Source organism: Anabaena sp. EIM26 (genome assembly GCF_057568715.1).
In genome coordinates this window covers 2,162,501-2,220,171 of the sequence record NZ_CM172472.1, presented here as the reverse complement: position 1 = coordinate 2,220,171, position 57,671 = coordinate 2,162,501, and the positions used below count along the sequence as shown (strand labels likewise).

The 57,671-nt window shown below is 39.3% G+C and carries 46 protein-coding genes (2 of these 46 running past the window's edge); 33 read left to right on the top strand and 13 right to left on the bottom strand.

Annotated features, from left to right (window positions below; translation table 11 throughout):
- A protein-coding gene (alr, locus tag AC012T_RS09585; protein ID WP_487065175.1) for an alanine racemase crosses the window boundary here: on the bottom strand, positions 1-387 show its 5' end (the start). Its footprint begins 801 nt before the window's first position; 387 of the gene's 1,188 nt are visible here — the first part of the coding sequence; it begins with the start codon at positions 385-387; the stop codon falls past the left edge of the window.
- Positions 388-738: 351 nt separating this feature from the next.
- Between alr and AC012T_RS09580 the strand changes: the two genes are divergently transcribed.
- From AC012T_RS09580 to AC012T_RS09570, 3 genes are all read left to right on the top strand, one after another.
- Positions 739-939 carry a type II toxin-antitoxin system VapB family antitoxin gene (locus AC012T_RS09580; protein ID WP_487065173.1) on the top strand — a complete coding sequence of 67 codons (201 nt, stop codon included), beginning with the start codon at positions 739-741 and terminating at the stop codon, positions 937-939.
- Positions 940-1,288: 349 nt separating this feature from the next.
- Positions 1,289-1,786, top strand: a complete 498-nt coding sequence (locus tag AC012T_RS09575; protein ID WP_438891045.1) for an HNH endonuclease — start codon at positions 1,289-1,291, stop codon at positions 1,784-1,786.
- Positions 1,787-2,342: 556 nt separating this feature from the next.
- Positions 2,343-3,626, top strand: a complete 1,284-nt coding sequence (locus AC012T_RS09570) for a DHH family phosphoesterase (RefSeq protein ID WP_487065171.1) — start codon at positions 2,343-2,345, stop codon at positions 3,624-3,626.
- Between the two features lie 156 nt (positions 3,627-3,782).
- On the opposite strand, the gene AC012T_RS09565 is transcribed toward AC012T_RS09570, so the two are convergent.
- From AC012T_RS09565 to AC012T_RS09545, 5 genes are all read right to left on the bottom strand, one after another.
- The gene (locus AC012T_RS09565; RefSeq protein WP_487065169.1) at positions 3,783-4,301 is read right to left on the bottom strand and encodes a DUF29 family protein; all 519 of its coding nucleotides are present in this window, start codon (positions 4,299-4,301) and stop codon (positions 3,783-3,785) included.
- Positions 4,302-4,318: 17 nt separating this feature from the next.
- Positions 4,319-4,828: a DUF29 family protein gene (locus AC012T_RS09560; RefSeq protein ID WP_487065167.1), complete on the bottom strand. Its 510-nt coding sequence runs from the start codon at positions 4,826-4,828 to the stop codon at positions 4,319-4,321.
- 144 nt (positions 4,829-4,972) lie between these two features.
- A complete protein-coding gene (locus tag AC012T_RS09555) occupies positions 4,973-7,354 on the bottom strand; it encodes a phosphoketolase family protein (protein WP_487065165.1) in 2,382 nt (793 codons plus the stop codon).
- A 201-nt stretch (positions 7,355-7,555) separates the two neighbouring features.
- Positions 7,556-8,653: a heat-inducible transcriptional repressor HrcA gene (gene hrcA, locus AC012T_RS09550; protein WP_487065163.1), complete on the bottom strand. Its 1,098-nt coding sequence runs from the start codon at positions 8,651-8,653 to the stop codon at positions 7,556-7,558.
- Between the two features lie 379 nt (positions 8,654-9,032).
- The gene (locus AC012T_RS09545) at positions 9,033-9,392 is read right to left on the bottom strand and encodes a rhodanese-like domain-containing protein (RefSeq protein ID WP_487065161.1); all 360 of its coding nucleotides are present in this window, start codon (positions 9,390-9,392) and stop codon (positions 9,033-9,035) included.
- Positions 9,393-9,453: 61 nt separating this feature from the next.
- On the opposite strand from AC012T_RS09545, the gene AC012T_RS09540 reads away from it, so the two are divergent.
- The 4 genes from AC012T_RS09540 (at position 9,454) to AC012T_RS09525 (ending at position 13,379) form a co-directional block, all read left to right on the top strand.
- Positions 9,454-11,127 carry a DUF3352 domain-containing protein gene (locus AC012T_RS09540; protein WP_487065159.1) on the top strand — a complete coding sequence of 558 codons (1,674 nt, stop codon included), beginning with the start codon at positions 9,454-9,456 and terminating at the stop codon, positions 11,125-11,127.
- A 122-nt stretch (positions 11,128-11,249) separates the two neighbouring features.
- Positions 11,250-11,735 (top strand): hypothetical protein, encoded by a 486-nt coding sequence (locus tag AC012T_RS09535; RefSeq protein WP_487065157.1) that lies wholly within the window; start codon positions 11,250-11,252, stop codon positions 11,733-11,735.
- A gap of 114 nt (positions 11,736-11,849) precedes the next feature.
- Positions 11,850-12,602: a serine O-acetyltransferase gene (gene cysE, locus AC012T_RS09530; RefSeq protein WP_487065155.1), complete on the top strand. Its 753-nt coding sequence runs from the start codon at positions 11,850-11,852 to the stop codon at positions 12,600-12,602.
- Between the two features lie 69 nt (positions 12,603-12,671).
- Positions 12,672-13,379 (top strand): L,D-transpeptidase family protein, encoded by a 708-nt coding sequence (locus AC012T_RS09525; protein WP_487065153.1) that lies wholly within the window; start codon positions 12,672-12,674, stop codon positions 13,377-13,379.
- Between the two features lie 3 nt (positions 13,380-13,382).
- On the opposite strand, the gene AC012T_RS09520 is transcribed toward AC012T_RS09525, so the two are convergent.
- Positions 13,383-13,964 carry an Npun_F5749 family FMN-dependent PPOX-type flavoprotein gene (locus tag AC012T_RS09520; RefSeq protein ID WP_487065151.1) on the bottom strand — a complete coding sequence of 194 codons (582 nt, stop codon included), beginning with the start codon at positions 13,962-13,964 and terminating at the stop codon, positions 13,383-13,385.
- Between the two features lie 307 nt (positions 13,965-14,271).
- On the opposite strand from AC012T_RS09520, the gene AC012T_RS09515 reads away from it, so the two are divergent.
- The 11 genes from AC012T_RS09515 (at position 14,272) to AC012T_RS09465 (ending at position 29,130) form a co-directional block, all read left to right on the top strand.
- Positions 14,272-14,658: a hypothetical protein gene (locus AC012T_RS09515; protein WP_487065149.1), complete on the top strand. Its 387-nt coding sequence runs from the start codon at positions 14,272-14,274 to the stop codon at positions 14,656-14,658.
- Between the two features lie 16 nt (positions 14,659-14,674).
- Positions 14,675-15,034, top strand: a complete 360-nt coding sequence (locus AC012T_RS09510) for a hypothetical protein (protein WP_487065147.1) — start codon at positions 14,675-14,677, stop codon at positions 15,032-15,034.
- Positions 15,035-15,250: 216 nt separating this feature from the next.
- Positions 15,251-19,699 (top strand): ribonucleoside-triphosphate reductase, adenosylcobalamin-dependent, encoded by a 4,449-nt coding sequence (gene nrdJ / locus AC012T_RS09505; protein ID WP_487065145.1) that lies wholly within the window; start codon positions 15,251-15,253, stop codon positions 19,697-19,699.
- Positions 19,700-19,825: 126 nt separating this feature from the next.
- On the top strand, positions 19,826-20,038 hold the full coding sequence (locus tag AC012T_RS09500) for a ssl0294 family protein (RefSeq protein ID WP_487065143.1): 213 nt from the start codon (positions 19,826-19,828) through the stop codon (positions 20,036-20,038).
- 398 nt (positions 20,039-20,436) lie between these two features.
- A complete protein-coding gene (locus AC012T_RS09495) occupies positions 20,437-20,721 on the top strand; it encodes an RNA-binding regulator (protein ID WP_438889281.1) in 285 nt (94 codons plus the stop codon).
- Between the two features lie 402 nt (positions 20,722-21,123).
- Positions 21,124-22,173, top strand: coding sequence for a class 1 fructose-bisphosphatase (gene fbp / locus AC012T_RS09490; RefSeq protein WP_487065141.1), 1,050 nt, complete (start codon positions 21,124-21,126; stop codon positions 22,171-22,173).
- Between the two features lie 207 nt (positions 22,174-22,380).
- Positions 22,381-23,529, top strand: a complete 1,149-nt coding sequence (gene tal, locus AC012T_RS09485; RefSeq protein WP_487065139.1) for a transaldolase — start codon at positions 22,381-22,383, stop codon at positions 23,527-23,529.
- Positions 23,530-23,636: 107 nt separating this feature from the next.
- Positions 23,637-25,166, top strand: coding sequence for a glucose-6-phosphate dehydrogenase (gene zwf / locus AC012T_RS09480; protein WP_487065137.1), 1,530 nt, complete (start codon positions 23,637-23,639; stop codon positions 25,164-25,166).
- A gap of 180 nt (positions 25,167-25,346) precedes the next feature.
- Entirely contained in the window at positions 25,347-26,723 is a 1,377-nt protein-coding gene (gene opcA / locus AC012T_RS09475; RefSeq protein ID WP_487065135.1) for a glucose-6-phosphate dehydrogenase assembly protein OpcA, read from the top strand.
- A 380-nt stretch (positions 26,724-27,103) separates the two neighbouring features.
- Positions 27,104-27,577 carry a DUF4231 domain-containing protein gene (locus AC012T_RS09470; protein ID WP_487065133.1) on the top strand — a complete coding sequence of 158 codons (474 nt, stop codon included), beginning with the start codon at positions 27,104-27,106 and terminating at the stop codon, positions 27,575-27,577.
- Positions 27,578-27,738: 161 nt separating this feature from the next.
- Positions 27,739-29,130 (top strand): cobyrinic acid a,c-diamide synthase CobB, encoded by a 1,392-nt coding sequence (locus tag AC012T_RS09465; protein WP_487065131.1) that lies wholly within the window; start codon positions 27,739-27,741, stop codon positions 29,128-29,130.
- Positions 29,131-29,153: 23 nt separating this feature from the next.
- Here AC012T_RS09465 and AC012T_RS09460 read toward each other — a convergent pair whose 3' ends face one another.
- Positions 29,154-30,170, bottom strand: a complete 1,017-nt coding sequence (locus tag AC012T_RS09460; protein ID WP_487065129.1) for a hypothetical protein — start codon at positions 30,168-30,170, stop codon at positions 29,154-29,156.
- Positions 30,171-30,185: 15 nt separating this feature from the next.
- Positions 30,186-30,611 carry a cyclic nucleotide-binding domain-containing protein gene (locus tag AC012T_RS09455; protein WP_015213252.1) on the bottom strand — a complete coding sequence of 142 codons (426 nt, stop codon included), beginning with the start codon at positions 30,609-30,611 and terminating at the stop codon, positions 30,186-30,188.
- A gap of 452 nt (positions 30,612-31,063) precedes the next feature.
- On the opposite strand from AC012T_RS09455, the gene AC012T_RS09450 reads away from it, so the two are divergent.
- The 14 genes from AC012T_RS09450 (at position 31,064) to AC012T_RS09385 (ending at position 51,074) form a co-directional block, all read left to right on the top strand.
- Positions 31,064-32,053 carry a hypothetical protein gene (locus tag AC012T_RS09450; protein ID WP_487065127.1) on the top strand — a complete coding sequence of 330 codons (990 nt, stop codon included), beginning with the start codon at positions 31,064-31,066 and terminating at the stop codon, positions 32,051-32,053.
- A 30-nt stretch (positions 32,054-32,083) separates the two neighbouring features.
- Complete coding sequence (locus AC012T_RS09445; RefSeq protein WP_487065125.1) at positions 32,084-33,661, top strand: CHAT domain-containing protein; 1,578 nt, start codon at positions 32,084-32,086, stop codon at positions 33,659-33,661.
- 182 nt (positions 33,662-33,843) lie between these two features.
- Positions 33,844-36,846, top strand: coding sequence for a UPF0182 family protein (locus AC012T_RS09440; protein ID WP_487065123.1), 3,003 nt, complete (start codon positions 33,844-33,846; stop codon positions 36,844-36,846).
- A gap of 20 nt (positions 36,847-36,866) precedes the next feature.
- Positions 36,867-37,028 (top strand): hypothetical protein, encoded by a 162-nt coding sequence (locus AC012T_RS09435; protein ID WP_487065121.1) that lies wholly within the window; start codon positions 36,867-36,869, stop codon positions 37,026-37,028.
- A gap of 469 nt (positions 37,029-37,497) precedes the next feature.
- Positions 37,498-39,048, top strand: a complete 1,551-nt coding sequence (locus AC012T_RS09430) for a ferredoxin--nitrite reductase (RefSeq protein WP_487065119.1) — start codon at positions 37,498-37,500, stop codon at positions 39,046-39,048.
- Positions 39,049-39,089: 41 nt separating this feature from the next.
- The gene (locus AC012T_RS09425) at positions 39,090-40,415 is read left to right on the top strand and encodes a CmpA/NrtA family ABC transporter substrate-binding protein (protein ID WP_487065117.1); all 1,326 of its coding nucleotides are present in this window, start codon (positions 39,090-39,092) and stop codon (positions 40,413-40,415) included.
- Between the two features lie 136 nt (positions 40,416-40,551).
- Complete coding sequence (ntrB, locus tag AC012T_RS09420; protein ID WP_487065115.1) at positions 40,552-41,394, top strand: nitrate ABC transporter permease; 843 nt, start codon at positions 40,552-40,554, stop codon at positions 41,392-41,394.
- A gap of 150 nt (positions 41,395-41,544) precedes the next feature.
- Entirely contained in the window at positions 41,545-43,518 is a 1,974-nt protein-coding gene (locus tag AC012T_RS09415) for an ABC transporter ATP-binding/substrate-binding protein (protein WP_487065113.1), read from the top strand.
- 53 nt (positions 43,519-43,571) lie between these two features.
- On the top strand, positions 43,572-44,417 hold the full coding sequence (locus AC012T_RS09410) for a nitrate ABC transporter ATP-binding protein (protein WP_487065111.1): 846 nt from the start codon (positions 43,572-43,574) through the stop codon (positions 44,415-44,417).
- Between the two features lie 81 nt (positions 44,418-44,498).
- Positions 44,499-45,998 carry a NarK family nitrate/nitrite MFS transporter gene (locus AC012T_RS09405; RefSeq protein ID WP_487065109.1) on the top strand — a complete coding sequence of 500 codons (1,500 nt, stop codon included), beginning with the start codon at positions 44,499-44,501 and terminating at the stop codon, positions 45,996-45,998.
- 113 nt (positions 45,999-46,111) lie between these two features.
- Positions 46,112-48,298, top strand: coding sequence for a molybdopterin oxidoreductase family protein (locus AC012T_RS09400; protein ID WP_487065107.1), 2,187 nt, complete (start codon positions 46,112-46,114; stop codon positions 48,296-48,298).
- Between the two features lie 216 nt (positions 48,299-48,514).
- Entirely contained in the window at positions 48,515-48,973 is a 459-nt protein-coding gene (locus AC012T_RS09395; protein WP_487065105.1) for a phosphate-starvation-inducible PsiE family protein, read from the top strand.
- 41 nt (positions 48,974-49,014) lie between these two features.
- A complete protein-coding gene (locus AC012T_RS09390) occupies positions 49,015-49,467 on the top strand; it encodes a nitrate reductase associated protein (protein ID WP_487066529.1) in 453 nt (150 codons plus the stop codon).
- A 236-nt stretch (positions 49,468-49,703) separates the two neighbouring features.
- Positions 49,704-51,074 (top strand): PrsW family glutamic-type intramembrane protease, encoded by a 1,371-nt coding sequence (locus AC012T_RS09385; RefSeq protein ID WP_487065103.1) that lies wholly within the window; start codon positions 49,704-49,706, stop codon positions 51,072-51,074.
- A 280-nt stretch (positions 51,075-51,354) separates the two neighbouring features.
- On the opposite strand, the gene AC012T_RS09380 is transcribed toward AC012T_RS09385, so the two are convergent.
- From AC012T_RS09380 to ndhM, 4 genes are all read right to left on the bottom strand, one after another.
- On the bottom strand, positions 51,355-51,978 hold the full coding sequence (locus AC012T_RS09380) for a hypothetical protein (RefSeq protein ID WP_487065101.1): 624 nt from the start codon (positions 51,976-51,978) through the stop codon (positions 51,355-51,357).
- 136 nt (positions 51,979-52,114) lie between these two features.
- Positions 52,115-53,692: a CHAT domain-containing protein gene (locus AC012T_RS09375; protein WP_487065099.1), complete on the bottom strand. Its 1,578-nt coding sequence runs from the start codon at positions 53,690-53,692 to the stop codon at positions 52,115-52,117.
- A gap of 225 nt (positions 53,693-53,917) precedes the next feature.
- Positions 53,918-55,885 carry a protein phosphatase 2C domain-containing protein gene (locus AC012T_RS09370; RefSeq protein WP_487065097.1) on the bottom strand — a complete coding sequence of 656 codons (1,968 nt, stop codon included), beginning with the start codon at positions 55,883-55,885 and terminating at the stop codon, positions 53,918-53,920.
- Between the two features lie 89 nt (positions 55,886-55,974).
- Positions 55,975-56,331 (bottom strand): NAD(P)H-quinone oxidoreductase subunit M, encoded by a 357-nt coding sequence (ndhM, locus tag AC012T_RS09365; RefSeq protein ID WP_438889550.1) that lies wholly within the window; start codon positions 56,329-56,331, stop codon positions 55,975-55,977.
- Positions 56,332-57,585: 1,254 nt separating this feature from the next.
- On the opposite strand from ndhM, the gene AC012T_RS09360 reads away from it, so the two are divergent.
- Positions 57,586-57,671 carry the beginning of an Npun_R1517 family heterocyst differentiation transcriptional regulator gene (locus tag AC012T_RS09360; RefSeq protein WP_323311182.1) on the top strand. 193 nt of this gene lie beyond the right edge of the window, so only the first 86 of its 279 coding nucleotides appear in the window; its start codon is at positions 57,586-57,588; its stop codon lies beyond the right edge, outside the window.

Genomic DNA, 57,671 nt, shown 5'->3' with positions numbered 1-57,671 from the left:
TTGTTTGGGGTTGCATAGTGTTGGTTGAAGTTTCCAATGAGCGATCGCATGAATTTGTTCTGGTGTATGCGTTGCCCCTAAAATTAAAATCGGAGCTTTTATCCCACCTTCCCTTAATTGAATCCCTTCAGGAACCGTAGCCACTCCCAACCAACTCGCACCGGCTTCTAGGACTGTTTTCGCAACTGTCACCGCACCATGTCCATAGGCATCAGCTTTTACAACCGCCATTAACTGTGTACTTGGTGATAAAAACCTCACCAACTGCTTAACATTATTGGACAACGCCCCTAAATCAATTTCTACCCAGGCACGTTGAGAAAACCAAGCGTAGGTATCACGCTCCTGATTATCAGCAAAACTAGGGGTTTGCTTGCGACTTAACATTGTACTTCACTCCTCTCACACCACTGCAAAGCTCCCAGACTATCTGATGATGCTGGTTTGCTACCCTCAAAGCCATATCAATATTAATCAGGAAAGTTTACCTTTTATCCGGGAGTTTATACAAGATGTTGGCGAGTGTTGAGTTTTCTTAACTACTAAGGGTTGAGCAATGCTCAACCCTTATCCCATGACTATAAAATTTCTCACACAAATATTTTAAATAGTTCTTCCTTATCAAATTTATGATAACAAATTTAGAGTCAAACGTCAATCCCTAAATGCTCCTTTATTGCGCTGTTGTCTAAAATGTATAATAGTTGTATCACCGAGAATGCCAAAATAAATATCTACATGGAGACTGATCTAGATATTGACGAAAATCTGATTCAAGAAGCCTTTGAAATTGGCGGTCTTGGCACTAAGCGTGCGGTTGTTGAAGATGCATTAAGAGAGTACATACAACGCCGCAAGCAACGTAAAATTATTGATTTATTTGGCACAATTGAATACAACGATGATTATAATTATAAGCAACAGCGTCAGAAAGAATGAAAGTCATCGTTGATACGTCTGTTTGGTCTTTGGCATTAAGACGAAATCCCCAGAGTGAAAATCTTCCTCATATTGTATTATTTCAGGATTTGATTATGGAGGAATGATTTTGAGAATTTTAGCGCGTATATTCCAATAATATTGCTTGTTGCTAAAACTGTATTTTATTAACGTATAAAAAGTTAATAATATCTTAGCCAAGTACGGAAAAATATTTATTTTGCTTCTGAAATTATGACTCCTGCAACCAAATTATTTAGATTATTTAGGAAGTATAAATTATTCTCATCTCCCCAGGATGGTATATTCGTGTTAAAATATCTAAAACTAATACCTTGAGCTAACATCAATGGGGAAGGTTTTAGTCCTAAACGCCTCCTACGAACCGCTCAACATCACGAGTTGGCGACGTGCCATAGTTTTGTTGATTAAAGGCAAAGCAGAACACGTAGAACATAACGGTAAATTCATTTACACGGATTTTCCATTGCCAACCGTAATTCGGTTGCGTCATTACGTTCGTGTACCCTATAAGGAAATTCCTCTTACTCGCCGAAATATATTGCATCGTGACAGTCATACTTGTCAATACTGTGGCTACACAGGAGACGAGTTGACCTTAGATCATGTCATGCCGCGATCGCGTGGAGGGGGGGATACCTGGGAAAACATAGTTACGGCTTGTGTACGTTGCAACGTCAAAAAAGGTTGTCGTACACCTCATGAAGCCCGTATGCCTTTGCGCCATCCTCCGCGTCAACCTTATAGTAGCCTCTACTTTGAGGTGACAAAACATCTGAAGAGTGGACTTCATCAAGAGTGGCAAAAATATGTAATAGGACTTTGACGTTACAAAAAATCAGCCAGACATCAAGGTATAAGTCTTCACTTGTGAGTATTACTGTTTGACTTTAGCCAGTTAAGCATACCACAAGTAGAGGGTTTAATTTGGTGTTGGTTGGTGTTCATCCGCAGTTTTTCAGGAACGTTCCCAAAAGCTGGAATAGGGTGCTGCCAAAATTTAGCTAACCTAAAATATAGGCAGACTTATAATCATACATCATTCTGTGAAGTATGGTCTATTGCTGCTGAAAATTATTAAAATTTACAAATCACAAATTCAAGACTGAAAATACGAAGACAGGATTATAGCCAAACTTAGATCAATATTCAAGTCAGAATCAGCGTCTGAGCAAAATTGCCTAATTTTCAAAATACTTTCAACACTCTAGCCTGATGTGATCAATTATTGAATAATGCTGTCGAAAAAAATAGACCCACCTCAGCAGTGCAAAGACTGTAAATTTCTGCCAAGATCATAATGTGTGGCTAAACCAGTGATGCGCTGATCGGAGTATCTCGGAAGGCATACACAAGCCACCACGCTGACTACTAAATGCCCTATGTACTTGAATTCTTCAGTTACTCAATTTGATAATTTATCGTTAGAACTAAAACCGGAGGAAGTTGAGATAGATAAAGAATCTTATGAACTTCCACCACTTGCCAGACCTTCTTTGCCAGGATCAAATGGTGATGGAGGAGGTATATATTTAGCTCAACGTGGCAATAATTCCCTGGCTGGACAAAAGTCAGAAGAGTTACAAAAAACCCTGCTCTGTCATAGACATGAGCGTCATTTGGTAATTCTACAAGATTTTCCTGACCCTGATGCGCTTTCATGCGCTTGGGCTTACCAATTAATTACTCAACAATACGATATCAAATGTGAAATTGTTTATGCTGGAACCTTAAGCCACCAAGAGAATATTGCCTTAGTTAAGTTAACTAACTTACCCGCTCAACGCTGGACAATGCAATCCCTGAAAAGTAAAGATTTGTCATCGTATCAAGGGTTTGTATTAATTGATAACCAGGGAACCACATCACAGCTTTTATCAGCAGTACAACAGGCAGGAATTCCCTTAGTAGTGCTAGTTGACCATCACAGCTTGCAGGGGGAACTGAAAGCCGAATTTGTTGATGTGCGTCCTTACGTGCGAGCAACGGCAACAATTTTTACTCAATATTTACAAGCGGGGTTACTGTCCTTAGATAGCAGCATTAGCCAACACGTTAAATGCGCTACTGCCTTAATGCACGGTTTGCGCTCAGATACCAATCGGTTAATGCAAGCGCAGGAAGAAGATTTTATGGCTGCTGCATATCTGAGCCGATTTTATGATGCTCAGTTGCTGAATGCCATTTTACAGGCAAATCGTTCTAAGCGGGTAATGGATGTGATCGAGCGATCGCTCAAAAATCGCATTGTCCAAAATAACTTTTCCATAGCTGGGGTTGGTTACTTACGCTACGACGACAGAGATGCTATTCCCCAAGCGGCTGATTTTCTTGTCACAGAAGAAAATGTTCACACCGCAGTAGTTTATGGCATCGTTCACGATGAAGACGACGAACTAGAAGTAGTCATAGGTTCCCTCAGAACCACAAAACTTACCCTAGACCCGGACGAATTTATTAAAGAAGCCTTTGGACAAGATAGCACCGGACGGTTTTTTGGTGGTGGACGTACTGGTGCAGGAGGGTTTGAAATTCCGATGGGTTTTCTATCTGGTAGCAATGAAAATTCTGCTTATGCAAAAATGAAATGGGAAGTTTATGATGCTCAAATCAAGCAGAAATTGTTGAAGTTAGTAAATCCTAGAGATAACCCAATTCAGTCGTAGTAGGAGATTGGGAAGTGGGGAGAATTGCTAACTCCTCACTATTCAAATCAGGAATATCAAGAAACTGGTTGATCAGACGTTAATTTTCCTTTTGTCTGTCCTGTTGCTATTGATAAAATTTTAGATGAGGTCTGTTAATTCCTGTGTCATCTTCGATCACCTTTTTCCTGATTTCCAATCTTCACCACCTGGTAATTGAATTAAAATTTCTACAATAGCTTTAGATAACTCTTTCGCCGAATGTGAATATGTCAATTCCAGAAATCTCAAGCCAGTAGAAATTATCTGATTTTGCTCTACCATTTCTGATAGTTGAAATTCATTATAGATGCCATTCATAACTTCAAGACTTGCATCAGCTATTGCTAGATCAATTCCTTCTTCTATCCAATTATTCCATTCATCTTGATTAATATAATAGGATTTTTTATTTTCTTTGAGATTAATATCTTGAATTTCTATTAATGCATTCCGAATAGAAGCAGCCCAAGAATTTGTCAAACGTTGTTCTAAGTGATTTTTAATCAAATGTATTAATAATACCTTCAAAAAAGATTTAATTTGCCGTAAAATAGCTTTTTTGCTCATCCCCTCCAACTCATCTACAATTACCAAAGCATCAGCATAACGCCCTGATAAAATACTATTTCTGAGGTCTATTAACTCCTGCGTCATCTTTTCTCACCTTTTTCTTAATACTTCCAATCTTTACCACCAGGTAAATTACTTAAATAATCATCAATAATATCTGGTAATTCCCTAACTGTATAATTATATGTCAATGCAATTAACTCAGTGGTATTTAAAATTAACCGTGATTTATCTAACATTTGAGAAAGTTGCTGTCGGTTAAACTTGCCATTCATTATTTCTAAACTTGCTGGACGAATTGCCGACTCTATTGCATCTTCTAATATTTCTAACCATTCATCCATATTAAGATAGTAAGATTTTTTATTGTCTTTTAAATTCAATTTCTTAATTTCTAGCACTGAACTTTCAATTGATGCAGCCCAAGAATTAGTTAATCGCTGTTCTACTTGATTTTTAATCAAATGAATGATCAATCTCACTAAAAATGATTCAATATTCCGTAAAATAGCTTGTTTACTCATCCCCTCCAACTCATCCACAATCACCAAAGCATCTGCATAACGCCCTGATAAAATACTATTTCTCAAATCTATTAACTCCTGCGTCATCTCCATTCACCTCCGAACCAACTAACCTCAATATAACAAAAACCTCCGCGAACCTCTGCGTTTACCTCCGCGTCCCTCTGCGTTTAAATACTGCCCTTCAAAAAAAGTAGAGACGTTTAAATAAAACGTCCCTACATTCTCATCCTAATAAAGCCACTTCCAATTGCGGATTTCTGGCATATCTTCACCGTGAGTCTCGATGTAGTGTTTGTGTTCAATCAACTTATCTTGGAGTTTTTGCTTCACATAAGCTGCTTTTGAACCTAATTTAGGTACACGGTCAATGACATCCATAACTAAATGGAATCTATCTAAATCATTCATCACCACCATATCAAAAGGTGTCGTTGTTGTTCCTTCTTCCTTATAACCACGGACGTGAAGATTTTTGTGGTTAGTATGACGATAGGTGAGACGATGAATTAACCAAGGATAACCATGAAAAGCAAAGATAATTGGTTTATCGGTTGTGAAAATAATATCAAAATCTTTGCTGCTTAACCCGTGGGGATGTTCACTTTGTGGCTGTAGTTTCATCAAATTAACTACATTTACAACCCGTACCTTTAGATCTGGGAAGTTTTGGCGCAGAATGTCTACTGCTGCGAGGGTTTCCAAAGTAGGAATATCTCCAGCACAGGCCATGACTACATCTGTTTCTCCATCTAAATCACTGCTGGCCCATTCCCAAATACCTAAGCCTTTGGTGCAATGTTTAATTGCTGAATCCATGTCTAAATATTGTAATGCTGGCTGCTTGCCTGCAACGATGACATTGACATAATGACGACTTCTTAAACAATGGTCAGTAACAGATAGCAAAGTATTCGCATCAGGTGGTAGATAGACGCGCACAATTTCGGCTTTTTTGTTCATTACATGATCAATAAAACCGGGGTCTTGATGTGAGAAACCGTTGTGGTCTTGTCGCCAAACGTGGGAGGTTAGCAGATAATTTAAAGAAGCAATTGGTCTTCTCCAGGGAATTTCATTAGTTGTTTTCAACCATTTGGCGTGTTGGTTGAACATGGAATCAATGATGTGAATAAATGCTTCATAGCAAGAGAAGAAACCATGACGACCTGTGAGAAGATAACCTTCTAACCAGCCTTGACAGTTGGTTTCACTGAGGACTTCCATGACTCGACCGTTGGGTGATAGGTGGTCATCTTCTGGGAGAATTTCGGCAACCCAAGTGCGGTCTGTGACTTCTAATACGGGGTCGATGCGATTTGATGCGGTTTCGTCAGGGCCAAAGACGCGGAAATTGCGGCTTTCCTGGTTGAGTTTCATGATATCCCGCAGGAATTTACCACTAACTTTAGTAGCTTCTGCGATCGCTTTACCAGGAGAAGGAACAGCTACAGCATAATCTTCAAATTCGGGCATAATCAAGTCACGCAGCAACATACCGCCGTTAGCGTGGGGGTTATCTCCCATGCGACGTTGACCTTGGGGCGCTAGTTCTGCGAGTTCAGGAATTAGTGTACCGTTAACATCAAAGAGTTCTTCTGGTTTGTAACTCTTCATCCAATCTTCTAGAAGTTGCAGATGTTCTGGTTTACCAGCTATATCACCAAAAGGCACTTGGTGCGATCGCCAATAATCTTCTGTTTTCTTCCCGTCAACTTCCTTCGGACCAGTCCAACCTTTAGGAGTTCGCAAAATAATCATTGGCCATTGCGGTCGTTCCTTGAATCCATGTACCCGCGCTTCTCTTTGGATACCTTGAATTTCGGGAATAATTGTATCTAATACTGCTGCCATTTTTTGATGAACTTCCGCAGGATCAGAACCTTCCACAAAGTAAGGTTTATAGCCATAGCCGATAAATAGGCTTTCTAGTTCATCATGGGGTATTCGTGATAATACTGTGGGATTCGCAATTTTGTATCCATTCAAATGCAGAATTGGTAAAACCGCACCATCAGTAACGGGGTTGAGGAATTTGTTAGAATGCCAGCTAGTAGCTAAAGCGCCTGTTTCTGCTTCACCATCACCAACAACCGCAGCGACAATTAAATCAGGGTTATCAAAAGCAGCACCAAAGGCATGAACTAACGCATAACCTAATTCTCCCCCTTCATGAATAGAACCAGGGGTTTCTGGGGCAACGTGGCTAGGAATACCACCAGGAAATGAGAATTGTTTGAACAGTTTTTGCATCCCTTCAGCATTTTGGGAGATGTTGGGGTAATATTCGCTATAAGTTCCTTCTAAGTAAGTGTTAGCAACAAGTCCGGGTCCACCATGACCGGGGCCTGCGATGTAAATTGTACTTAAATCGTACTTTTTAATGACTCTGTTGAGATGGGCGTAAATCAAGTTGAGTCCTGGTGTGGTTCCCCAGTGTCCTAACAGCCGGGGTTTGACGTGTTCTTGTTTGAGTGGTTCTCTGAGTAGGGGATTGTCGAGGAGATATATTTGCCCAACAGAGAGATAATTGGCTGCACGCCAATAGGCGTTGATGTTCTGTAATTCTGTATCTGATAATGGCTTTATTTGTGGAGTGCTGGTAATGGTCATTTTAAACTCCAGAAAGGTATTTGCACGATTGGTGTCAGTGTATTGGTTGACTGACTCACTGCCATCTTACCTGTGATTAATTTTTTCGGTAGAAAGTTAAATATTTTTTTATCTCAATATAGAGACAACGAAAAAGGCATAGGAAATAAATCCTAGCCATAATAAAATAATAGAAATTTTTCTCAAGACGATTTAGGCAATTTAACTAAAAGCTTCTGAAAGGTAATCTGCTGCTGCGGCTACAACTGCGATCGCACTTTCATAGTCTAAACGAGTTGGCCCCAAAACTCCCACACTCCCCACCGGCACAGAACCCCGACGATAGGTAGAAGAAATTAAAGTACAACCACGAATTGGTTCTAGTGGGTTTTCTGCACCAATACGAATTGTCACCCTTGATTTCCCAATTTCCTCAGTTTCTGGTTCCTCACAGATTAAACGCCACAACTGTTCCTGTTCTTCTTCCAAAAGATGGATGATAGTTTGTACTTGCTGTAATTGGGAAAATTCTGGCTGACGCAAAACTTCTCCCACACCCCGCACCATAATTTGCGTTGCAGCTGGTGCTAGAGTACGACGTGTCAACTCTGCAATTGAATTTTTCAAGAATTCACCATAGCGTTGAAACTCTTGATCTAACTCACTCCAATCAAGTTTGGCTAACTCTAACAAACTCCGTCCGCGTAAGTGGCTATTTAAAAAGTTGGATACAATCTGTAACTCGTGATCAATTACCTCAGGATTAGGTTTAGTTTCTGAAGACGCTGTGAACAAATCCATCACCTTAGAATGCGTCTCATAACCATCTGTCACCACAATCAGCATAATTGTACCAGGTTCAATCTGCACTAATTGCAAATGTCGTAACTGTGCTGTTGCAGGTTGTGGCATAGTAATCAAAGTAATGCAGCCACTCAAAGTTGCTAAAATTTGTGCAGCACCTTGCAATAAAGCTTCCAAACTCCAATCTTCCCAAGGTCGAAGTTGTTGTAATGCTGCTTCTACCTCTTTAGTTAAAGCTTCTGTTCGTGTACCATCTCGGAAAAAAGGTGTAATTAGTTGATCAACATAAGTGCGATAACCAGAATCAGAAGGTATCCTCCCTGCTGAAGTGTGTGGTTGGTAAAGTAACCCGGATTTTTCTAAAACACCCATCACATTGCGAATAGTCGCGGAACTAACACCAAGATCAAACTCCTCAATTAGAGCTTTAGAGCCAACAGGCTCCGCAGTAGCAATGTAGTGGCGTACAGTTGCCCAAAGTATATGCTGTTGTCGATTTGTCAGCTGGACTTGCATAAGTGATATTTTACTGAAGGCAAATTTTAATCAAAGGTTGAAAAAATATTCTGGCTAGAACCGCAAAGCAAAAAAAGGTTAATAATTATTTAATTTAAGATAGCAAATTATATACTCGTATGATGGTGATTCACGCAAAATTTTCCTTTAAGTCATCATCACAGCGTATTAGCTGATACAGCTTGACCATAGCACCAAAAGCTGCGTTTAAGATGATATTTTCATCTTTTTCTGTATTCTTTCATAAGCTTCTCAGCAATGCTGTATTTTTCGATACTGATTTATTTATTTGATAGACAGGGAATGGAAATGAGGAGGACAAATCAAGTTAAAAATACTAAACTTCTGCCTCCTGTCTGCTGCCCCCTGTCTATTAATGTTAATACTGAGGAACGGAAGAATCAACTAAGATCGAATAAGCTGAAATCCCACCTGTAATATTTTTAACATTTGTAAATCCTTGAGCAACTAACCATTGACACATCTGGGCAGAACGTACACCATGATGACACAGGACAAGGGTTTCTGCATGGGGATCAAAGCGGGTAGGGACTTGCTCACCCCATGAGGCAAAATCACTCAGGGGCAGGTTGACAAAGCCTTCCAGACTTGCTATCTCAACTTCTTGGGGTTCGCGCACATCCATCAGTTGCATACTAGAATCACCTGCATCAAGACGTTGTGCTAGTTCTTCTACGCTAATTGAGGCAAAGGGTTGAACAAAAGATGTACCTGTCATGTAGTTTTTCTAAACGATCCTATACTATTCATGGTGACAGAAAAGCTGGAAAATAGGTTTAGTGAACAGTCAACGCTCATTTTATGGTTTCCTGGTAGCTGGTGTCATCGTCTTGCTACTAATTGGTATTGCTGGCTTTTATTGGTTTTTTGGTAAAAGTCCATTTAACTTCAGTGTTCCTAAATCTGAACCTGGGGCTGCTATATTTGTGTCAAAAACGTCACCTGTGATGGTGTCATTATTAATAAATCCCGACCGGTTGCAAGCAATAGACCAAAAAGGGGATATTTCCAAGCTCAAAAACAGTTTATTGTCCAAAAGTAATATAGATTTCCAAGATGATATCAAACCTTGGCTAAGTAATGAAATTACCCTGGCTGTTACTAGTGAAGATATAGACCGCGACCCAGAAAACGGGTTGCAACCAGGGTATCTGATGGCGCTTGCCACTGAGAAGCCAGAAAAAAGCCGTGAGTTTGTAGAGTTGTTATTCTCTAAACGGGCTTTAGCTGGAGCAAATTTGGCGGTTGAACAATACAAAGGTGTGAAGTTGCTTTCTGATACCCCAGAAGTAACAACACCTGAAAAAATTCAAAATCGTTTAGCTGGTGCGGTTGTTGATAATTTTGTTTTGTTTGCTAATGATGCTAAGGTTTTACGAGAAGCGATTAATAATGTCCAAGCACCGCAATTGAATTTGAGTGATTCTCCTGAATATCAAAAAGCTGTTCAAGAGTTGCCCAAAGATGCTGTAGCTGTAGCTTTTTTGAATCTGCCCATAGTTGCTAAGTGGCAAGGATGGGAATTAGTAGAATCAATCTATAATAGCCAAATTGTTTCTTTAGTATTAAATCCCCAAGGATTGCTGGCGGAAAGCACATTTTTAACAACTACAGAAGTTGCACCTCTATCTCCATTATTATCTAAACCTGTGGGTGCATTGGGCTATGTTCCCAAATCAGCAGGTTTGGCTGTTGCTGGGGTGAATTTAAGTAATTTGGGTGCAAGCGATTTAGCAAAACTGTGGAAACAAGGAACAGCTACAATCTACGGTTCAGAGGAACAGGCTATTTCTCGCTGGTTTAAACCTTTGGTGGATTTGCAAAAACGCTGGAATCTCAATTTGAGTGAGGATATTTTTAGTTGGGTGACAGGAGAATATGCGATCGCATCCCTAACTGAAGATAAACCACTTTTACCCAATCAAGCCAATTGGATGTTTGTGGTGGAAAAAACACCGCAGTTAGAAACAGGTATCGCTAGGTTAGATAACATCGCGATCAACAATGGTTTCAATGTTAGTTCTCTCATTCTCAACCAGCAAAAAGTCTCCGCGTGGACAGAGTTAACTGCTACTACTGAAGACAAATCAGCCGTCAACGTTGAAGCCAAAATCGGAGGAGTGCATACAACCATTGATAATTATGAAATTTTTACCTCTGACTTAGCAACGATGGAGAAAATTCTTACACATCAAGAAAATTCTCTTGTTGATGATCGCAATTTTCAAAATAGTATTGCTACCTTCCCCCAATCCAACCAAGGATACATATATATTGACTGGAAAAAGAGTAAAAACATTCTTGAAGGTCAGCTACCGATTCTCAAATTTGTCGAAGTGTTAGGAAAACCACTCTTTGATAATCTGCGATCGCTTACAGTCAGTAGTTATGGTAGTCAAGCAGGAACCCTCAAAGGTGGCGTGTTTTTGCAGCTTAATCGCTTCACCAAATAAATATCAATAGAAAAGTGCTATCTGTGTCACCTGGAAATGTGACACAAGCACTAGCAATTGGATCTTTTTTTACATAAAATTAGTATAGATAGTCACAAAAATCAACATCTGGGAGAGCTAACATGAGAGATCGTCGCTTCTGGCTTCACGTTCGGGGTGGCTGGCTGTTAGCTACAATTATCGCCATGATAGCTACACCTGTAGCCGCAGAGACAGCAAATTTTGGAACCCTGAAGTTGTTACCAGGTTTTGAACCAGGACAAGGAACCGTGACTGGTTATACAGGCGGATCTTATTCATTATCTGCCATGAGCAACCGCGATCGCGATAAAAATATTTGCATCGGCTTTGGTGATCCCAATCCTGATCACATCCTCGTCTTAGAAAAAGATTTCGATCAACTGAAAATACTAGTTAAAAGTGGCTACGACACCACTTTATTTATCCAAGGCCCAGACGATCAGACAATTCGTTGCGGTGATGATACAGGTAGAAGCAAAGATGCTAGTGTGAGCGATCGTCAATGGAAACGTGGCAAATATCGTATTTGGGTAGGTACATTTAATCGTGGATTCAAGCATAACTACACTTTGACTCTAGAACAATAATTCGTCATTGGAGTCAGGAGATCGAAGATTGTTCTCCCCAATCATCAATCATCAATGGCCAAGTAACGATAATATGAGAGAGTAGCTTGTCTTGCTCTCCAAGGGTACTATCTCGTGCTATCTACACTAAGTGCCGATTTTCGCATTATCTTTGAACGTGACCCCGCAGCCAGGAGTTGGTTGGAAGTCCTGTTTTGCTATCCGGGTTTGCAAGCCTTAATCTTCCATCGGTTAGCTCATTGGCTGCGTAGTATTGGTATTCCATTTTTCCCACGCTTGATTTCTCATATAGCTCGATTCTTAACCGGCATTGAAATTCACCCAGGCGCTGTAATTGGTCAAGGCGTATTTATTGACCACGGAATGGGAGTAGTCATTGGTGAAACAGCCATCATCGGTGACTATGCCTTAATTTATCAAGGTGTCACCCTTGGGGGTACTGGTAAAGAAAGCGGTAAACGCCACCCCACATTAGGCGAAAATGTTGTTGTTGGCGCTGGAGCAAAAGTTTTAGGAAATATTCAAATTGGGAATAATGTCCGCATTGGTGCAGGTTCAGTTGTTTTGAGAGATGTTCCTTCTAGTTGCACAGTTGTAGGCGTACCAGGTCGCATTATCTATCGTGCTGGAGTTCGAGTTTCCCCTCTAGAACACAACAACTTACCAGATTCAGAAGCTCAAGTAATTCGTACCTTAGTTGACCGCATTGAAGCATTAGAAGAACAAATTCAAGCTCTCCAAAGTCCGGCAAAAACTCCAGTTTTAGCAGGTAAATTTATTCAAGAGAATGAATTACCAAAAGAACACAACTTTTGTAATATTAGAGATAAAAATATCCAAGAATTTTTTGATGGTGCGGGAATTTAGAAACGCAAGTTTGGGTTTTTCCCGCCCATTCATTAATTTAGATTTTTGATTTTTGGATAATTTAAAAATATGCCAATCATCAATACAGAAGCACTAACAAAAAATGTCAAACAACATGGAATAATATTAATTATTCCCTTGTTTTTTGTAGCTAGTTCTGTATTTTATTGGTTGCAACTACGAATAGGTTTAATATTTCCAGTTACAGAAATTCCTGAGATTTTATGTATTTACAATTGCAAATTAGAACAAAAAATACATAAACCTCTAATTGAAGATGAATTATTAAATTATGACCAACCAATAGAAAAATTAATTACAAAACCTATCAATAAACAGAAAATCTCTATTTTAATTGAGAAATCCCAACACAGATTAACGCTTTATTATAACCTCAGTCCCATCAAATCCTATCCTGTTGTTTTTGGTGCTAACCCGACAGGTGACAAACAAAGAGAAGGTGACAAAAAAACACCAGAAGGAATTTTACAAATTCAAGACCTTTATCCGCACCCCCAATGGTCAAAATTTATGTGGTTGAATTACCCTCATCCTCAATCTTGGCGAAAACATTTTCAAGCTAAAATTAATGGTGAATTAGCTTGGTATATTCCTATTGGTGGTGAAGTGGGTATTCATGGTGTACCTGCGGGTGCAGATGAAATGATTGATATCCGCAAAAATTGGACTTTAGGCTGTCCTTCTTTAAAAAATAAAGATGTAGATGAGATATATCAATTAGTGCAGAAAGGTACAGTTGTGGAAATTAATCCTTAAACATTAAGGATTGATTTCTTGGCAATACCAATTTTCATTTTCATCAAGTTGATAAAAAGTTCTATTTTGTGGTTCCCCTCGCAATTCCAAATGGTCTACTTGTGTAGGTTCAAGCAATAACAAACAAAAAGTTTCTACTGGTTGAATAGGATCTGGTGCTGGTGGTGTAAACGCTTCTGGATTTCTTACTCTCATTTCACCCGGATCAGGCCAAGCAAATTGTAATCTAGCTGCATCACTTAATTCTTGCCACATTTTGATTCTCGCAGGTTGTAAATGTGGATGAGAATTAGCAGTAATTAAAATTAATTTTCCAGCGATACGAAATTGTTCTCTAGTTTTAGGGAAATACCAGCAAACTTCCCCCCAAGATTGTTGCTCTATTTGTTCAGCTTTTGCACTACGAATATCTGTAATAAATTTTAGCTGGTTTGTATCTTCCAGAAAACCACGAAATACTACAGTGCGGTTTGCAGGTAAACCATTTTCTCGCACCGTTGCAAGTTGTACATAGCGGGAATAAACCAAACTGCGGTTTTGATGTAAAGCGCGAGTGATCAGACTGCGCCAGGGTGCTAGAGACATTTTTATTGTGGTTGTAATTTATACCTTTGTATGAATAGTACAAATTGGTAAATTAATTATAATTTACCACCCTGAAACCAAACTATTTGGCGTTATATTCTTATTTCATCCAAAAATAAATGGATCTTTATTATGGTTCAAGAACTGGAACATAAATGTCAGAGTGCATCTTTCCCCGAAACTGCCCCAGCAGCGAATCCTGTGTTTTTTAGAACTTACATTTGTTGAACTGGTGGGACAAAAGGCGATCGCACTTACGCGATTTAGTTGAATTAGATAAAACTTACCCCCAATTTAAGGATAAAAAATGAATAGTGCTGAAAAATGGGCCTTGATTTCAGAACTTCCTCCAGACACTAAGCATAACCCTGAAAAAATAGTCAAGATTGCTAAACAAGCTAATGGCAAAATCGTCTTTTTAGAAGAAGGAAAACCTGGTAAAGGAGGAAGTGGACTATTACATATTTTGGAGAAACATCAAGAAGACTTTACCAAACGTGGAATTTCTGAAGATGAAATCGCCGATGTTGTTATGGCTGCTGTAACCAGTGGAATATTTCTTGGTTATCAAGGAACAGTAGAACCTCGAAGAGAAATATATGAAGTAACTTTTAATGAAAAAAAGCAGTGCATAGCAGTGACGGTAAGTAATAATGGTTATATAGTTGGAGCTAATCCCGCGTCTTTACCATAATTCCACCTGCATAGCTATGACCATCAAAATCAAATTAATGGCTGATTATGGGTGCGACCCTTTATGGTGGGCAGATGTTGATAAAGTTGGTAACATCGACCCAGCAAGATTGCCCCTCAGCAAAGAAACCATTAACCGTCTCAGAAATTGGGCAACCAGTTATAATGCAACATTAAATTGGCAAAATCCTGCTAATTCACCAGATTTGAGTCCAGAAGAAGAAGAAGCAGCTTTTGAACAAGAAGGTATTAGTTTGTGGAAACAACTGCAAAAAGAACTTGCACCTAATTATGAAGTTATATATTTCAGTGAGCAATTAGGTAAAGTTGTAACAGATATCAATGAATTAGAATCTTTACTAGCTATAAATGCTTAGTAGTATGATGTATAAGCTTTTTTAATAAAAATGATAGATAAAACTTTCATGATCTATAACCCTGACTGTGTGCACAGGGTTTTGTACTGGAACTAAAATATAGTTACAATTAATACTAAATAAGACATAGCGCAAAGTGGTAAATTTATCAATCTTCCATCCACTAACGACTTGGCGTTATAGTCTTAATTTGTTAGTCAGCAACAAGACCTTATTATGGTTCAAGAACTGGAACGTAAACGCCAGAGTGCATCTTTTCCCGAATCTGCTCCAGCAGCCAATCCTGTGTTTTTTAGAACTTACAGCCGCAGGACAGCCGCAGGTTTAAGGGAAAGTTATGATCAGGTGTGCGATCGCACTCTAAAAGGCTTAGTCGAACTGGGAAAACTCACCCGTGAAGAAGCTGCTATTTTAGACAAAATGCAGCGTAACATGAAAGCCCTTCCCAGTGGGCGTTGGATGTGGGTTGGTGGTACAAATTGGTTAACTAAACCCAAAAACTTCTCCGGTGCTTATAACTGCACCTCCACCAACCTTGTAGACTGGAGTGCTTTTGGCTTAATGATGGATCTAGCCATGATGGGCTGTGGCACAGGAGCCATCATTGAACCACAATATATTAATCAACTGCCTCCTATCCGTAATCGCCTAAATATCACCGTCACAGGTGAAATTGGCAGCACTCCTAAAGAACAGCGTCGTGAATATACACAAACCGATATAGAAGCTAACACCGCTACTATCCACGTTGGAGACAGTAGGGAAGGTTGGGTAAAATCCTATCAAACCCTTTTAGAACTCTCCACCGACGAACGCTTTACAGGAGACGTTGAAGTAATTGTAAATATTAGCGACGTGCGCCAATCGGGGGAAACCCTCAAAGGCTTTGGCGGTATGGCTAATCCTGTAAAATTACCTGGATTGTATCAACGTTGTGCCTCTATTCTCAATAAGGCTTTAGGTAGACAATTAAACTCTGTTGAATGCTGTTTATTAATTGATGAAGCTGCTGTCACCATTGTCGCTGGGAACATAAGGAGATGTATCGCTCATGGAGCAAGGGTTTCAGCGATTGATGGCATAAAACCGATTCAAGATATTCAGTTAGGAGATTTAGTATTAACCTCTTCTGGTGAGTATCGTCCAGTAGTTAATAAATTTATTCAAGGTGTACAAGATGTTGTAGAAATTCGTACCTCCACTACCTCCATTCGTTGTACTGCTAACCACCGTGTTGCAGTTTATGATGGTCTGCGTTCCTATAGCTGGAAGTATGCTGGTGAACTACAACCAGGCGATCGGCTAATCTCCGTTCCTCATAACAAAGGTGCAGACTGTGCAAGCACTGATTATGCTTGGTTGCTCGGTTTTTACATAGGAGATGGACACGCAAACAGGCGATCAACAGGACAATCTGAAGTAGTTTTTGCTCTCTCTAAGTCCAGACTCGAAGGTCAGTTAGGCACAAAATGCCTTCGGATACTAAGAAGTTTGGGATATAACCCAACTATTTGTTATGGCGGAAAAGGTAACTACGGTTTTATCAAGGTATATCGCAAGGAACTAGCTGAGGAGCTTTTAAAATACAAGCAAGCTTGGGGAGTTCCCATTATTCCTGAAATTATTTGGAAAGGCAGTCTAGAAATTCGTGCTGCTTTCTTAGCAGGTTTGAGTGACGCAGATGGTACTCCTTCTCGGAATGTACTTGTTAACTCAAACAAATTAGAATTTTTACGAGAAATCCAAAAACTAGCCCTTTCCCTGGGAATTGCTACAACTTTACAAGAACGTAAACCTAGAGCAATTCAAGGAAGAGATAAAATTTATGATGGATGCCACGCGCTTCACATTAAAGGTTTGCAATCTCAAGCAGTAGTTGTTGGCTTAATTAATCAATTTGCTATCAGAGATGCTTTTACCATCAGGTTAGCAAAGAAAAATGGTTTAACTCTACCTTACCAATTAGTTCAAGAACTAGCGGCCACAGGATGGCAACCCAATACTTTGTGTCGTGCTAATGTCCTTTGGGTAGATCCAAAAGGCAGACCAGGAAAATTCCGAGACGCTAATTTTGATACTCTGATTGCTGAGGATCTAGTTAACCCACACTGGCTACCAATCGAGGTTCAATTTGTTGCTCCCGCAGGTCAAGCTGAAACTTTTGATATTGAAGTAGAAAGCGATCATGAATTCATTGCTGATGGCTTGCTAGTCCACAACAGTGCTGGTATGCGTCAATTCATTGCAGAAGATGAACAAGGCGCAACTGCCAAAGATAACCTCTGGCAACAAGACACAGAAGGCAACTGGCGCATAGATCCAGAACGCGATTCTTTGCGGATGGCGAATCATACAAGAGTGTTTCACCGCAAACCTACATTAGAAGAATCCATTGCAGCCGTTCAAAAGCAATATTACAGTGGTGAGGGTGCAATTCAATGGGCTGGTGAAGCTGTCGCTAGAGCTAATATTGATTTACTAACTACACCAGAACTGAAGACTGAGTTTCTGCAAGCTTATGAACAAGGAAAAGCCAAGGAATGTATAAAAAAATACAGTCCTGAGATTGATGCTAATGAGCTAGAACATAGATTAGGTAGGTTCGGTTTAAATCCGTGCGGAGAAATAATAGGTGCTGATTTTCACTGCGTAAGTGGTGATACCTTACTCATCACTCAAGATGGAATGCACAAAATTCAGGATATTGTCGATTCTGAAGTGGAAATTTGGAACGGTAAAAACTGGAGTCAAGTTCAACCATTTAAAACTGGTAGTTCTCGTGTTCTCTATCGCGTGCGCTTCGGAGATGGTTCATATCTAGATGCAACTGAGTATCACCGCTTCTTTGTCAAAGATAGATTTGGCAAGAATTACAAAGAAGTGCAAACAAAAGATTTGATGGATACCAGTCGATATTCTATTCACACAGAACCATTCAAAATTCAGTACGACGATGGATTAAACATTGATCTAAGTTATGCCTACACTCTAGGAGTAGCTGTAGGAGATGGCACAACAGATCAAAAAGATCGTGCCAAAGTTAGGTTGTATGAACAGAAAGCCGCTTTAAATTTGGCAGGAAATAAATCTCCTATCAGAGATTACGATTACTTACCAACTTTTACAGATGTTACAGATTTAGGTTTTTCTGGAGAATTCTTAAAAAGCCTCAAAACAAATCCAGATTCATTGAGTGTCATAGCAGGTTGGAATCGTCAAGCAATTTTGCACTTTATCGCTGGTTTAGCAGATACAGATGGCTCTAATACACAAGCTAATGGAATTAGGATTTATATCTCTGACTATGAACGCGCTTACCGAGTTCAGTTACTACTAACTAAATGCGGTATTCGTTCATCTCTCAATCTTTGCGCTCATAAAGGAGCAGTTACTAACTATGGCATCAGAAGTAGAGATTTGTACTACTTGCAAATCACTGACTGTGCTGAGATTCCTTGTCAGCGTTTGGACGTAAGCAAAGGTACAGACGCTAAATGTAAAGGTAAATGGCAAGTTGTAAAAAGTGTTGAACAACTACCAGGATTACATGATACTTACTGCTTTAATGAGCCGGAGTACCATAAAGGTGTTTTTGGTAATACCTTAACCGGAAACTGTAACTTGTCTGAGGTACACTTAAACCAACTTGATCCCGACAACTACAAAGAACAAGAAGAAGCATTTACCGCTGGGGCGCTTTCCGTAGCCGCACTGTTAAATCACCATTTTCTTGAACCCCGCTATCAATACAGTCGGGAACTTGATCCCATTGTCGGTGTTTCCTTCACTGGTTTATTTGACTTCTTTGTTCATGCTTTTGGTGTGGACTGGTTACGCTGGTGGGAAGCAGGAAGACCAGAAACCCCTGAAGGACTGGTTTTCAAACGTGGTGAACAAAAATATCTCAGCTTCTGGAAAGATGTAGTCCATAAAGCTGTTTGGGAATATTGCGATCGCCACAACATTAAACGTCCCAATCGTTGTACAACTGTGCAACCAAGCGGTACAAAATCCCTCTTAACAGGTGCAAGTTCCGGTTGGCATCCCCCCAAAGCCCAAAGATTCATTCGTCGGATCACCTTCCGCAAAAATGACCCCGTAGCCCTAGCTTGTATAGATTATGGCTACAATGTCATACCTTCTCAATCTGACAAAGACGAAAACGGTAACTTACTAAATGACCCATTTGATTATCGTTGTACAGAATGGTTAGTAGAAATACCCGTCGCTGTATCTTGGGCAGATTTACCCGGTGCTGATGTAATTGATGTGTCTAAGTTCTCAGCCTTAGCCCAATTAGATTTCGTCATGCAAGTACAAAAATTTTATACAGCCCATAATACAAGTGCCACCATAGAACTGCGTTCCGAGGAAGTTGAACCCTTGGGAACACGCATCTATGAAGCCATTCACAATGATGAAGGCTATATTTCTGCGGCTTTATTAGCGCGGTTCGATGATTTGCAATCATTCCCCCGTTTACCCTTTGAACCCATAGACAAAGCTACCTATGAACGCTTGTCTCAAGAAGTCAAAATTAGACGGAAAACAGACGATTTCTGTGGTGCTTTAAGTCGTTACGATTTAGGTGAACTAACAGACGCAGGCCCCAGCGGTTGCGACTCTGATAAATGTATGTTTCCTGAACAGCAACCAAGCTCATAGGGAGTGGAGACAGGGAAGATAGGGAAGAAAAATCATCTCCCTGATCTCCTTACCTACGAAATCATTTTCCAAGTTACGATTGATTAAGAAATAGTAATTTTTACAGCAATACCAGGAGACATTTAAATGTTCATAGATGAATTGTCCCCCATCTTTAAACAAGCTACCCAGCACCCAGTCTCATTTTTTGGTGGGTTATTCTCTGGAGTGCTGCGACTTAACCTCTCAGATGATCCTGTTAAAACTTGGCTAGACCAACATATTGGTTCAACCAGTTCCACTACTTCTGGGCTTCAGAATGGTAAAGCCTCTGGCCCTCAACAAATTTCAATTGATTAACCTTTTCTTAACCGTTAACTGTTAAACGTTAACGGTTAATATAGCAGTTGCTATCACCTGATTCAGATCAATTTTTTAAAAAGCTGACTGCCATAACTGCAAAGACGGCAGAATACTTAACTAGATTCTCAATCATCAAATATATCTCCGCTTTCATGAATAAGATACTTTGTCAAATCTCATACGTGAGAAAAAGTCACAATCAGTTATGATTATGAAAATATGCGTATGTTCAGTCTGATGGTAGATGAAATTGAGGATATTGAGCCATTGTCGTTAATTCCTGCAATTTTTTCCGTCCGTGAATCAGAGAAAACTATGCAATGCTTACAATTTGCTTAGTTCTGTTTTCCATCTAGCTGAACTAATCGCTTTTTGTTGAAAATTACGTGACTCACATGACTATTTACGTTGGAAATCTCTCTTACCAAGCGACAGAAGCAGACTTAAAAGCCGTGTTTGCTGATTATGGCCAAGTTAAAAGAGTTGTTTTACCTATTGACCGCGAAACCGGAAAAATGCGCGGATTTGCTTTTGTTGAAATGACCGAAGATGCACAAGAAGATGCAGCTATTACAGAATTAGACGGTGCAGAATGGATGGGTCGTCAACTGAGAGTTAATAAAGCAAAACCACGAGAGGATAATCGCAGGGACGATAACCGAAGAAGTAGTTGGGGGTAAAGACAGGACTTTTAATTAACCAAGTTTGCAATTGCAGCAAATTGTTTTCTAGTTATACAAGATGAATGGGCTGAAATTCACTAGAAACAACAAAAATATACCCGACTAGTTATGAACAGCCGACAAATCTCCAAACTCGTCGGGGCTTTCTATTTTTTATGTATAAAAAATGATGGTTTTTAGGCAGTGTCTTTAATTACCCAAAAAAATATTTATTAGCTAGACAAATTACTGAATACTCCAGATCACCGACTTCTTGAAGAAGTAAACCAAAATATCAATTCTTTAGTTTATCTAAAATCAATCTTTAGTTATCAAAATACCTTTCTAAGATAGAGGTAGCGACCAAAAATCGCCATTGAGAAAACCAACCCAACAGCAAAACGCTAGGGAGTAACAAAAATGGCTCACGCCTCTGAATCTTTAGATTTGTCTATCAACTACGCTACAGATAAAGCCCTAGATCGTGATTGTACAACCTTATCCCGTCATGTCCTTCAACAATTGCAGAGTTTTTCGGCAGACGCACAAGATTTAAGTGCGTTGATGAATCGTATTGCGTTGGCTGGTAAACTGGTGGCGCGTCGCATGAGCAATGCTGGCTTAATGGAAGGCGTTCTGGGATTTACTGGCGAGGTTAACGTCCAGGGAGAATCTGTTAAAAAATTGGATGTCTACGCCAACGACGTATTTATCTCAGTGTTTAAGCAAAGTGGCTTAGTTTGTCGCCTCGCTTCCGAGGAAATGGAAAATCCCTACTATATTCCAGAAAACTGTCCTATTGGTCGTTATACCTTGCTGTATGACCCAATTGACGGCTCATCTAACACTGATACTAATCTTAGCTTAGGTTCTATTTTTTCCATCCGTCAACAGGAAGGAAATGATAGCGATGGTAAAGCTACTGATCTGCTGACCAACGGACACAAGCAAATTGCCGCTGGATACATACTATACGGGCCAAGCACGATGCTGGTCTATACTATAGGTAAGGGCGTTCATTCCTTTACCCTTGATCCCAGTTTAGGGGAGTTTATTCTCACAGAAGAAAATATCAAGATTCCTGATCATGGTTCTGTTTACAGCGTTAATGAGGGGAACTTCTGGCAGTGGGATGAATCCATTAGAGAATACATTCGCTATGTTCATCGCACTGAAGGTTATACCGCTCGTTATAGTGGCGCGATGGTGAGTGATATTCATAGAATTTTAGTTCAAGGTGGTGTGTTTCTGTATCCAGGAACTCTGCAAAAACCAGAAGGTAAATTGCGCCTACTTTATGAATCTGCGCCTTTAGCATTTGTGATTGAACAAGCCGGGGGTAGAGCAACTACAGGATTAGTGGAGATTGTGGACGTAGTTCCGAAAAAACTACATCAACGCACTCCTCTAATTATTGGTAGTAAAAAAGATGTGGCTAAGGTTGAGTCTTTTATTCAAAATGGTCATTAGACGAATTTGAAAAAAGCGGCTAACTAATGCCAGTAATGAATTTCAAGATTGGGAATGTGGGATTGGAATGCAGGACTAGCAATGTTTGTTAGTGAATTTAAAGATTCATCTCAGTTGGTTGATGCCAAAAACAAAAGCTGCCATCAACTGAGGAACTTTCTCAACTTCACCAAAAAACACTGTTAACTTAGGAGTTAAAAAATAGTTATGGCAACCAATCATTTATTAGAGATTAAACAATACGGTCAAAGTATCTGGATGGATAATTTGAGCCGTGACATTATTCAATCAGGGGAACTCGAAAACTTGGTAAAAAATCAAGGAATCTCTGGTATTACCTCCAATCCTGCCATCTTTGAAAAAGCAATTACTGGTAATGCCATTTATGATGCTGATATTGAAGCAGGAATTCGTGAGGGTTTACCAACATACGAAATCTATGAATCTCTAATTTTTGCAGATATCCGCAATGCCTGTGATATTTTGCGTCCTGTTTATGATGCCACGAATGGTTTAGATGGTTATGTGAGTATTGAAGTTCCACCAACTATAGCTCATGATACCCAAGCCACAATAGCTGAAGCTCGTCGCTATTTCCAAGAAATTGGGCGAGAAAATGTGATGATAAAAATTCCTGGAACTGAGGCGGGTTTACCTGCTGTAGAACAAGCAATAGCTGAAGGAATTAACGTCAACGTGACACTGTTGTTTGCAGTCCAAAGTTACATTAATGCAGCTTGGGCGTATATTCGTGGCTTAGAGAAACGGGTGAGTGAAGGTAGGGATATTAGCCAAATTGCCTCTGTAGCCAGCTTTTTCTTGAGTCGGATTGATAGCAACATCGACGCTAAGATAGATGCGAAATTGCAGCGAGGTGTTGATGACATTAACCATGAAGCAGTGCTGCGAGCAGTAAAAGGTAAAATAGCGATCGCTAATGCCAAGATAGCCTACCAAGAATACAAAAAAATTACCAGCACTGATGCTTGGCAAGCCTTAGCAGCAAAAGGCGCAAAAGTACAGCGGTTACTGTGGGCCAGCACCAGCACCAAAGATCCCAGTTATAGCGATGTCATGTATGTCAACGAACTAATTGGCAGAGATACCGTTAACACCCTACCACCAGCCACAATAAAAGCTTGTGCCGATCACTGTAATGTCAGCGATCATCGCCTGGAAACAGGCGTAGACGAAGCTTACAATCTCCTACAAAGCTTGAACACACCGGACATCAACATTGATATCAATACCGTAATGGACGAACTACTCGTTGAAGGTATTGACAAATTTGTCCAGCCCTTCCAGTCACTAATGAACTCTTTAGAAGGCAAAATCAAGCTATTGTCACCAGTATAGGGAATGGGGAATAGGGAATGGGGAATAGGGCAAAACTCTTACCCTAAACCCTACACCCAATACCCCTTCCCCAGTCTAAAATCCAAAATCTAAAATCCTAAATTGTTATGGTCAGTCTGCTAGAAAATCCCCTACGCGTTGGTCTACAACAGCAAGGGATGCCCGAACCCCAAATTATAGTTATCTTTGGCGCTTCCGGGGATCTTACCTGGCGCAAACTAGTACCAGCACTGTACAAATTACGTAGAGAAAGACGTATTCCCCCAGAAACCACCATTGTCGGTGTAGCACGTCGAGAATGGAGTCATGAGTACTTCCGTGAACAAATGCAGAAGGGCATGGAAGAAGCTCATAGCAGTGTCGAACTAGGGGAACTCTGGCAAGACTTCTCCCAAGGTCTATTCTACTGTCCTGGTAACATAGACGACCCGGAAAGCTACCAAAAACTGAAAACCTTATTATCCGAATTAGACGAAAAACGGGGAACACGGGGCAACCGGATGTTCTACCTTTCCGTTGCACCCAACTTCTTCCCCGAAGCTATTAGACAGCTAGGCAGCGGAGGGATGCTAGAAGATCCCTACAAACATCGCTTGGTAATCGAAAAACCCTTTGGTCGAGATTTGGCAACTGCCCAAAGTTTGAACCAAATAGTGCAGAAATATTGCAAAGAAAACCAAGTCTACCGCATTGACCACTACTTAGGTAAAGAAACCGTTCAAAACTTGCTGGTATTCCGTTTTGCCAATGCCATTTTTGAACCTTTGTGGAATCGCCAATTTGTTGACCATGTACAAATTACCGTAGCCGAAACCGTCGGAGTAGAAGACCGGGCTGGTTACTATGAAAGCGCCGGCGCACTGCGGGATATGTTGCAAAATCACTTAATGCAACTTTACTGCTTGACAGCAATGGAAGCACCCAACGCTATGGATGCTGACAGCATTCGCACGGAAAAAGTTAAAGTACTACAGGCTACTCGTCTAGCCGATATTCATAATCTGTCACGTTCGGCAATTCGTGGTCAATATAGTGCTGGCTGGATGAAAGGACAACCAGTACCAGGATATCGCGTAGAGCCAGGAGTTAATCCTAACTCTACTACACCCACCTATGTAGCCATGAAGTTTCTAGTAGACAACTGGCGCTGGAAAGGTGTTCCTTTCTACCTCAGAACCGGAAAGCGGATGCCGAAAAAAGTCAGTGAAATTTCCATTCATTTCCGTGAAGTTCCCTCCAGAATGTTTACCTCTGCGGCTCAACAGGCAAACGCCAACATTCTGACAATGCGAATTCAGCCCAATGAAGGAATTTCCCTGCGGTTTGATGTGAAAATGCCAGGGGCAGAATTTCGTACTCGCGCAGTTGACATGGACTTTAGTTACGGTTCCTTTGGTATCCAAGCTACTTCTGATGCCTATGACCGCCTATTCCTCGATTGCATGATGGGCGACCAAACACTCTTCACACGGGCAGACGAAGTGGAAGCAGCTTGGCAAGTAGTCACACCAGCACTTTCTGTTTGGGACGCACCCGCAGATCCTACCACCGTTCCTCAATACGAGGCTGGTACATGGGAACCAGCGGAAGCAGAATTCTTAATTAACCAAGATGGTCGCCGTTGGCGCAGACTCTAGGAATTTTAGATTTTGGATTGGGGATTGAGGATTAACAATTAGTAATTGGTGAGTTGGAAAAGAATTATTACCCATTAACCATTACCGATTAACTATTACCCAAACTCTATCCAAAATCTGAAAATCCGAAATCCAAAATCTGAAAATCCAAAATCCAAAATCCAAAATCCAAAATAGACTATGGCGACTCAAGCTCCTACAATTTATTCACTGCAAGCACCTAAGGATGTTTCGCTCACAGAAATAGAAGCGGAATTGACTCAAATTTGGCAAAGTTACGGCATTACTGGCGAAGATGGGGCGTTACCTGCTGCTACCCGCGCCACAACATTCACTTTGGTAGTCTATGAACCAGAAGAAACCCAATACTTATTAGCTGCAACAGGCTTTTACAATGGCCCTATTGATGGAATTCTGGGGCCGCAAACTGAAACAGCATTACGGGAAGTGCAGAAAAAGCATGGACTCCCAGAAACTGGTATTGGTACACCAGAAACCCTAACTACATTACGGGAGGAATATTTCAAAAATCAGCACAGCGGACCACAGGGAGATAGTCATGGTGCTGCTATGGGCTATACTTTCAGCGCTACCAGTCCTACCATTGCTGATGAAATAGCTCTTCGCAATCCTTGCCGGATTATTGCTTTGTGTCCCATTGCTGGGGAAGATGAAGGGGTAAAAGCACAAGTTTCTGCTTATTGCCCAATTCAAAAGCAATCATCTAGTACACTGATTTGTTGTGAATATATTACTCTCACTGGTACAGCGGCTGCTTTGGAACGAATTGGGGGTATGATTCCGGCTTTGTTAATTGGTGGTTTACCCAAGTTTCTGTGGTGGAAGGCAACACCAGATTCTGGTAATCCTCTTTTCAAACGCTTGGCAGCGGTCTGCAATAATGTGATTGTCGATTCTTGCAACTTTAATACTCCAGAAGATGATTTACTCAGCTTGCAAGATTTGGTAGAAACTGGTGTGCCTTTAGCTGATTTGAACTGGCGGCGTTTGGCTGCATGGCAGGAATTGACTGCTGAAGCTTATGATGCACCAAATCGTATGGCGGCTCTGAAAGAAATCGATCGCATTACTATTGATTATGAAAAGGGCAACTCTGCACAAGCCTTGCTATTTTTAGGTTGGTTAGCAAGTCGTTTGGTATGGCAGGCTGTTTCCTATTCTAAGGAAAGTGGTGATTATGATATCACTCGCATTCGCTTTTTGGCTCAAGACCAAAAACAAATAGAAGCAGAATTAGCAGGTGTTCCCATTGCTGATATCGGTGAAATTGTCGGCGATTTGATTGCTTTGCGTCTGAGTTCTACCAATCCCCAAGCAAATTGTGGTACTGTGATTTGCTCGGAAACTGGTGGTTGTATGCGTATGGAAACTCACGGTGGCGCTCAATCTGCTGGTTTGTTTCAACAGGTAAGTTCACTTTCGGAACAGAAAGCTGAAGTGTTGTTAAGTCAACAGGTACAACGCTGGGGTCGTGAGGCACTATTTGAGGAAAGTTTGGCGGTGATAGCACAAACTTTGAAGTTGGAAAATCGGTAATTGCTAATTTATTCATTGCTCTTTTACCCTCTTTCTATCATGTAAGGGGGTATTTTTTATCACTGATTTAACAGATTTAAGGATTTCACGGAATGAAGGATTTTTTTGGCAAATGAAAGGGTTTAATTCATTAATTGCTCTTTTACCCTCTTTCTATCATGTAAGGGGGTATTTTTTATTTTTAATCTTTGGGGTAATGGCGCAATGTGATATTCCAAAGCATTCACAGATTCAATTAGAGTTTATCTACTAGATTTTTGGATATTCGGTTACAAACTAAAAAAGATAGTTAAATCTGTCTTCTTCAATACTGCGGTGAATATAAATTTCGTACTTTAATGTAATAGCTATAATATAAGTTTCTGAGGAGTGATATAGCAGTGAAACCCAATGAAGAAACCCACATTAGAGCAAAGGCAATTACTTATTGTCAAGACTTAATTGAGTATTACAAAAGTTGCCGGAAGAGTTATCGTAACACCTGGTATGCTTCACAGTCTGCTACTGTAATTTTGTCTGCTGTGACTCCTCTTCTTATATTGGGAAATGCGCCAAAGATACTACAAGCAATTCCTCCGGCATTGGCTTCTATTACTGGTGGTCTAGCAGTATTCCGGTGGCAAGAGAATTGGGTAATTAGTAAAGCCACTCAAGAAGCTCTTGAAGCTGAATTAATAGCTTTTGAAATTGGTGTTACAGAATATTATCGCGTGAATGATGATAAAGCAATTGAGACTTTTACAACTCGAATAAACAGATTACATTTGGATCAGGTAAAACAGTGGAGTACCGTTATTATGAAAAATAAGCTCCTTCCTAAAAATAGTGAAGATGAGCTTGAGAATCTACTTTGATTAAAGAAATTAAGGCTCTTACATCTCTTTTATATTGTAATAAAAAGTGAATTAAGATGAATTACATCTGCGGAATGTGGAATATATAATTTAGGTTATTCACTAAAACTAGATAATTGGCGTTTATAGTAAAAATGTCGATGAAATAATTCTCATTACCAATGTCTATAATTATTGCTGGTGAACGTAGTGGTGTGGGTAAGACAACTGTGACACTTACCCTTTTAGCGTCTTTGTGTCGTCGTGGTGCAAAGGTGCAATCTTTTAAGGTAGGGCCAGATTATATTGACCCGATGTTTCATAAGTATGTTACTGGTCTTGCTTGTCGAAATTTAGATCCTGTGCTGACTTCGGAAAGTTATGTACAGGAATGTTTTCATCATCATTCCCCTGGGTGTGAATATGCTTTGGTTGAGGGGGTGATGGGTTTATTTGATGGAATTAAGGGAACTGGGGAAGGAGAAAAACAATTACCAACTGATTTTGCGAGTACGGCGCACGTAGCACGTTTATTAGACATTCCTGTGATCTTGGTGATTGATTGTAGCCGGTTGTCTGGTTCGGTGGCTGCGATCGCACACGGCTATTGTTTTTTGGATAGTAGAATTAAGATTGCTGGGTTAGTATTGAATCAAGTGGGAAGCGATCGCCATTTATCCCTGCTCAAAGATTCCCTAAAACCACTACAATTGCCTATTCTCGGCGTTTTACGAAGACAAGATAACATCACTATACCCGACCGTCATTTAGGTTTAGTCCCTACAGCAGAACTTCCCCAATTAAATAATATCGTCAATCGCTTGGCAGATTTAGGTGATAATTGCTTTGATTGGCAAAGATTATTACCACTACTTCAAGTATCTCCAATTTCAGTTATTAATCCTCAATCTCCCAAATCCAAAATCCCCCATCTCAAATCTCAAATCAGAATTGCCGTTGCCAGAGATAAAGCTTTTAATTTTTACTATCAAGACAATTTAGATTTACTGGAACAATTAGGTGCAGAATTGGTCTTTTGGAGTCCTTTAGAAAATACAGAATTCCCAAAAAATATCCAAGGACTTTATTTTGGTGGCGGATTTCCTGAAGTATTTGCACAACAATTAGCTGCAAATACCAGCGTGATAAAAGAAGTAAAAACAGCTATTTTAGCCGGAATGCCCACAATTGCTGAATGTGGAGGATTGATGTATTTATGTGAAAATATTATTGATTTTGAAGGTAAATCTTGGTCGATGGTGGGAATTTTACCAACATCAGCACAAATGGATAAAAAGTTAACTTTAGGATATCGTCATGGGATAGCTTTACAAAATAGTTTCTTATTCGATGCAGGAACAAATATTTATGGACATGAATTTCATCGTTCTCATTTAATTACTCATCCTCAACAACCATTATTTGATACTTATCGTTATGATTGTGAAGAAAATACAGGATTTGAAGGTTGGAATTTACCTAATGTTCATGCTTCATACATTCATCAACATTGGGGAGAAAGTTTAGCAATTCCCCAAATGTTTCTGCAACAAGCTCAAAAATTTGGTGAATAAAATTTTTCAGGATGATTTAAGAGTTATTTATAATTAGCTAAAACTTCTATATGACTTAATGCTGCTGATATGGTCACAGGTGTATAATATCCACCGCCATGCCTGGAAATAACTGGACAGGATACTTTTTTAGCTAAATCTAAAACATATTTAGTTAATTCTTGAAAGTCTCTATTTGTCCAATCTGTAATGCCTTTACCACAATCATCTCGATGTGAGTCATACCCAGAAAAGATGAAAATTAAATCAGGATTCCAGGGTAAATTTTCTAAAGCATGACGGAAGGTTGATAAACTCTCATAACTTCGGTAAAATTTCCCGTCTAGTCCTATTTTGGCAATAATATCTGGTGTTATTACCTCAGAAATCAGAGGAATATTACAATGTCCAATTTTTTCTGCCATCGTCGTTGTACCATAGCTTAAATTAGAAGCTTTAGACATATATATATCAACGGCAGTATGGATACTAATGCAATAAACATTATCTTCACAGCTAAAAATTGACTGCGTACCATCTCCATGATGAATATCCCAATCTATAATTAATATTTTATGTAAACCTTGAGACTGAGCATATTTTGCTGCTGTTGCTAAAGGGTTAAGTAAACAATATCCATGTCCCCAGTTTCTATGTGCATGATGTCCTCCTAAACAAAAACAGTAGGCACGTTCTAAACGTCCTTTTTTCATTTCATCTATAGCAGCAAATATTCCCCCCAAGCCGTATAAATAACCGGGTAGGCAATATTCCAACCCTTCGCATTCAATACCCATAAGTGGTAAGGAACACAATGATTCATTAAGTGGTTTTCCCAATGCTTTGAAAATTAACTTTTGTAGATAATCATGACTATGAACTCGCAGATATTCACTATATTTAACTTTTTTAACAGGCAAAGATGGATAAATAGTGATTTTTTTAGCAATTTCTTGTCTGATATGATTGTAATGAGGAAATGAGTAACCTACAAAAGAAATCGAATTAATGGCTTTAGAGGTTTGGCAGGTGTGCGGATGAAAATAAGTTGCAAACATCATTGAATTAAGCTTTGACTAATGACTAATACTTTCATTCAGTCGGCGAATTATACGAGATAGTTCACGAATAATATTTACTGCAATTTCTGGAGTTTCTTCAATCGCATCATAAAGTTGTTCTTGGGTGAGTTCCAAACATTCACAAGATTCTAGAGTTGTAGCGGTAGCTGAACGGGGTTGAGTATCAAATACTGCCATTTCTCCAAAGTATTTCCCCTGCTCGACTTCTGCTAATTTTGTGTCCCCAATATGGACTTTGACCTTACCTGATACCACAATATAGAGCGATCGCCCTTCTTCTCCTTGTTTAAAAATGCTGTAATTAGCAGGATACGATAACTCATTCATTACAGAAGCCAGTCTGACCACAAAATCATCTCGTAATTCATTAAAAATGGGAACGCGCCGGACAAATAACAAACGATCAACGCTAGTGAGCATAATTACAAATTATAAATAAAACACCAGTACAAGTATCAAACCGTAATCAGCTTACCCTGCGGGAACGCTCTGCGTACATCTAGATTTAACCAGATTTTTAATCAGTCGTGACAAACCCTATGAGGGAAACGTGCAACTCAGATGATCATTATATTTATTTTATACCAGTAAATGTCTGCTGGTTGATCATCATCAAAACTATCAACTTTTTAAGTCTTCATCATAAAATTAAAACAGTTACTGAACGCCTCAGTCATAAGTAAACTTATTCTCAAAAAAGTTAAAAAATTACCAGGATTATTGATATAATAACCACCACCATCAGGTATAAATAATTTTTTCATCTTGCCAGCATAGATAGAGTGGTAAATTTTCATCCACACTATATGATACAGCTAATTGACATTTCTTGATTTACAGCATCTTCTCTCAAGGGTATAATTATGTACTTTATGGAAAATTATTCTTACATAGAAATTGACAATTATCTGTACAGTGAAATTATCTACAATCATCAATTAACCACGAGTCAGTTTTCAGATCCAAACCCTCTCAATGAGTTTTTCTCCACAGAACTGAGCCAAGTATCTAAAAATCAAATCACACCAACAGCAATAGAAGAGTCGGCTAATTCCTTAAGTCAATTACCTGAGACAGATACAGATAAAAGTGTTGATCCAATTCGTAAAAATAGCTTACAAACAGAGCCTACATACCCGGAACAAAAACCGTTTAAACCACAAAAGCTGCCCTTAGTTTTAGAAAAGAAAAAAGCGCGACCGCTGCCATCTGCGGGTATTACTATGCTCACGCCATCAGCTTATGGTAAATCCTGGGGGAGAGCTTCTTTTGGGGTGGGATTACAATCTCGCGCTCGCTTTACTGATACAGCTGATGGAGTTTTAGGGGTTGGTATTGGTTTTGGTGATGGGAAAAAATTAGTTGGCTTAGATGTCAATATAGGCGTTGTTGACATAAGTTCTTTTGAAGATGGAAACATTAGTTTGAAATTACATCGCCAACTTCCATACGATTTAGCTGTAGCTGTTGGTGTTAAGAATTTAGTGACTTTTGGTAGTACTGATGGGGGTACATCTGGTTACGGTGTGATTACAAAAATGTTCCGTCTCCAAGATAGCGACAGCAAACCGTTTAGTAGGCTTTATGTCTCTGCTGGTGTTGGTGGGGGACAGTTTCGTTCAGAATCAGATATTAGAAATAATATTGATTCTATCGGTGTTTTTGGTAGTGTGGCTTTGAAAGTTGCTCAACCAGTGACGACAATTGTTGAATGGAGTGGACAAGATTTAGGTTTAGGTGTATCTGTAGCTCCATTTAAGAAAATTCCTTTAGTTATAACTCCAGGTATTAGCGATATTACTGGCAATGCGGGTGATGGTGTACGATTTATATTAGGAATTGGTTATAGCATTTCTTTTTAACTAAATTTATCACCAAAGATTAGGATAACAATGATTAAATTTACGCGTTCATTTTTCTCTATTTTTTTATCAGTTATTTTAATTTTATTATTCTTTAAATCTGTTCAAGCTCAAGTAGGAAACCAGTCAGATATTACTAATCCTGATCCTCAAGAAATTGTTAATCCTAATGAGCCATCAGGTAATCAGTCAGATATTACTAATCCTGATCCTCAAGAAATTGTTAATCCTAATGATCTGCCTAATAATCTAATCATTGATCGTGAAGTCTTTGATAATAATTTTGATAATACAACACCCGATGAAGCAGTTGCACAGCTTGAAGAACTGAATGCAGTAGAATATGGGGCATATCTTGGGACTGATTTTTTTGGCGAAATTAGTTCCTCTGAAGAAATTGCTGATAATCTGAGTAAGCTGTCTAAATTGACAGGAAGAAATGCAGCAGTTCTTTATGTAACTTCGCTAAAAGATCAACTCAGCTTGATTCTCATTCCCCCAAAACCACAAGAGAAAGATTTATTAAACAATACCAAAAGCTTGAAAGATAGTTCTTTACTGCTATCACAAGAAATTCCACTAAAAGTTGGTGAAATTGTCCGTAAATCTGTGGTAGAAGCTAACAGCAGCAATATTCAAAAAATTGCTCAAGAGTTTCGCTCTAAAGTTACTAATTTTAGAGATAAAGATTACTTTATGAGTGCTGAAAAGCTATATAAATGGATAATTTATCCCATAGAATCAGCCTTAGAAGTAAATAAAATAAATACTGTAATATTTGCAATGGATAGCGGGTTACGCTCTCTTCCTGTAGCTGCTTTATATGATGGAAAACAGTTTCTAATTGAAAAATATAGTGTGGGTATTATTCCTAGTTTTAGCCTCACTGATACCCGTTACATTCCCATAGTTAATTCTGATATTTTGGCATTGGGAATATCGAAAAGTACAGAAGGGCAAGATCCTTTACCATCTGTACCATTAGAAATCAACACAGTGAGTAAAAATATTTGGCGCAGTCAAAGTCAGATATTATTAGATCAAGAATCAACGTTAGAGAATCTCGAATCTCTCAGTCTTAAGAAGCATTTTGGAATTTTGCACTTAGCAACTCATGGTGATTTTAAATCTGGAAAAATTAGTAACTCTTACCTTCAATTTTGGAATCAAAAAATTCACATAGATCAGTTGAGAAATATATCTCAGAAATTAGGATGGAGTAAAGATCCAAAGGTAGAAATGCTAGTTTTGAGTGCTTGTAGAACTGCTTTGGGTAGCCAGGAGGCAGAATTTGGATTTTCTGGTTTAGCTGTACAAGCAGGGGTAAAATCAGTTTTGGGTAGTCTTTGGTATGTGAGTGATCAAGGCTCTCTGGCACTGATGACTAAATTTTATGATCAGTTAAGCGCTACTTCCTTGCGATCTGAATCTCTTAGGCAAGCTCAGTTAGCTATGCTGAAGGGGGAAGTACGGATAACTGATAAAGAATTATATCTATCACCAGAAAAGCCTATTGCTCTACCGCCAGAACTGGTTAATTTAGGTAAGATAAACTTATCCCATCCATACTATTGGTCTGCTTTTACAATGATTGGTAACTGGAATTAACCATAGCCAGTTATCTACATTCAGCGTAAGGATTCAGGATACAGAATGTTTGATATAGCAGGGAACAGAGAACGAAAGAGAAAAATATTCTTCTTCCTTTTTTCCTTCTTTCTCCTGACTCCTGACTCCTCAATTCTTACAATTCAGCTTGGTTTTGATCACAATTCAGCAGTGTAAAAGGAATGTTTTGGAAATGGTGCTTTAGAGTTATTATCCTCTGCCTGGGGTTGTGGATAACTTTGGATTTAGGTTCCCATCTGGGGGCTGAGATTTTTTGGTTTCAAGAAATTGGCTATTTGCAAACATTTCTGCTGCGGTTAATAACTCAGGGTGTTTTATGGGTGAGTGTTGTTAGTGTCAGTGTTATCTATCTGTTGGGGAATCTTGCTGTAGCACAACGTTGGAGATATCCCTCGTCTCTTAAAAGTGAGTCGATCATAAGTGGAGAAAAAAGACTGGGTAGGGAGCTGATAAACTTTCCGAGTTCCCAGCATGGCAGAGTCTATGAAAGTCTCCCAATTGAGGTAGGAAACAGACAAATGAGATTGCGCTGGCTGTTACCCCTAACATTAGGCTTGAGTTTGTTGCTGGGGTTAATGGTGACGCATTATGGAAAAGTGGCTTTGAGTTACTGGTATGGAGAAGTTGATCAGGTTAACTCGCCTTTTACTATTTTATTTAGACCAGAGATAGTTTTGCAGTTGAGTAGCAGGATTGTTTCTCAAACTTGGGATTTTGGTTTGGCTGTGGCCATGGTGATACCTTTAGTCGGCTTTACGATCGCTCTTTTAGTATATTCTCAGTTTTTGCTCAGAGCGATCGCACTTGTCTTTAGTCTCGGTTTTGGCTGGATACTATCTCAAAATTGGTCTAAAATTCTCCTTTACTTTCATACCACCTCTTTCAACAGCACAGAACCTTTATTTGGTAAGGATCTCAGCTTTTATATATTTTCTCTCCCCATCTGGGAACTGTTGGCTTTTTGGCTAATAGGATTATGTTTATATAGCTTTATCTCCGTCACTCTCACCTATCTTTTATCAGGAGATAGTCTCAGTCAAGGCATTTTCCCTGGCTTCTCCCCACCACAGAAACGTCATCTATTCGGCTTGGGTGGCTGTTTGATGTTGGTGGTAGCCTTCAGTTATTGGCTAAGTCGTTATGAACTCGTTTATTCTCCCCGTGGGGTGAGTTTCGGCGCTAGTTACACCGATGCTAAGGTACAATTGCCAGCGGACACCATGTTATGTGTTCTCGCTGTAGCGATCGCATTTTACCTACTATGGCAAACTATATTTTGGAAACCCAAATCTGGGCATCATCAATGGGTACTTTACAGCTTGGGTGCGTATCTCAGTTTGATAATTTTAGGAGATATCGTAGTTCCCGCTGTTGTCCAATCTTTAATAGTTCAACCCAATGAATTGCAGCGAGAGCAACCTTATATTCAACGTACCATTGCGCTCACTCGTCAAGCATTCGATTTAGAAGCAATTGATTCTCAAACCTTTAACCCCCAAGGAAAATTAACTGAAGCTGATCTTCAAGCTAATAACCTCACAATTCGCAACATTCGTCTTTGGGATCAAGAGCCATTATTAAAAACTAACAGACAACTACAACAAATTCGTCCTTATTATCAATTTCCTGATGCCGATATTGATCGTTATATAATCAAAACCGAACCCAACCAAGAAGCAACACCATCAACAGAAAAACGTCAAGTACTAATTGCTGCCAGAGAATTAGACTATACTTCCGTCCCACAGCAAGCACAGACATGGGTAAACCGCAACTTAATTTACACCCACGGTTATGGCTTTACCATGAGTCCTGTAAATACAGTTGCACCTGGTGGTTTACCAGAATATTTTGTCAAAGATATTAGCGGTAATGATAGTGCGCTAACTACTTCCAGTGCAGCCATTCGGGAAAGTATTCCCATAGGTAAACCGCGAATTTATTACGGCGAAATTTCTAATACTCATGTCATGACTGGCACGAAAGTTAGAGAATTAGATTATCCCAGCGGCAGCGATAACGTTTACACCAGTTATGATGGTGCAGGTGGAATTAGAATTGGTTCACCGTGGAGAAGATGGCTATTTGCTACCTACTTAAAAGACTGGCAAATGATATTTACCCGGAATTTTCTACCTGAAACAAAAGTATTATTCCGACGCAACATTAACCAACGCATTCGTGCGATCGCACCCTTCTTAAAATTTGACAGTGAGCCTTATTTAGTAGCTGCTAATCCCTATACTGGCAATCAAAAAAATCAATTTCCAGGAGCTAATAATTATCTTTATTGGATAGTAGATGCTTACACAACAAGCGATCGCTATCCCTACTCAGATCAAAATAATGAAGGTATCAACTATATTCGTAACTCCGTTAAAGTCGTAATTGATGCTTACAACGGCACAGTCAGATTTTACATTGCTCAACCTCAAGATCCTCTAATTAATTCCTGGTCAAAAATCTTCCCTCAAATGTTCCAACCACTGGCAAATATGCCTGTAAATCTCCGCAGTCATATCCGCTATCCAGTGGACTTTTTCAAAATTCAATCTGAGCGGTTAATGACCTATCACATCACTAACCCCCAAGTATTTTATAACAGGGAAGATCAATGGCAAATTCCCAAAGAAATCTACGGTACTGAACCTCGTCAGCTTGAACCTTATTATTTAATAACCAGTCTTCCTAATGTTCCCTTTGAAGAATTTATTTTATTAATTCCCTACACACCAAAAGAAAGAACAAATTTAATTGCTTGGTTAGCAGCACGTTCTGATGGAGAGAACTACGGTAAATTACTGCTTTATAACTTTCCTAAAGAACGTTTGATTTATGGGCCAGAACAAATAGAAGCCAGAATTAACCAAGATCCCGTTATTTCTCAACAAATTTCTCTATGGAATCGTCAAGGTTCCAGAGCAATTCAAGGTAATCTTTTAATTGTTCCCATTGAACAATCTTTATTGTATGTTGAACCAATTTATTTAGAAGCAACACAGAATAGTTTACCAACTTTAGTCAGGGTAGTTGTTGCTTATGAAAATCGCATTGTCATGGCACAAACTTTAGAACAAGCCTTACAGGGAATTTTTCAACCAGAGGAAACACCAGCACTGCCAATTATTCGTCCTCTAGAAGAAGAAGGAATACCACCGGAATAATTCGTAATTGGGAAATAAAAATGACCATACAACTACAATTAAAGCCAGAAATCGAAGCTCGTCTTCTTGCTGAAGCTGCTGCAAAAGGTGTATCAGTAGAAGTTTATCTTGAATCTTTAATTGAAAACATTTCTGCTAGTCAGGAAGACTGGGAAGCAGCACTGACAGATTTAATAACATGAAATCTATCAGCAGTTATATTTGCATTCGGCATTAAATCTTAATAATTTTAGTTTTCACCATAAAAGAGACGCAAGAACCATATATTCTTGTTGATTTTCAGTTAATAACATAATATTTCCTCCATTGAAATTATCATTTATTCCTATTCTATCAAATTCCAAAAATATCTGCGTTCATCCGCGTTGAATTATTATTGAGAATGCAATATTTACCCTTTCCAAAACTCAGTAATGCTAATAAAGTATGCAAAAACCGCAAACACCTTATCCGGTTTCTGCATGATTACTCAAATTTCGTAACCTACTATACGAATTGTTATGAAAAATCACCCTAACGTATCAATATCGAAATTGTTACAACCACCAACCAGGAAACTACCAACCGTTATTTCCGCAAAAGTGGCAAGTACAACACCGACAAGAACACGGATACACAGTTAATTAAGTCCTGTTCCCCAGAAAACAGCCCATGACAGAAACAGCAACTACCACCGAAAAACTGAATAAATTCGAGAAATTAAAAGCAGAGAAAAATGGACTCGCTGTTAAAGGAGAGATAGAAAAATTTGCTCAATTGGGTTGGGAAGCAATGGACGAAACAGACCGTGACCATCGCCTAAAATGGTTAGGTGTGTTTTTTCGTCCAGTCACTCCCGGTAAATTTATGATGCGGATGCGTTTACCTAACGGTATTCTCACCAGCAATCAAATGTCCGTTTTAGCAGAAGTAGTGCAGCGTTACGGTGACGACGGCAGCGCTGATATTACTACTAGACAGAATATACAACTACGCGGAATCAGAATTGAAGACATACCAGAAATCTTTAATAAATTTCACACAGTTGGGTTAACCACTATCCAGTCGGGGATGGATAATGTTCGCAACATCACAGGTGATCCTGTAGCCGGATTAGATGGTGATGAACTGTACGATACAAGGGAATTAGTGCAGCAAATTCAAGATATGCTCACCAATAACGGTGAAGGGAATCCAGAATTTAGCAATCTCCCCCGTAAGTTTAATATTGCCATTACCGGAGGCAGGGATAATTCAGTTCATGCAGAAATTAACGATTTAGCTTTTGTGCCGGCTTTTCAGGAAGGTTTCGGGTTTAACGTCCTTGTCGGTGGCTTCTTTTCAGGTAAACGTTGTGAAGCGGCAATTCCCTTAAATGCTTGGGTACATCCTGAAGAGGTGGTAGCTTTATGTAGAGCTATTTTGGAAGTTTTCCGAGATCATGGCTTACGTGCTAACCGTCAAAAAGCCCGTTTGATGTGGCTAATTGATGAATGGGGGATAGAGAAATTTCGTGCAGAAGTGGAACAGCGTTTGGGTAAATCATTGTTACCAGCAGCCCCCAAAGATGAAATTGACTGGGAAAAACGCGACCACGTTGGGGTATATAAACAAAAACAACCAAGTTTAAATTACGCAGGTTTAAATATTCCTGTTGGTCGATTGTATGCGGGTGATATGTTTGAAATTTCCCGGTTAGCGGAAGTTTACGGGAGTGGGGAAATCCGTTTTACCCTTGAACAAAATATTATTATCCCTAATATACCCGATTCGTGTTTGCCAACATTTTTGACAGAACCACTGCTAGAGAGATTTGCAGTTAATCCGGGTTTGTTAACGCGATCGCTAGTATCATGCACCGGCGCACAATTTTGCAACTTTGCTTTAATCGAAACCAAAAACCGCGCTTTAGCAATGATCAAGGTTCTGGAATCTGAATTAATTCTATCTCGACCTGTGCGAATTCATTGGACAGGTTGCCCTAACTCCTGTGGACAGCCACAAGTTGCAGATATTGGCTTAATGGGAACAAAAGTCCGTAAAAATGGCAAAACCCTAGAAGGTGTTGACATTTACATGGGGGGTACAGTCGGAAAAGATGCACATTTAGGAACTTGTGTGCAGAAAAGTATTCCCTGTGAAGATTTAGAACCTGTATTGAAAGAAATACTCATTCAAAATTTCGGCGCAAAACTTCGGGAAGCAGCCTTAATTTCCTATTAAATCAATCGCAAACCATAATTAAAACTGACTAAGAGTTGACAATGAGCAATATTTCTCGCAGAAAATTTATTATCACCTCAAGTGTAGCAGCAGCAACTTCTATCTTGGCACACGGTTGTTCATCCAGTAACTCTAAGTCAGCAACAACAGATACCGCTGCTTCTTCCAATACCAAACTGGCTAACAATTCTACCGTTAGTAATGCTCCAAAAGTTGAGACAACCAAGGCTAAATTAGGATTTATTGCTTTAACAGATTCCGCACCTGTAATTATTGCTAAAGAAAAAGGTTTCTTTGCTAAATATGGTATGACAGATGTTGAAGTCAGCAAACAAAAATCTTGGCCAGTCACCCGCGATAACTTAAAAATTGGCTCATCTGGTGGTGGTATTGATGGCGCACATATTCTTACCCCAATGCCCTATCTTCTCACCATCAATGATAAAGTGCCAATGTATCTCTTGGCGCGGTTAAATATCAATGGTCAAGCAATTTCAGTTGCGGAAAAATTCAAAGATTTAAAAGTCGGGTTACAAAGTAAATCGCTGAAAGAATCAGTAAATAAAGCCAAAGCTGACAAAAAATCCATCAAAGTTGCCATGACTTTCCCAGGGGGAACTCATGATTTATGGATGCGTTATTGGTTAGCGGCTGGGGGTATTAATCCTGATCAAGATGTAATTTTGGAAGCAGTGCCACCACCACAAATGGTAGCCAACATGAAAGTTGGAACTGTTGATGCTTTTTGTGTAGGAGAACCTTGGAACGCTCAATTAGTCAGCCAAAAATTAGGTTATACAGCCTTATTGACAGGTGAATTATGGAATAACCATCCAGAAAAAGCCTTTGCAATGCGTAAAGATTGGGTGGATAAAAATCCTAATGCTACACAAGCATTGTTAATGGCAATTATGGAAGCACAACAATGGTGTGATCAGGCAGAAAATAAAGAGGAAATGTGTAAAATCTGCGCTGATAGAAAATACTTTAATGTTGCTGCAACTGACATTTTAGAACGAGCTAAAGGTAATATTGACTATGGTGATGGACGCAAGGAAGAAAACTTTGCATATCGGATGAAGTATTGGCAAGATAACGCTTCCTATCCCTATAAAAGTCATGACACTTGGTTCTTAACTGAAGAAATTCGTTGGGGTTATTTACCTAAAGATACGAAAGTGAAGGAAATTGTTGATCAGGTAAATAGAGAAGATTTATGGAAACAAGCTGCTAAGGCTTTGGGTGTGGCTGCTGCGGAAATTCCAGCCAGTTCTTCTCGTGGTGTGGAAACGTTTTTTGATGGGGTAAAATTTGACCCAGAAAAACCAGAGGAATATTTAAAGAGTTTGCAAATTAAGAAGGTGTAAGTAGTAGGGGTAATTCATGAATTACCCCTACCATTACCTAAATTATCTGGTAAATTAATTCAATTTTTAATGCTCACGCAGAGGCGCAGACAAGAGAAAGAAAAGCGAGTTTCAATAATTTACTTAGGAGAAATAAATGGCTGCTATTGTAGGAAGTCTTAGAGTTGGTGGTAAACAACGGAAGGTTATTAATAAGTTTTTGACCAATAAGGTTTTTCCGCCGCTGTTTGGATTGGTTATTTTTTTGGGGTTATGGGAATTACTTTGTTTAATTCCTAGTTTTCAATTACCTGGTCCAATAGAAACAATTCGTGAAACTTGGGACCCTTTTGTTATTCATCCTTTTTTTGATAATGGTGACAGTGATAAGGGTTTAGGTTGGCAGATATTGACTAGTTTAGGACGGGTTGCTTTAGGTTTTTCTCTGGCAGCAGTTGTCGGAGTTATTTTAGGAATATTAATTGGTGCTAATACTTTTTTGTATAATGCGGTAGATCCAATTTTTCAGGTGTTAAGAACTATCCCACCTTTGGCTTGGTTGCCAATTTCTTTAGCTGCGTTTCAACAAGCTAATCCTTCAGCAATTTTCGTGATTTTCATTACTTCAATTTGGCCGATTGTGATTAATACAACTGTGGGGGTGCAAAATATTCCCCAAGATTATGTAAATGTGGCTCGTGTTTTACGTTTGCGTAAAGAAAAATATTTTTTGAAAGTTGTGTTTCCGGCAACTGTTCCTTATATTTTTACAGGTTTGAGAATTGGGATCGGTTTATCTTGGTTGGCTATTGTGGCAGCAGAAATGTTAGTTGGTGGTGTGGGTATTGGTTCGTTTATTTGGGATGCCTATAACACGACTACAGAAACAAATATGAGTGAGATTATTATCGCCTTGGTATATGTTGGTTTTGTGGGATTAGTTTTAGATAGAATGGTGGCTTTTGTTGCTGATAAAGTTGTAACAACAGAACAAAAATAATTCTTGGTTTGTATTTTTTTAGTAAGTATTCAGGATACAGAATATTTGATATAGCAGGAAATTCTTAACAGAATAGAAAAATATTCTTCTTCCTTCTGAATCCTGACTCCTGAATCCTGAATTTTTTTACATTATCAATTACCATTCATCATGAATACTTTTTTAGAAATTGACCATGTTGACCGAATATTTAACCTCCCCAATGGTGGTAAATATATCGCTTTAAAAAATATTGAATTGAAAATCTCTGAAGGTGAATTTATTTCTTTAATTGGACATTCTGGTTGTGGTAAATCCACCTTACTAAATATTATTGCTGGGTTAGATCGAGCCAGTATTGGTGGTGTGACTTTGGCAGGTCGGGAAGTAAGAGAACCTGGGCCTGATAGAATGGTGGTTTTTCAAAATTACTCGTTGCTTCCTTGGTTAACTGTGCGGGAAAATATCGCTTTGGCTGTGGATGAAGTACATCAAAATTTATCTACAGGAAAACGTCGAGGAATAATAGAAGAACATATAGATATGGTGGGGTTGCGTCGAGCAGTTAATAAACGTCCTAGCGAGTTATCTGGGGGGATGAAACAGCGAGTTGCGATCGCTCGTGCTTTGGCTACTCGTCCCAAGTTATTGTTGCTAGATGAACCTTTTGGCGCTTTGGATGCATTGACCAGGGGCAATTTACAATCACAATTAATGCAAATCTGCAATGAACACAGAATCACCTGTGTGATGGTGACACACGATGTCGATGAGGCTTTATTATTGAGCGATCGCATTGTCATGCTTACCAATGGCCCAGAAGCACACATCGGGCAAATCCTGGAAGTTCCTATCCCCCGTCCCCGTCAGCGTTTGGAAGTAGTTAACCATCCGAGTTACTACAACTTGCGGAACGAAATAATTTATTTCCTCAACCAACAAAAACAAGCCAAAAAACGCCAAAAACAACCCACAGCACCAGCAATTATTTCTAACAACAATTTAGAAAAAACTCATTTAGAAATTGGCTATATTCCCCTCACCCAAGCCGCACCTTTAATAATTGCTAAAGAAAAAGGTTTCTTTGCCGAATACGGTTTAGAAGTCAACCTCAATTGTGAAACCACCTGGAAAGACATCGCTAAAGGTGTAGCAACTGGCAAACTTGATGCCGCCCAAATGGTCGCAGGAATGCCCCTAGCCATGACTTTGGGCGCAGGTGACAAAACTCCTGTGTCAATGGTGACAGCCATGACCCTTTCCCGCAACGGTAGCGCCATTACTTTCAGCCAAGAATTACTCAACGCTGGAGTCAGAAACCTAGCAGATTTCCAAGCTATCATCAACGCTGACCTAGACAAAACCCACACCTTGGGAGTCGTCCATCCTGCATCCATGCAAAACCTATTATTACGCTACTGGTTAGCAGCAGGCGGAATTCAACCTGATATGGATGTCAGTTTGATGGTAATTCCACCACAAGAAATGGTGACTTCCCTCCAAGACAGAAAAATTGATGGTTACTGCGTCGGTGAACCTTGGAACTCCCATGCAGTTGATCAAAATCTGGGTTTTATCATCGCTATCACATCAGAACTTTGGAATGGACATCCAGACAAAGTATTAGGAGTAAGAGAAGATTGGGCGCAGGAAAATCCCCAAACACATCTAGCATTAGTTAAAGCACTATTAGCAGCTTGTGAATATTGCGACGACATTCGCAACCGAGAAGAAGTTCTCAAATTAATTTCTCAACCTGACTATCTTGGTAGCAATTCTCTCCATCTGCGTCCAGGGTTTATAGATACTTACCAGCATGGTCATCAAAACAAACCTCAGACTTCCCATCAGTTTTATTTCAACAAAGCCAATTATCCAGACCGTAATGAAATGCTATGGATTTTAACCCAACTAGCCCGTTGGGGTTTAGTAGCTTTCCCGAAAAATTGGGTAGAAGTAATTGATAGAGTTTGTCGTCCAGATGTGTTTGGTGCCGCTGCCAGAGAAATGGGCATTTTAGATATTGGCAGGGAAGAAAAAATTAAATTATTTGATGGCAAAATATTTAATCCTTCCGAACCCATCGAATATCTAAAAAGTTTGGAAATCAAACGTCAGCTTCGTGTTGAAGAAGTATTTATTTAGTCATTAGTTTTTTAACCAATTACCCATTACCAATTACCCATTACAAAAAAATCATGACAACAGTAAACTTTAATCACAAAACCCAAAGCCAACAATTACAAACCCAGAAGAAAGAAGATTTTTTAGTAATTGAAGGTGTTAACAAAATTTACCCTACATCTGAAGGGCCATACATCGTTCTCGATGACATTAACCTGAAAGTACGTGAAGGCGAATTTATTTGTTTGATTGGACATTCCGGTTGTGGGAAATCAACACTCCTGAACATGGTTTCTGGTTTTAATAAACCTACCAACGGTGTCGTGTGGTTGCAAGGTCAACCCATTACAGAACCAGGGCCAGACCGAATGATGGTATTTCAAAACTATTGTTTACTACCTTGGTTGAATGTTTTTGATAACGTTTACCTAGCTGTTGATTCCGTATTTCCCAGAAAAAGCCAAGCCGAAAAACGGGCAATAGTTAGAGAACATTTAGCAATGGTAGGACTGACAGAAGCAGCACAAAAGAAACCCAGCCAAATATCTGGAGGGATGAAACAACGAGTTGCGATCGCTCGTGCTTTAGCTATCCGCCCCCAACTCCTTATTTTGGATGAACCCTTCGGCGCTTTAGATGCCATCACCAAAGAAGAATTACAAGAAGAACTACTGCAAATTTGGTCAGAACATCAAGTCACAGTTTTAATGATTACCCATGACATTGATGAAGCACTTTTCCTAGCAGACAAACTCGTAATGATGACAAACGGCCCTGCGGCAAATATTGGCGAAGTTTTAGAAATACCCTTCTCTCGTCCTCGCAACCGTCGCCGCATCATGGAAAATCCAGAATATTACAACCTACGAAACTACGCTTTAGACTTCTTATATCGTCGCTGCGCTCATGTTGATGAGTAATTAATTCTTCCCCATTTCCTACGTCCATAAGTCAGCATAGCTACATTACGCAAGCTATTATAAATCAACAGGAAAATTTAAATGTTAAAAGGATTATTTTCATTAAAAGGTCGTTATCGCATCTTACATCAGACTTGGTTTGCTTTCTTTCTTACCTTTGTCTGTTGGTTTAACTTTGCACCCTTCGCTACCACAATTGGTAAAGAATTAAATTTATTACCTGAACAAATTAAAACTTTAGGTATCTGTAATTTAGCTTTAACAATTCCAGCCCGCATCATTATTGGAATGTTACTGGATAAATTTGGCCCCAGAATTACCTATTCCCTATTATTAATATTTGCTGTTATTCCCTGTTTAGCAACAGCATTAGCCCAAGACTTTAACCAACTAGTTATTAGTCGCTTATTAATGGGAATAGTCGGTTCTGGATTTGTGGTTGGTATCCGCATGGTAGCGGAATGGTTTCCTCCCAAAGAAATGGGAATTGCTCAAGGTATTTATGGCGGTTGGGGTAACTTTGGCGCATTTGGAGCAGAATTTGCTTTACCAACAATTGCAATTGCAACTAGCTTTTTAGGTGGTGGTGTTTCTAGCTGGAGATTAACAATTGCATTAACAGGAATTATAGCTGGAATTTACGGCGTAATCTACTACAACAGCGTTCAAGATACACCCATTGGTAAAGTTTATAAAAAGCCCAATAAAAATGGCTCTTTAGAAGTAACATCAATCAAAAGCTTTTGGGCGATGATTGTGTCTAATTTCGGGTTAATTTTTGCATTAGGCTTATTAGCTTGGCGCTTAGAACAAAAAAATATTCACTTTCTTACACTCAGCCAAATTTATATAGTTTGGTTGACCTTAGCAGCATTATTCACTTACCAAAGTTATCAAGCATATCAAGTTAATCAAGAATTACTAACTGGACAAAAAACCTACCCTACAAATCAACGTTATCAATTTGGTCAAGTAGCATTACTAGAATTTACCTACATCACCAACTTCGGTTCAGAACTTGCAGTCGTTTCCATGCTACCTTCCTTCTTTGAAAAAACCTTTGGTTTAGAACACGTAGTAGCCGGAATGATCGCTGCCACATATCCATTCTTAAACTTAGTTTCCCGTCCCAGTGGAGGCTTAATATCTGATAAATTAGGTTCTCGTAAATGGACAATAACAATTGTTTCTGCTGGGATTGCCTTTGGTTATTTAATGGCACATTTTATTAACAAAGATTGGCCTATCCCCTTAGCAATTGCTGTGACAATGTTTGCTGCTTACTTTGCTCAAGCAGGTTGTGGTGCAACTTACGGAATAGTCCCATTAATTAAAAAAGAAGCAACTGGACAAATAGCAGGAAACGTTGGCGCTTACGGCAACTTTGGTGGCGTAGTTTATCTCACAGTATACAGCTTAAGTGACCCATCAACCCTATTTGCCACAATGGGTATAGCGGCAATTATTTGCTCATTTATGTGTGCATTCTTCCTCAAAGAGCCAAAAGATTCATTTGCATCTGATAATGACAGTGAAGAAGAAACAATTAATCATCAACCGATTTTCATGACAGAAGAATAATTGTCTCACGCAAAGGCGCAAAGGTAAGAATACAAAGAAATTTTCAAACACACCTTACTCTTTATTCTCTCCCCGTCTCTGCGCCTCTGCGTGCAATAAAAAATCCTAAAATTATGAATGAATTTACCAAAACACTTTGCCCTTATTGCGGTGTTGGTTGCGGTTTAGAAGTTTCCCCACCAGCACAACATGGAAAAGCCACAAATCGGGACAGTGATGGAACTCCAACTTGGCGAGTACGTGGCGATAAATCTCATCCGTCTAGTCAAGGAATGGTATGTGTTAAAGGTGCAACTATTACTGAATCATTAAATAAAAATAGATTGCATTATCCAATGGTACGCGATTCTTTAGATCAAGAATTTAGGCGTGTTAGTTGGGATGAAGCTTTCAATATTATTAGCCAACGTATTCAAATATTACGCTTACAGAATGAGACAGATTCCATTTGTATGTATGGTTCTGGACAATTTCAAACTGAAGATTATTATATTGCTCAAAAATTACTCAAAGGTTGTTTAGGTACTAATAATTTTGATGCTAATTCCCGGTTGTGTATGTCTAGTGCGGTGTCTGGGTACATTCAAAGTTTTGGGGCTGATGGGCCTCCTTGTTGTTACGATGATTTAGAATTAACTGATTGTGCTTTTTTAATTGGTACGAATACAGCAGAATGTCACCCGATTGTTTTTAATAGATTAGCGAAATATCATAAGAAAAATCGTCATGTGAAAATGGTAGTTGTTGATCCACGTCGTACTCCTACCGCAGAAGCCGCAGATTTACATTTAGCTATTCGTCCTGGAACAGATATTGAACTATTAAATGGGATCGCCCATTTATTAATGAAGTGGAATTATATAGATACAGCTTTTATGGATGATTGTACTAGCAATTTTCCAGCTTATGCGGAAGTAATTCGTCACTATTCTCCTGATGTGGTGGCGCGTCAATGTGGTATTAGTATTGAAGATTTAGAAACTGCTGCTAAATATTGGGGGAAATCCAAATCAGTACTTTCTTTATGGTCGATGGGTGTTAATCAATCTACAGAAGGTACAGCTAAAGTTAGAACTATTATTAATTTACATTTGATGACGGGTCAAATCGGTAAACCTGGTGCTGGTCCTTTTTCTTTAACCGGTCAACCTAATGCGATGGGAGGAAGAGAAGCGGGAGGTTTAGCACATTTATTACCAGGCTATCGGTTGGTAAAAAATGATAAACATCGGGCAGAAGTTGAGGATTTTTGGGGTTTAGAAAGGGGGAGAATTTCACCTGTTTCTGGTTTAACAGCTTGGGATATGATTACTGGTTTGGAATCTGGAAATGTGGGTTTATTGTGGATAGCTGCAACTAATCCTGCTGTGAGTATGCCAGATTTAGAACGCACTAAAAAAGCGTTGTTAAAATCGCCTTTGACTATTTATCAAGATGCTTATTACCCTACAGAAACATCAGCTTATGCTCATGTTTTATTACCTGCGGCACAGTGGGGTGAAAAAACTGGGATTATGACTAATTCTGAACGAAGAGTGACGTTGTGTTCAGCTTTTCGTGAACCACCAAGGGAAGCAAAAGCAGATTGGGAAATTTTTGCAGAAGTGGGACGACGTTTGGGTTTTGAAGATAAGTTTGCTTTTAATAATTCTGCGGAAGTTTATGCGGAGTTTGTACAATTAACTCGTCACCGTCCTTGTGATATGTCGGGTTTGAGTCATGAGATGTTAGCAACGCAAGGTGCAACTCAGTGGCCATATCCAAAAGAAAATAGGCAAAAGTTAGACGGAAAACGTCTTTACACAGATTTACGCTTTCATACCTCTGATGGACGCGCTAGATTTGGGGCATATTATTCTAAAGGACTCGCAGAACCACCTGATCCTAATTATCCTTTTATATTAACTACTGGGCGACTTTACGGTCATTGGCACACGCTAACGCGCACAGGGAGAATTGAGAAAATTCGCCAAATGCACCCGGAACCGTTTATTGAAATTCATCCCCGTGATGCTGCGACGTTGGGAATTATTGATCATCAGTGGTTGGAAGTGCGATCGCGTCGTGGTAAAACTAAGTTTCCCGCTAAAGTCACAAAAGCTATTTCTCCTGGTACTGTTTTTGTCCCCATGCACTGGGGTAAGCTATGGGCTGATGATGCTGAAGCTAATAATCTCACCCATTCAGAATCTTGTCCTGATTCTCTCCAACCCGAATTAAAAGCTTGTGCTGTGCAGCTAGTCCCAATTTCTGTAGAAACTTCTGTTCAAAATTATCAACTTCAGTCTTCACAATGGTAAGCTTCTAAGTGAATTCCTCAACAATCAGTTGGTAATAGAGTCAATAATCTATAGTTACGATTATTTTTTTTGATTCTTGATTTGGAGAAATAAACACCTGAGTGCTTGTTTTTTCTTGACTTTAGGCATTTAAATCGGCTTAAGTCCTATTACCAAACAGGCAATTGCCTTCATGAGGATTTCTAACTTTATTATTGAAGCATGGGACACTACCTAATGAAGAAATTATTTAAGCAAATTAAAGCTTTGACTTGCGATGATAACTTCATGTACCTCATTGAAAACATCGTGGTGGTGGTTTCTAAGATTCTCTCTATTTTGATGATGGTGGTAATTTTTGCCGCTATTGGAGATTTGAGTTTCTTTCTGTTCAAAGAGTTATTTCATGTAACTTATGGTAACTTTAATACCATTTTATTTAAGGTATTTGGTTTATTTTTAAATGTTTTAATTGCTTTGGAAATCTTAGAAAATATCACAGCTTATATACAAAAACACGTCTTGCACGTAGAATTAGTAATTGTAACTTCTTTGATTGCTGTCGCCCGAAAAATTATTATTTTAGACTTGGAAAAAGTCACAGGCATTGATATTATTGGCTTAGGAACTGCCGTACTTGCTCTTTCAATTAGTTATTTCATAATTCGTTCTAGTAGACCTAATAATAGAAATTAGTTTAATCCTAAACGATATCTGAAAATTTTAAAGTTTATATGATAGACAAATTCTTTGAATTTGAAGCAGATTTTGTTAATGCTCTCCGTTGCATACCGATGCTGGTACGTTACAAATTAGATACTTGTGGAATAAAACTCAAATTGTCTGATTGGAATCAAATGACTTTATCAGAACGTGCTATTTTAGTTGAATTGCCTTGTTCCACAGCCACCGAAATTAAATCTTACCAAGAGTATCTACAAAAATTTATTTTAGACCATACAGGTATACCAGCTACCCGATTACCAATTGACCCTCTTCCCCCTTGGATGGATGCTACAACTGTACCACCTAGCATTTTGGAGAAGGCACAAGCAATAGGCGTTACCATCACGTTACAACAGTGGTTGGGATTAACACCCTTACAACGTTTTGCTCTGATTAAACTTAGCCTTTCAGGACATGAAAACAAAAACTTTCCCAGAGCAATAACAGAGTTTAATCTGATTTAGTCAGTGGTCAGTAGTCTGTTTTCAGTCACAAAATAACCAAGAATCGACATTGGTTAGTTTCTGGGTTTTAAATTTGGTATTTTGTATTTTTAATTGGAGCAAAGCAACGGTTGGTGCAGCTATAGTGTATTTAGCAATGGTGCTGCTGTTAATATGAACAAGGTTAAATCTACTACCAACACATTTGATAGTATGGCGTAAGCCATAGAATTTGTTTAGACACACTCACTAACTCGATGACAGGCAAAAACGCAAGACATAATGCATTTCTGCGGCTAGTGTCTAGTAAGGTCGTAGCTTCTGGTTCAGAATCTCGCTACTCACTACTTCCCAGTCAAGAGATGGTCATTGGACGCGACCCCAGCTGCCAAGTTGTCTTGGATGCCATGATGTACCGGATGGTATCTCGTCGTCATGCAGTGGTTCGTCCCCTCTCTTTATCTCCAGATAGCAAATTCAGTTGGGTAATTTGCGATTTAAATAGCGCCAATGGCACTTTTTTAAATGGACAACGGTTGCAAGGTTCTCAGGAATTGCACCAAGGCGATCGCATTTCCTTGGGTGCTGATGGGCCGCAATTCATTTTTGAGTATGAATTCGTCCCTCAACCAACAGTGATGACCGCTAACCAAGGGACAGTAATTGCATCGGGGAATCATCGGCAACGTCAATCACAACACGATTCAGTGAGCTTTACACAACTGTTTCCCATTATTTCCACTGGTAAAGATCTAACTCGCAAAGCTTATCTTGTACCGGGAATATTAACAGTTATCTTTGTCGTGTTAATGTTTGGGACAGTCGGCAATCCTCAAGCAAATCAAGTTATTGTCGGGTCGTATATCGCCTCTGCTGCTTACTACTTTGTTTATCAACTATGTGGTAAACCTAAGCCTTGGTGGGTACTCATCGCTATGGCATTGAGTACAGCGCTGATTTTGCTCAGTCCTTTATTAGATTTTTTTATCTTTGTCTTTCGCGTTATTCTTCCTGGTAGTTTACCTTCGTCTCAAGACTCGATTACCTTCACTGAATTACTGGTGCGGATGTTTTTTGGCGCTGGGTTGATGGAAGAATTTCTCAAGGCTCTACCAGTATTGGGTGCATATTTTATCGGTAACTCCTTACCATCACCTTGGCGAGAACGGATAGGGGTCTGGGAACCTCTAGATGGTATTTTACTAGGAACTGCTTCGGCTGTGGGTTTTACTTTGCTAGAAACTCTTGGTCAATATGTACCTGTAATTACGCAAAATGTCACTCAACAAGCAGGGGTAGGCGCTGGTCAGCTGGTAGGTTTACAGTTACTGATTCCGCGTATTTTAGGCTCTGTAGCTGGACACATGGCTTACAGCGGTTATTTGGGGTATTTTATCGGGTTAGCTGTCCTCAAGCCAATGATGGGTTGGCAGATTCTTTCGGTTGGTTATTTGAGTGCCTCTGCACTTCATGCTTTGTGGAATGCTACGGGTTCTATTAATGCTTTGCTGTTGGTGATTGTGGGTGTTTTATCTTACGCTTTTTTGATGGCTGCAATTCTTAAAGCACGGGTTTTATCACCAACGCGATCGCAAAATTTCGCTACTCGCTTTCTCGAACCCAAATAAAATACTTATCAGGGACTAGGGACTGGGGACTGGGGAGTAATATCTTTCTTCTGCTTCCTATCACCTAATTCCCTAGATTTTTTATGTCTAAGGATAGATGGTTTAATTTTTCTAATTAGTCTATATGTGGTTTATGCTAAGGCAGTTATGACTAAAAAACTAAAATTCAACAAGTGAATTTGAGACACAGAAGCACAGCGCCACAAGAAATTAAAAAGTAATTACCACTCTAATTCAATATCAGCCCGTGAATGAGGGCATAAAATTAAAATTAGGTTTGTCAGCTAGAAAGTTGTTTGAGAGCATAGTCTGCGATCGCTAAACTAACTTTGGCCTGTTCTATTTCTGATAAACTAGACCACTCTCGATTCTCAATATTGCTGATTACAGATGTCAAATGTTGTTGCTCGCTACTTCGCATAGAGTATGCAAAAGGACGGGCTAAAACTAACAGGTCATCTGTTTCCCAAGTTGGTAATAAAGCTTGAATGCACTCTACTAGTTTTTCACTAGGTGATTGCTCTAAACTAATAATTGCCGCTGCTTTTTGAGCGATCGCATTGAGCCAATTGACAGGAACAGAAGCAGCAAAGGCACTATGCAAGGATGCTTGTAGACCTTTAGCTGGCTGTTCATCATGATCCGTTTTAGAATGGTAAACTTGAGACCAAATTGCATCGAGATTATGATAAAAATCTTGCGTTTGTGTAGCCAGGTGTTCTTCTAGTAAATCCTGCCACCCAAGTTGCTGCTCTAGTTTGTTAAAGTACGCTTCTGATTCCTGATCATCGGGATTCCAGGGATAAGCAGCATCTTCAGGTTGTAGTAGTATTTCTAATAACTCTAGATCTACTGAAGATTTTAAATCGTGACAAGTATGTAAACCGTTGATTTTATTAATCATGTTTCACCTCATAATTAATTAGCCTTGTTGACAGCTACAACTGGAAGAATCAGATTTCCGCAAAAAATAATTAGACTTGTCTTGTGTTCAGAGTAAATTGTTAAAGTCCAAAAATTTGCCGGTAGTTATTTCTCCCTTAGGGTTCTTCAATCAGAAACTCCCATGTTTCAGCTTTAGCGCTACCAAATTTTAAATGCATTCCCGATGTTAAAGGCACTTCCTCGCGGAGAATTTGTTGCCATCCATTTGGGCCTAAACACCAAGTTGTACCATAGGTAGAGAAATCTTGTAGATAGTAAGTTTGAACTGATTTAGTCCCAGTGAAAATACTTCGGCATAATATCTCGGCATGGCGTTTAGAAACATACAGTTCGGGGATGATAATATCATTGTCCTTTGTGCGACCAATACGAGTGACACCAGAACGCAGTAACCAAGTTTTACCTTCTGGGGAGAGCGATCGCAAAGAAGCTGTGGGTATGGTCGAACCTAGTCCAGAAATAGCGGTATCGGGTAATTCTGTAACTCCTTCATCAATACCTTTAATCAGATCACCATGAAAATCTGGATGCAGGTAGAGAACTGGTAATGTCCAAGCTGGTTGATTGAACTTATAGATTGTTAACAGTTCTTGCCTAGCTGCTGCTACTGCCTCATCAATTGGTTTGCGCGATCGCAATGCTTCTGCAAAAGCTTGAATAAAACTGTGACTTTCTTGGTCTGCAATTTCATCTCGCATTGCCAATACCGCAGGTACACCATGACGAATGAGTACTTCTGCTAAACTACTAGCTGGTATCGCTTGTTGATTAATTGTTGCTGGTTGCGCTCCCCAGCAAGCATTAAACACCCCAAGTTTTACACCTGTGCGAGTTAGTACTTGGGCTAATTCTATACCATTTAGGGTCATATCTGTCCCCAAAAATAATAAACCACCATCTGGAGCAGGTAGACCGTGACCAGCGAAAAAAAACACATTGTAAGCTTTGGTTTCCAACTCTTGAATTAACTGTTGTGGAGTGGGTTGCAAGAGTGTCTTCACCATACAGGCTGATACAGAATTTTTACCAGATGGACTACATTCTGACAATATTTTCTCCAGAATAGCAGCTTCTTTTTCCAATTCTAGATTGTCATCATGTCCTAAAACTAATAAGACATTTAAAGCTGGATCTGCTCGCAAATTTGGTAGAGGTTCAACTTCACTGGTAGTGCGACTAAATAAAATATCTTGGGAAAGAGATATTGCCGACTGTCCGGGTTCGCGCTGCATAATCTCCCAAGGTAGAGCAATTAGATCAGGATCACGAATTTCTAAGCGAAAGCGCAAACGTTTATTTTGGCCCATAGCCATCCCGCGACTACGTTCTAAACTACCTAGAATTGCTCCATCAAATACCCAACTCCATAAACTTATCCCCAAATATTGCATCAAACGACTACTGTAAGGACTTGTTGTTTGACCAACTAGGGGTGAACTCAAATCAATTGGTAATGTATTTAATCCTGGAGATGTGGATAATGAACCAATATCTATGGGGCTATGACCAGCAAACATTTGTTGCCATTCTTGCCAAATTTGACTAAGTTCAGTAGCAAAAACACAGTCACGCAAAACATAACCACTGGGATAGGGAGCCTTAACCACCCAAATAGCGAAGTTATCAGTGCCAGTATTTACCAGACGGGCGATCGCCAGATTCAGGCAGGACATGGATTTGTGGAAACTAAACTCTAAGAACAAATAATTGACAATAAACTCTTTTGTCCAGCAGGAAGAATTTTGTACCTAGTGAATTTTTGATTTTGTTTATTACCTGCATTATCATATCCCATGACGGTGATGATAATCACTAATGCAGTGTGACGGAAATAACTATCCAGTTAAAAAGCCTTCTATATCGGATCAAAAAGCTTTCTTTCTTGCCTCCTCCAAGCGCTAGGGCGCGGGTGGTTGACCAACTGGTGCGGGCGAAAAATCTTCCTGTTTCTCCAAGGTTTCTGGTGTAGGTGTTTCGGTTATTGTTGGTTGTGGACTAGCAAATGGAATTAGGGGATCTGTAATTCTAGAAGGTAGCTGTCGTTGGATTTTTAGCCAATATCCCAATGAACCTGCTGCTAAAAGTACTCCTAAAAGAATTAGTAATTGGAGTGGTAGTTGAGAAGCACGTACCGGCTTAGTTTCGGGAATTACCTGAGTTTGCTGATGGGAATTGCCTAAAATTGTGCTGTTTGTTGTTCTTGGTGTTAAATCTACCGTTTTGCTGGCTGAAATAGTAGTAATAATGTCTGCTTTGAGTGCCACCTCTGGTTCGGAGTATTTGACTTGAGAATGTACTAAAGCGATCGTGACATTATCATGTCCATTTTTTGTATTAGCTATTTCTATCAGCCGCTGGGCAGCATTTTCTATAGTTGTATCACCAGAAATAATTGGTAAAATTTCTGTTTCCCAGTACTCTTCCACTCGGTCAAAATCACTTAAACCATCGGATGTAAGGAGAAAAACTGCATCTTCGTCTATGATAAATCGTTGGGATGTGGGATGCAATGAAACACTTTTACCCATCCCTAAAGCTTGGACTAAAGAACCAGAACCACTATGTTGTAATGCTTCACGATAAATAGCATAGCCTAAACGCACCTCGCGGGAAGCCACATCATCATCCAGAGTAACTTGATAACAACCGTGGCGTGTAATCCAGTAGGCACGACTATCACCAATATGGGTAATATACATTTCGTGGGCAATAGGTAAGGCCATGACCAAGGTGGTTCCCATCCGTTGTCGTCCTTGGCGGTGTTCAGTGTCATTGCGTTGACTGATTTTATCATTAACAAGTGCTACCGCCTGTTCCAAATCATTTAATAGCAGCAAGGGGTCTATATTTTCATAAGGAACAGAAGTTAGTTCTTTTACCTGCTGCTGAATGGTTTCAATGGCTAAACTTGATGCTATATTGCCTCCTTCATGCCCACCAATACCATCGCAGACGATAGCTAAGGCAGTTTGTTGGGGCGGCTTACTAACAACTACACCACTAGAAGGGTAACAAGCATCTTCGTTCCGTTGACGACTAGGGCCTGTATCTGTTTGCGTGACAATTTTAATGGTGGTTTGGGCAGGTGAATTCCGTCCTGATGAGGTTTGTCCTAATCTTGCCAATCCTTGATCTAAAACTTTAATTAATAGCTCAGATGTGTTAATTTCGCCGTGAATGAGAGAATTGCTAATTTGCTTGACAAATTCAGCTATGGCTGGTTTGGCTTCTTTGAGCAGTTGTTGCCAAAATTCTCCTAATTGCGATAATGTTGGTGCTGTTTGTGAATCAAAATGTAATTCTAGTAACCTTACTAAAGACCCTTCAACTCGTAATAAATTGGGATCTAATAAGCTAGAGGCTACTCCTTCTGTCAAAAGGGGTTGCCACAAATGAGCTAACTGCCATAGCCAATTCATTTGCCGCATTGATGAGGCATCACCCCAAGCCGTTGTTAGCTTGCTGCACAGATGGATTTGAGAGTCTGTACTATCAGCTACTAGGGGTGGTTGTTCTAGGAGTAATAGAGATTGCCCCTCGTGAATAGAGAGCATCCCATATATTTGCGGAATATGTAAGCGGTAAGGAATTAGCTTCAGATAAGCTTTAATTTGCTGTAAATTATCTAATTCAGGGATTTGGGGTAATAAACCAGGCTTGAGATCAAAGATTATTGATTGATTAATGACTAGATAGCGATCGGCTAAAATTTCTCCAGGAATACCCAAGTTCAAACTATCTCCCACTGCCCGGAGGTAACGCTTGGGTAAAGGTGTGGAACATCTCTGGCAAAACTTGTAGGTCAGGGGGTTAGCAGCTTGACAATATTCATTTGGGCAGTAGAGCGTTGCCGCGTCATTTTCCATATTTGTCGAACCGATCAGCGATTGGCAATTTATTTAACATTATTTTTTGGTGAGTTACAAAATTTATAACTCACCAATAACTCATAACCTTATTGATTTGCGTTGGCTGCAACTTGGGGTAATCCCATGCTGTAGTTAGTTACACGGCTAGAGAGATTGTAGCTAATTTCGCCTTTTTGGAGGAGCGATCGCAGATAATGCTCCAGGTCTGACCCAATTCGGCGTAAGTTATAATCTGTGAGATCTACACCACTAGAAGCCTCTACCAGTTCATCAAACTTGCGATAAACTTTTTGCAGCGTATCTTCATTCCAATTAAATTCGTTGTCTGGGTCAATATCTAACGTCAATACATGATTACTAGGAACTAGTTCATCCTTGTCCATTTCCGCCGCAAAAATGCGAATATGACGGGTTGTGGACTTGAGCAGCATCGGGTTATCCATAAAAATGTGTAAGATTTTGGTTAATTACACTGCAATCATTCTAACTGCTGTGCCTGAGCTTCATTCTCTCAACTTACAAGCTTTAGCTTCCTGTGGAAGATATTTTGTTAGCTTTAACTAGCATACTGTCTCGGTAGGTTACTGCCACTACTAAAATTTTAGGTTTTGAAGCGGATTCGGCGGCTAAAGCCAAGCGAGCAGATGCGGTTTGATTTTGTCACACGACACACACTAAAATAATTATACTCTAACATTTTCCTAACCTTGCAGGAGATTTGTCAGCAGAACAGTGAAGAGCAGACAAAAAAGGTTCAACTTCAAAAAGCAGGATATTTTTGTATTAACTTTAGCTTTTTGGTACTGAGAATTATTAATTTTTACTTGTATGAATTCTGATTTTCCACATCAGTTATTTTTTGGTCATCAAACGTTAAAATCAGTTTCTTAATCTTATATCCATGCTTTAAAATACCCCAATTAGCGGTACTATATTTGAGCAAGACCTGAAAAATTGATCACTTATCGGGGTACTGAAGCGGAAAAAGAATTGCTCAAGCAATATTATGAGCAAGAGTGAAAAATCAAATTGATGTTTTGTGGGAGTTGATGAGATGATTGAGACTGATGCTCAAACCTGAAATTTTAATGATTTTTTTTTCAGTATGGCTAGTAATATTTAAAACTTGCTGTACTTTTTTGTCAAATTCTGGGCTAAAATGTTCTGGTTTATTATGTGTGATACTTCCAAAACGAAATTTTTACAGTTCATAATTTTACTGATTAACTCCTTCTAACTTCACTGATCAAAAAGCGCACATTTAGTAATTTAACTTAAATTGTCGATTATGTTACCTAGCTTTAATCAAAGGCACAAATCAGCATTTTTGCTTAAGTAGAATCACTTAATAGCCTGTAAAAAGAAAACCAGTTATTGACGTTTAGATAAAGTTGATGTAAAAACTTTTAACAAGGTTTGGAAAGTTCTTACAGAAACTTTATTGTATGGAATCTTAAAAACTGAATAATAGTTTATGACTCACATATGCCATAACTAGCACAGGATCATTAAAAACTAGACAGCAAAAATTTAGATGACACACAATAGGAGAGTGAAAAATGGAACGTAAATTTGATGGATGAGAAAAAAATCTTAATTCAAACACCTCTTTGTATTTACAAGAAATATAAAGAATTTTTTTCTGAATCTTTAGCGCCTCAACTGCATGAACACCAAGTAAAGGAACCTTCAAGGCTATGAACTCCAAAGCATTACCGCGCCAAATAAATAATCTCGAAGTGGGTGTTTATGAGTGCGAAATTCATCTCAAATTCCGTTTGAT

Excerpts from the sequence above, each read along its gene's own strand:
- AC012T_RS09580 (WP_487065173.1), top strand. The coding sequence starts at position 739 with ATGGAGACTGATCTAGATATTGACGAAAATCTGATTCAAGAAGCCTTT.
- AC012T_RS09575 (WP_438891045.1), top strand. The coding sequence starts at position 1,289 with ATGGGGAAGGTTTTAGTCCTAAACGCCTCCTACGAACCGCTCAACATC.
- AC012T_RS09570 (WP_487065171.1), top strand. The coding sequence starts at position 2,343 with ATGTACTTGAATTCTTCAGTTACTCAATTTGATAATTTATCGTTAGAA.
- AC012T_RS09565 (WP_487065169.1), bottom strand. The coding sequence starts at position 4,301 with ATGACGCAGGAGTTAATAGACCTCAGAAATAGTATTTTATCAGGGCGT.
- AC012T_RS09560 (WP_487065167.1), bottom strand. The coding sequence starts at position 4,828 with ATGACGCAGGAGTTAATAGATTTGAGAAATAGTATTTTATCAGGGCGT.
- AC012T_RS09555 (WP_487065165.1), bottom strand. The coding sequence starts at position 7,354 with ATGACCATTACCAGCACTCCACAAATAAAGCCATTATCAGATACAGAA.
- hrcA (WP_487065163.1), bottom strand. The coding sequence starts at position 8,653 with ATGCAAGTCCAGCTGACAAATCGACAACAGCATATACTTTGGGCAACT.
- AC012T_RS09545 (WP_487065161.1), bottom strand. The coding sequence starts at position 9,392 with ATGACAGGTACATCTTTTGTTCAACCCTTTGCCTCAATTAGCGTAGAA.
- AC012T_RS09535 (WP_487065157.1), top strand. The coding sequence starts at position 11,250 with ATGAGAGATCGTCGCTTCTGGCTTCACGTTCGGGGTGGCTGGCTGTTA.
- AC012T_RS09525 (WP_487065153.1), top strand. The coding sequence starts at position 12,672 with ATGCCAATCATCAATACAGAAGCACTAACAAAAAATGTCAAACAACAT.
- AC012T_RS09520 (WP_487065151.1), bottom strand. The coding sequence starts at position 13,964 with ATGTCTCTAGCACCCTGGCGCAGTCTGATCACTCGCGCTTTACATCAA.
- AC012T_RS09515 (WP_487065149.1), top strand. The coding sequence starts at position 14,272 with ATGAATAGTGCTGAAAAATGGGCCTTGATTTCAGAACTTCCTCCAGAC.
- AC012T_RS09510 (WP_487065147.1), top strand. The coding sequence starts at position 14,675 with ATGACCATCAAAATCAAATTAATGGCTGATTATGGGTGCGACCCTTTA.
- nrdJ (WP_487065145.1), top strand. The coding sequence starts at position 15,251 with ATGGTTCAAGAACTGGAACGTAAACGCCAGAGTGCATCTTTTCCCGAA.
- AC012T_RS09500 (WP_487065143.1), top strand. The coding sequence starts at position 19,826 with ATGTTCATAGATGAATTGTCCCCCATCTTTAAACAAGCTACCCAGCAC.
- AC012T_RS09495 (WP_438889281.1), top strand. The coding sequence starts at position 20,437 with ATGACTATTTACGTTGGAAATCTCTCTTACCAAGCGACAGAAGCAGAC.
- fbp (WP_487065141.1), top strand. The coding sequence starts at position 21,124 with ATGGCTCACGCCTCTGAATCTTTAGATTTGTCTATCAACTACGCTACA.
- tal (WP_487065139.1), top strand. The coding sequence starts at position 22,381 with ATGGCAACCAATCATTTATTAGAGATTAAACAATACGGTCAAAGTATC.
- zwf (WP_487065137.1), top strand. The coding sequence starts at position 23,637 with ATGGTCAGTCTGCTAGAAAATCCCCTACGCGTTGGTCTACAACAGCAA.
- opcA (WP_487065135.1), top strand. The coding sequence starts at position 25,347 with ATGGCGACTCAAGCTCCTACAATTTATTCACTGCAAGCACCTAAGGAT.
- AC012T_RS09465 (WP_487065131.1), top strand. The coding sequence starts at position 27,739 with ATGTCTATAATTATTGCTGGTGAACGTAGTGGTGTGGGTAAGACAACT.
- AC012T_RS09460 (WP_487065129.1), bottom strand. The coding sequence starts at position 30,170 with ATGATGTTTGCAACTTATTTTCATCCGCACACCTGCCAAACCTCTAAA.
- AC012T_RS09455 (WP_015213252.1), bottom strand. The coding sequence starts at position 30,611 with ATGCTCACTAGCGTTGATCGTTTGTTATTTGTCCGGCGCGTTCCCATT.
- AC012T_RS09450 (WP_487065127.1), top strand. The coding sequence starts at position 31,064 with ATGGAAAATTATTCTTACATAGAAATTGACAATTATCTGTACAGTGAA.
- AC012T_RS09445 (WP_487065125.1), top strand. The coding sequence starts at position 32,084 with ATGATTAAATTTACGCGTTCATTTTTCTCTATTTTTTTATCAGTTATT.
- AC012T_RS09440 (WP_487065123.1), top strand. The coding sequence starts at position 33,844 with ATGTTTTGGAAATGGTGCTTTAGAGTTATTATCCTCTGCCTGGGGTTG.
- AC012T_RS09435 (WP_487065121.1), top strand. The coding sequence starts at position 36,867 with ATGACCATACAACTACAATTAAAGCCAGAAATCGAAGCTCGTCTTCTT.
- AC012T_RS09430 (WP_487065119.1), top strand. The coding sequence starts at position 37,498 with ATGACAGAAACAGCAACTACCACCGAAAAACTGAATAAATTCGAGAAA.
- AC012T_RS09425 (WP_487065117.1), top strand. The coding sequence starts at position 39,090 with ATGAGCAATATTTCTCGCAGAAAATTTATTATCACCTCAAGTGTAGCA.
- ntrB (WP_487065115.1), top strand. The coding sequence starts at position 40,552 with ATGGCTGCTATTGTAGGAAGTCTTAGAGTTGGTGGTAAACAACGGAAG.
- AC012T_RS09415 (WP_487065113.1), top strand. The coding sequence starts at position 41,545 with ATGAATACTTTTTTAGAAATTGACCATGTTGACCGAATATTTAACCTC.
- AC012T_RS09410 (WP_487065111.1), top strand. The coding sequence starts at position 43,572 with ATGACAACAGTAAACTTTAATCACAAAACCCAAAGCCAACAATTACAA.
- AC012T_RS09405 (WP_487065109.1), top strand. The coding sequence starts at position 44,499 with ATGTTAAAAGGATTATTTTCATTAAAAGGTCGTTATCGCATCTTACAT.
- AC012T_RS09400 (WP_487065107.1), top strand. The coding sequence starts at position 46,112 with ATGAATGAATTTACCAAAACACTTTGCCCTTATTGCGGTGTTGGTTGC.
- AC012T_RS09395 (WP_487065105.1), top strand. The coding sequence starts at position 48,515 with ATGAAGAAATTATTTAAGCAAATTAAAGCTTTGACTTGCGATGATAAC.
- AC012T_RS09385 (WP_487065103.1), top strand. The coding sequence starts at position 49,704 with ATGACAGGCAAAAACGCAAGACATAATGCATTTCTGCGGCTAGTGTCT.
- AC012T_RS09380 (WP_487065101.1), bottom strand. The coding sequence starts at position 51,978 with ATGATTAATAAAATCAACGGTTTACATACTTGTCACGATTTAAAATCT.
- AC012T_RS09375 (WP_487065099.1), bottom strand. The coding sequence starts at position 53,692 with ATGTCCTGCCTGAATCTGGCGATCGCCCGTCTGGTAAATACTGGCACT.
- AC012T_RS09370 (WP_487065097.1), bottom strand. The coding sequence starts at position 55,885 with ATGGAAAATGACGCGGCAACGCTCTACTGCCCAAATGAATATTGTCAA.
- ndhM (WP_438889550.1), bottom strand. The coding sequence starts at position 56,331 with ATGGATAACCCGATGCTGCTCAAGTCCACAACCCGTCATATTCGCATT.